The following is a 56,585-nucleotide window of genomic DNA, read 5'->3' as shown; positions in this document are numbered from 1 at the left end:
CGCTGGCGGCGGTGCCGGCGACGAGGGCTTGGCTGGGGGTAAGGCCCGCACGAACCAGCAGTTCCATTTCGTGCAGGGTGGCTTGGCCGTGCGGAGCGCCAGGCATGCCCGCGTCCGTGCCCAGGCCAAGGCTCACTCCCGCGTCGTGGAGGCGCTTGGCGTTGGCTAGGGCGTAGTCAAACTTGCGAAAGCTCTGGCGGTTCTTCGGGTCGGCCGGATCGCGCGCCGGTCCGCCGGGCTTGACCGGCTCATAAACCGCCAGGGTCGGAGTGTCGGCCGTGCCGCCGGCCTTGATCGCCGCCAGCGCCTCGTCGTCGAGCAAGCGATCCTGCAGGCTGTGGGTGATGACGTCGACGCCCGCGCGCCCCGCTACCGCCCCGCGCTCGACGGTCACGGTGTGGGTGAAGACCTTCAGATTGGCCTTATGGGCTTCTTCGACCAGCGCGCTCAGCGTCCAGCCGTCCATGCTGGTGTTGTCGGGCGAGGCGCCATAGCGCCAGCCGTCGGTGAAGGCCTTGATCAGGTCGGGCTTGTAAGGCGCCAGGGACTGAATCGCGGCCCGGGCCGCCTCGGGGGTGTTGACCCATTTGGTGGTGGCCGTATCGGCCCAGTCGGCGCCGTGACCGCCAGGGGTGCTGACGCGCGCGGCGAAATTGACGTGCGGCGCGACCAGGGTCGAGAGCCACTGGCGGCGGGGCGCGAACGACTCCGGCGCGGCGTTGAAGTCATTGACCGTGGTCACCCCGGCCGAGACGTAAGCCGTGGCGATCTGCGGGGTGGTCGCTGGAACGCCGCCACCGGTCCAATGGGTGTGGAGATCGAAGAAGCCCGGCAGGAGGGCCTCGCCCTTGGCGTCGATCACACGGGCCCCGCGCGGAACCTTGACGGTCGGCCCGACCTCGGCGATGCGCCCATCGCGGATGATGACCGTGGCCTTGCGGGGCGCGGCGCCCGTCGCGTCGAAGACCGTCGCCCCGACGATGGCGATCGCCGCCGCGGGCCGCTCAGCCGCCTGGGCCGCCTGCAAGGCCAGAACCGAGGCCGAAACCGCGGCCGCCACCCGCCACGCCCGGCCATAGTGTTTGTTCGCCATCGCTCTGTGCTCGCTGCTCGTTCAACCGGCGCCCCGGCGCTAGTTCTCTAAGACGCAGCCCGCTGTCGCCGCCCCATCGGAAAACTCAAGGTCGGACAACTTTTTTTGAGGGCGACGTCGAGCCCCCTCAAACGACAAGTCCGTCAGAGCGCGATCGGCACCGAGGTGGTGAACTTCATTTCCTCCATGGCGAAGGCCGAGCTGATATCGAGCAGACGCACGGCCTTGATCAGGCGCCGGTAGACGCCGTCATAGGCGGCGATGTCCTTGACGCGAAGCTTGAGCAGATAGTCGACCTCGCCGCTCATCCGATAGAACTCCACCACTTCGGGAATGGTGCGCACCGCGCCGGCGAACGCGGCCAGCCACTCGTCGCTGTGTTCGGCGGCGCGGACGGTGACGAAGACCACCATCGCCGAGCCGAGCTTTACGGGATCGACCAGCGCCACCCGTTTGAGGATATAGCCTTCGTCCTCGAGCCGCTTGAGGCGCCGCCAGCAGGCGTTCTGGGAGAGGGAGACCGCCTCGGCCAGTTCGTTGACGGTCAGCGAGGCGTCTTCCTGGACGATCTCCAGAATGCGCCGGTCGATGCGGTCCAATCCGCCGCCCGTGGCCAAATCAAATTCTCCCAATCCACCGCCGCTCAACCAAACCATCTTGCAACTTTGATGACAAAGTCCAGGACTTTGACCACCAAATCTCACAGATGGCGGGATATCGCACACGCGGCACGCAGCCCTTGAGCGCGGACCGACGCCGGTCAAGGCCTAGGCGTCGATGGCCGGTAGGGTAAGGATCAAGCGCAGTCCGCCGAGCGGCGCGGCGTCCAGGGCGACATGTCCTCCATAGAGACCCACAAGGTCGCGGACGATCGACAGACCCAGGCCGTGCCCCGCGATGTGCTCGTCGAGCCGTTCCCCCAGGCCGAAGACGTGCTCATAGCTCTCGGGCGGCAAGCCGGGACCATCATCGTCGACAATGATCTCGGCGCTGTCGCCGTGGCGACGCACGGAGACGTCCACGCGCGTTCTGGCCCACTTGCCGGCGTTGTCGAGCACGTTGCCGAGAATCTCTCCAAGGTCCTGAGCGTCGACGGCGACACGCGCTTCGGCGTCATAGCCGACGCTGAACGCAACATCCCTTCGTCCGTGCAGGCGCGACATGGCGGCCATGACCGGTTCCAGGGTGGTCCGAATGTCGGCGGCCAGCCCGGGTGATCGCTTGAGCGCCGCGGCCCGGGCGCGTGCGATCTGATAATCGATCTGGCGTCGCATCCGCTCGCACTGCAGTTCGATGACATCGGCGGCCTCCCGCTGACCGGCGGCGGCCAGGCGTTCGGCCTCGTCCGTCAAAATGGCCAGCGGCGTCTTGAGCGCGTGGGCCAGATTGCCCGCCTGGGTGCGCGCGCGGCGCAGCATTTCCAGATTGCCTTCCAGCAGCGCGTTGAGATCCTTCGCCAGCGGGCGCACTTCGCTGGGAAGGTCCTCGGGCAGGCGGCTGGCCTGGCCCATTCGGACCGCCGACAGCGCGTGCCGCATGCGGGTGAGTGGACGCAGGCCAAACCAAACCTGCAGCATCGCCGCGACGATCAGGCCAGACGCGACGATCGCCAACGACAGGAAGAGGGTCCAGTTGAAACGTCCCAAGACCTCGTCGAGAAGACGCTGATCAACGCCAATGCCCAAGCGTAACGGAGGCCCGTGCGCCGCGGCGACCGAACGTTCGACCAAACGCAGGCGCCCCGAGGGTCCGGCGACAAAGACATGTCGTTCGACGCCGGTGTCCGGTGGCGGTCCCGTCAAAGGCAAGGTGCGTCCAGCCAGCGATGGCGACGCAATCGCCTGACCACCCGGAGCCTCGACCCGCCAGTAGAAGCCAGATTCCTTGGGCAGAAACCGAGGGTCGCTCAGCCGGCGGTGCAGGAAGAGCTTGCCGTCGGGCGCGACCCCGACCAGGACCGCCAGTTCGGCGGCGTGGCCGTGCAGTTCGTCGTCGAACTGCTGGGTCACATGCGCCTTGAAGAGCTCGGAGAGCAGGAAGCCGCTGACGGTAAGACCCGCGATGATCCAGAGGGCGGCGCCAACGATCAGACGGGTTCGAAAACTGGTCCAGAGCCGGCGCATCAGGAGAACTTGTATCCCAGACCCCGAATGGTGCGGATCGCATCCTTGCCCAGCTTCTTGCGCAAACGCGCAACATAGACCTCGATCGTATTCGACTCCCGCGTCTCGTCCAGACTGTAGACGTGATCGATCAGTTCGCCTTGCGACACGACGCGGCCGGCGCGGTGCATCAGATAGGCCAGCACCTTCAGCTCGCGGGCGGTCAGCTCGACGGCCTGGTCGCCCCGCTGGACGGTTCCCGCCTCGGGATCCAGCACGATGTCACCGCGTCGCATCACCGGCGACGAGCGCCCCGCCGAGCGCCGCGTCAAGGCTCGAAGACGCGCGACGACCTCGGCGTTCTGGAACGGCTTGCCCAGATAGTCGTCGGCGCCGGCGTTGAGGCCATTGACGCGGTCGGTCCAGGCGTCACGGGCCGTCAGCACCAGCACCGGCATGTCGCGGCCTTCGCAGCGCCATTGTTTTAACACTTCCAGGCCCGACAGGCGCGGCAAGCCAAGATCCAGCACCACCGCATCGAAGTCGTTGGTCTGGCCCAAGAGCAAGCCGGTCTCGCCATCGCCGGCGTGCTCAACGACGAAGCTCGCCTGCGCCAACGCCGCGGCGAGGCGGCGGGCGATTTCGGGATCATCCTCGACGAGCAGGACGCGAATGGCGCGACTCCCTTGGCTTGCGACGCTCAATAGCATCGGCAGCTGAAACGAACCTGACTAGGCGCTGTCAGGTTCGTTTCAGCTTCGCTTCAGGCGGGCTTCAGACTGACGGAGCATCAGGGGCCGGTTCAAGCCTCCCGAGGAACCGATGCCCCCCGCCCGCCCCATGCTCGCCGCCGCGCTCGCCCTCGCCTTCTCGACCACGCCGGCGCTCGCCGCGGCCCTCTTGACCTTGAGCGTGGCGCAGGAAAAGGCCATGGGCATTGTCCTGGCCACCGCCAAGCCGGCGTCGGGCGCGCCCTTGGCCGCCCTGCCCGGCGCGGTCACCCCGCCGTTGAACGACCGCCGCGTGGTGGCCGCGCCGTTCGCCGGCACGGTGGTGCGAGTCCACGTGCTCGAGGGCCAGTCCGTCAAGGCGGGCGCGGCGCTGGCGACCCTGTTCAGCCGCGAGGCGCTGTCGGTGTCCTCCGAACTCGTCCAGAGCCAAGCCCAACTTCGGGCCGCCGAGGCGGCCGCACGTCGGCTCCAGCAGCTCGCGAGCGAAGGCGTGATCGCCGGCGCTCGCGCCGAGGAAGCCCAGGCCCGCCTCGCCCAGGCTCGAGCCATGGTCAATGAGCGTCGCCGTCTTTTATCCGGCGCCGGCACGGCCGGCGGCGAATACGTCCTACGCGCGCCCGCCGCCGGACGCGTGGCCGCCATCACCGCCCAGCCCGGTGGCGGCCTGGAGGCCATGGCCCCCGCCGTGACGCTGGATCGCGCCGACCGCCTTTGGGTCGAGGCGCGGGTCTCGCCCGAGATCGCCCGCAAGCTGAAGGTCGGCTATCCGGTGCGGGTCGGCGACACCGCCGGTCGCATCGTCGCCCTGGGCGCCAGCATCGACCCGAGGACCCGGTCCCTGCCCTTACGGGCGGAGCTGGCTTCGACCGCTAGCCTGACGCCCGGCCAGACCGTCAGCATCACGCTCTTGAGTCCCGCGCCGGCCGGCGCTCAGGCCATTCCGCGCAGCGCGCTGGTGCGAGACAGCGCCGGCGCGCGCGTCTTCGTCAAGACCGGCGCCGGCTATGAAGCGCGATCGGTCGGGGTGGTGGGCGCGGCGGGCGCCGAAGCGGTCGTAACCGGACTTCCAAACGGCGCGCGCGTCGCGGCCTCGGGCGCGTCGCAGTTGAAGTCGGCGCTGGGGCGGTAGGATGCGTAAACTCATCGCCTTCGCGCTCTCGCAGCGCCTGCTGGCCGCCATACTGGCGATCGCCCTGGTCGGCCTGGGGATCAACGCATTCCTGAAATTGCCCGTCGACGCCTTTCCCGACATCTCGCCCACCCAGGTCAAGATCATCCTGAAGGCGCCGGGCATGACGCCCGAGGAGGTCGAGAGCCAGGTCATCACGCCGCTGGAGATGGAGCTGCTGGGCATCCCCAAGCAGGCCATGCTGCGGTCGACGGCCAAGTACGCCATCGCCGACCTGACGATCGACTTCGCACCCGGCACGGACGTCTACTGGGCCCGCCAGCAGACGGCCGAACGCCTGTCCAACGCCATGGGCGCCCTACCCGCTGGCGTCAGTGGCGGCCTATCGCCGATTTCCACGCCCCTGTCCGACATCTTCATGTTCACCCTGGAAGGCGAAGGGCTGACGCTCGAACAGAAGCGGACCCTGCTGGACTGGACCATTCGTCCGGCCCTGCGCGGCCTGCCCGGTGTCGCTGACGTCAATGTGTTGGGCGGTCACGCCAGGACCTTCGAGGTCTCGCCCGATCCCGCCGCCCTGGCCGCCTCCGGTCTGACCGCCCAGGCGATCGTCGACGCGATCCCCGCCTCCAACCGCAACGATGGTTCTGGACGGCTTGGCGAGGGCGAGGAAGCCCTCGTCGTACGCGTAGCCGGCGCGATCACCAGTCTCGATGATCTGCGCGACACGGCCGTGCCATTGCCGGGCGGCGGGACGGTGCGGCTTGGCGATCTGGCCGAGGTCAGCGAAGGGGCCCTGACCCGCTATGGCGCCGTCACCCAGGACGGCCGGGGCGAGGCAGCCGAGGCCATCGTCATCGCCCTGCGCGGCGCAGACGCCAAGGCCGTGGTCAAGGCGGTCGAGGCGCGCCTGGCGGAAATCCAGCCTTCACTGCCGCACGGCGTGAAGATCCATCCGTTTTACAATCGCTCCGACCTGATCGAACGCGCAACCGGAACGGTCAACGAGGCCCTGGTCGAGGCCACCGTCTTGGTGGTGATCCTTCTGCTCCTGTTCCTCGGCGACCTGCGGGCCGCGACGGTCGTGGCGGTGACCCTGCCGCTGGCGGCGCTGACCACTTTCCTGCTGATGCGGACCTTCGGCCTTTCGGCCAATCTGATGAGCCTGGGCGGCCTGGCCATCGCTATCGGCATGCTGGTCGACGCCGCCGTCGTCGTGGTCGAGAACACCGTAGAGCGGCTCGACAATCCCAGCCTCACCGGCTCGCGACGTCTGCATGTGATCTACGAGGCCGTCGCCGAGGTCGCCGCGCCGGTCACCTCGGGCGTGCTGATCATCTGCTTGGTCTTCCTGCCGTTGCTCAGTCTGCAGGGCCTGGAGGGCAAGCTGTTCGCGCCGGTGGCCCTGACGATCGTCTTCGCCCTGGGCTCGTCGCTCCTGCTGTCGTTCACGGTGATTCCGGTCCTGGCCTCGCTGCTCTTGAAGGCCCACCCGCACAAAGAGTCCTGGATCATGCGCAGGATCGGTCCGTTCTACGAGCGGCAGCTGGCCCGCGCCCTCGCCCGCCCAAAGCCCGTCTTCGCGGCGGCGGGCGGCGGCATGGTCCTGGCGGCGATCGCCTATGTCCTGATCGGCAAGAGCTTCATGCCGACCATGGATGAGGGCGCGATCCTGATGCAGCTGGCCAAGCTGCCCTCGATCAACCTCGAGACCAGCGCCAGGCAGGACATGGCCGTGCAGCGCGCGATCCTTGCGAAGACGCCTGAAGTGAAGCGGATCGTCGCCCGTGTCGGCTCCGACGAGCTGGGCCTCGACCCGATGGGCCTGAACGAGACCGACAGCTTCCTTGTCCTGGCCGATCGCAAGGAGTGGCGCAAGAAGGACAAGGCTTGGCTGATCGAGGAGATCCGCAAGGTCGCCGCCCAGTTCCCGGGGGTGGAGGCCACCTTCACCCAGCCGATCGAGATGCGGGTCTCGGAAATGCTCACTGGCAGCCGCGGCGACCTGGCCGTCAAGGTCTTCGGACCAGACCTTCAGACGCTGGGCGATCTGGCTGGCCGGATCGAGGAAACGCTGAAGAAGACCCGGGGGGCTTCCGATGTCTACTCCGTCGCGGGCGACAGCGTGACCTATCTGCAGCTCGACATCGACCGCGCCGCGGCCGTGCGGGCCGGCCTGTCGGCCCAGGCGTTGCAACAAGAACTCCGCGCTCAGCTGGAGGGCGCGCCGGCCGGCGTGGTGTTCGAGCCTGGCAAGCGTACGCCGATCCTGGTGCGCGGCCCGCATGCGCTGCGGGAAGATCCGGTGCTCTTCGAACAGGCCCAGATCGCCACGCCTGACGGCGGCGTGCTGCGGGCCGGCGACGTCGCCCGCATCGCCCGTCGCCAGGGGCCGGTGAAGATCGATCGCGAGAACGCTTCGCGCTTCGCCGTCATCCAGGCCTATGTCCAAGGCCGCGACCTGGTCGGTTTCGTCAAGGAAGCCCAGGCCAATGTCGCCCGCGACGTGCCCCTGCCGCCGGGCTATCGCATCGCCTGGGGCGGTCAGTTCGAAAACCAGAAGCGCGCGGCCGCCCGTCTCGGCGTCGTGGTGCCCATGGCGCTGGGCCTGATCTTCCTGGTCCTGTTCATCAGCCTGAAGTCCACGCGGCAGTCGCTGTTGATCCTGGCCAACATCCCCTTCGCGATGATCGGCGGTATCGTAGCCCTGTGGGTCTCCGGCGAATATCTGTCGGTGCCTGCCTCGGTGGGCCTGATCGCCCTGCTCGGCATCGCGGTTCTCAATGGCCTGGTGCTGGTCTCGCACTTCAACGAGCTGGTCCAGCGGGGGCGCGACGTCGCCACCGCCGTCACCGAGGGCGCCCGCCGACGCCTGCGCCCGGTGTTGATGACCGCCAGCATCACCGCGCTGGGCCTCGCGCCGCTGCTCACCGCCACCGGCCCCGGCTCGGAAATCCAGCGACCGCTCGCCATCGTCGTGGTCGGCGGTCTCATCACCTCGACCCTGCTGACCCTGATCCTGCTGCCCATCCTCTATCGCCGGTTCGGCGTCGAGCGCGGGGCCGCGGTGCTGGAGGCCTGACCGTGAACGCCCCTCTCCTCCTGGCCGCCGCCCTGGCCCTGTCGTCCTCGGCGAGCGCCGCCGACACCGGTTGGAGTCGCCCGAACTTCCTGCCCAGCGACGCGCACATCCTTTTGGCGCTGGAGGCCGCGCCCGAACTCGGAGAAGCCCAGGCCGTGCTGCGCGGCGCGGAGGCCGAACAGCGCGGCTTGGCCGCCGGTCCCTATGAGACCTTGCTGGGCGTCTCCAGCGACCGTCGGCGTATCCGAGGCGAAGGCCAGTACACCGAATGGTCGCTACAGGCGAGCCGCGCGATCCGGGTTCCCGGCAAGCGCGCCCTGGACCTGAACGCCGGCGCGGCCGGCGCCCTGGCCGCCCGCGACGGTGTCGACGACGCCCGCCACCAAGCTTCCCTGCGTCTGGCGGGCCTGTGGATCGAGTGGCTGGAGGCCGAGGCGCGCATCCTGGTCGACCGCGACGAGATAGCGGTCGAAGAGCGGGAAGTCGCGGCCCTGCTCCGGCGAGTCGAGTTGAAGGACGCCTCGCTGCTGGAGTTGGACTTGGCGCAGGCCGCCCTGGCCCGCGCGGAGGCGGCTCTGGCCGAAACCCTTGGCCGCGCCGAGGCGGCGCGATCGGCGCTGGACATGCTCTACCCCGGCCTGGCCCCGGCGCGCGCCCCGGTGCTGGTCGAGCCCGTCGCCCCCACCCGGCCGCTCGACGCCTGGATCCCCGTCATCGTCGCGCGCAGTCACGAGATCACCATCGCCAAGGCTCTGGCCGACCGCGCCGCCGCCCTGGCGCGCCGCGCCAAGCTCGACCAGCGCCCCGATCCCACCCTCGGCCTTCGAGTGTTCAACGAGCGCGGGGGGAGCGAGACGGGCGCCGGCTTGACGCTCAGCATTCCGTTCGGAAGCGGCGGGCGATCCGCCACGGCCGAGCGCCAAGCCGCGTCGGCTTCCGCGGCCGAAGCGCGCTATCGCATGGTGGTGCGCGACGTCGAAGCCGAAGGACGCAACGACGTGGCCAAGGCCCGCGCCGGTCTTTTGGGTTGGGCGCGCGTGAACGAAGCGACCGCCGCCGCCGCCCAGGCCGCCGATCGTGTCCAGCGCGCCTACGCGCTGGGGGAGCGTGACCTCACCGATCTTCTGTCCGCTCGCCGACAACTGTTCGACGCTCGGCGGGCGGAAGTCGCCGCCCGGGCGGCCGCTCAAGCCGCCTTGCTGCGTCTGGCTCTGGACGCCCACGAACTCTGGTTGTCCGAAGAGAAGGAACCAAGATGACGGCGGTGATCGGCCTCGCCATCGCGCTGGCCATTTCCCCGCCATCGCCGCGCGGCGGAACAATCGTCGGCGATCTTGGGACCGGCGCGTTCACCTTGAGCGACCTCCGCATCGAAAGCCGGCCCGACCAAGGCGACGCCATACGAGGTTGGCTGTGCCGCAGGCGGCCGGCCCCAGCCATACGCCAGCTATCGGTCTTGGCGCGGAGCGGCGACGGCGAACCGATTTGGAGCGGTGTGGTCGCCGCGCCGCGCTTTGACCCTGGCAGGGCGCGTCAGTGCCGGGCGTTGCGTATCGATCTACCGCCCGACATCGCGTCCAACACCGCGCAATGGACACTACGCCAACGGTGACTTGGCTCCATCGGCATCGCTCATGGGACAGGCCAACGTCCCGCAAGAGGTAGTCGCCGCCGTTGGCGCCTGTGGACGCGCCAAAAAGCGATCTAGAAGACGGAGGACCTGCCGCCCCTCGCGCAAAGCGTGCGACTGAAAGCTCCATGTAAGCTTGAGCTCGCATAGCCCGACCGCCGCACGAAAGCGGACTTGTCGGACCTGAGTAAGATGAAGCTCCCCCTTCTGACCCTTTGCCTGATCCTTCCGGCGGCCAGCGCCGCGCGCGCCCAGGATGGCGATGGCTTGCGCCTGTCCCTGGGCGCGGCCGGCGTCTATCGCCCCGAGTTCAAGGGCTCAAAGGACTATGAGTTCAAGCCCCTGCCCTTCGTCGCCCTGCGCTATGGCCGAGGCGATTATTACGTGGCGCTGGAAGGCCCCTCGCTGCGCGTCAATCTCGTGCCTGGCGGGTTTCTGGAAGCTGGCCCGGTGATCGCCTATGAACGCGGCCGCGACGATGACATCAAGAACCTGACCGTGCGCCGTCTGGGCGAGATCGACGCCGCCGTGAACGCCGGCGTGTTCATCCGCAAGCGCTTCGACGTCGGGCAGGACGGCTTGGCGGTCGGAATCGAGGCCCTGACCGACACCGGCAAGGTCCACGAAGGCAAGCTGGCGCGCTTCGAGGTCGCTTACGACCGTCAATTGACCGACCGCTGGAGCCTGGGTGTGGACGCTTCGGCGACCTGGGCCGACCGCAAGTACACGCGCACCTATTACGGCGTCTCGGCGACCGAGGCTGCGGCCAGCGGCTTGACGCCCTACGCCGCCAAGGCCGGGGTTGAGTCCGTGGATGTCGGCGCCAGCCTGCGTTACCAGATCAGCGATCGCTGGAGCGCCCTGGCGCGGGGCGGTTATAGCCGGCTCGTTGACAGTGCGGCCGACAGCCCCATAGTCGCCCGCGAAGGCTCCGCCAATCAGGGCCAACTCGTCTTCGCCCTCCTGTACAGCTTCTGACAACCATGCGCGTCCTGCTGATCGAGGACAATGTTCGGCTTGGCGAAGCGACCACCCGGTCGCTGGTCAAGGCCGGCTTCACGGTCGACCTCTTCGACACGCTGGAAGACGGCTGGCACGCCTGGCGTAGCGTGACCTACGACGTGGTGATCCTCGACATCATGCTGGGTCGCGAAAACGGGCTGGACCTCCTGGCCCAGGCCCGCGCCGCCGGCCTGCGCACGCCGGTCCTGATGCTGACCGCCCTGGGCAGCATCGACCAGCGGGTTCAGGGGCTGGAGCGCGGCGCCGACGACTATCTGATCAAGCCCTTCGCCATCGAAGAACTGGTGGCGCGTCTGCGCGCGCTGGGACGTCGACCGGATCTGACGGCAGACGTCCTGCGCTACGGCGATATTGAGTACGACCAGGGCGCGCGGGAGATCTGCGTCGGCGAAGCGCGCCTGCCGCTGTCGCGGGGCGAAAGCATCGTGCTGGAACGCTTCCTGCGCCATCCCGACCGTGTTGTGACTAAGGCTCAGCTGGGCGACAGCCTGCACAGCCTGGACCAGGACTACACCGACAACTCCATCCAGGTGCACGTCCATCGCGTGCGCCGGAAGATGGCCGAGCTGGGCGCCGACGTGACGATCCGCGCGCTTCGGGGCCTGGGCTACATGGCCGTCCGGTTACCGCCCGCAGGAACCGGTCCGACCGACTGATCGCCGCGATGGCCTTGCGGCCGGAAGTCGAGCTCGAAACACGCGCCGCGCTCGACGGAAGCCAACCGCGCCGCGCCGCCGTGCCGCTCCATGATCTGGCGCACGATCGACAGGCCCAGGCCAGCGCCAGCCCCGCTCGGATTCCCGCGATTGAAGCGTTCGAACACCCGGTCCCGGATCTGGGCCGGCACGCCGGGCCCATCGTCGCTGACCCGCACCACGCCGTCGGCGGTGACCGCCACGAGGATCTCCGCGCCGGGGGGCGTATGGCGGACGGCGTTCTCAAGCAGATTGCGCAGAGCCGTCTCCACAAGCCCGACCTGGCCGTCGAGCGAAAGCGCCTGGACCGCGCTGTCGAAGCTGAGCGTCCGACCGCTGGACAGGATGAAGCTGGCCATATCGCTGGCCACGTCTTGCGACAGCGCGACAAGGTCGAAGCGCGTATCGGCGCCCAAGGCGCCGCCCTCGGCCTCGGCCAATGCGAGGAGCTGGGCGATCAGTCGCCCCAGCCGCTCGAACTCCTCGCTGGCCGCCTGGCGCTCGCCCGGCTCGAGCAGGCTCTCGACCTGGGCCCGCAGCGTCGCCAGCGGTGTGCGGAGCTCGTGGGCGGCGTTGGCCGAGAAATCCCGCTGCGCGCGCAAGCCGGTCTCCAGCCGATCGAGAGCGGCGTTGAAGGCCTCGACCAGCGGGGCGACCTCGCGCGGCGCACTCTCGACCGGCAGGCGGGCGTCTATGGTCGCGGGACCGATGTCGCCGGCCAGCCTCGACAGGCGCCGCAGAGGCCGAAGGCCGATGTGCAGGGTCAGATAGACGCCGACCATCATCAGGCTCACCAGCAGCAGGATCTCCGTCGCGCTATCGGTGATCTCAACCCATAGGCGCGCGGGCCGCATGCGCTGCAACAGCGACATGGCGTGCTCTTCGGGCGTGTCGCCGTTAGCCATGGCGAACAGGATCGTGGCGGCGACCGCCAGCAGGACCAGCGGCACGAGCATCCGCATCAGCGACGGGCCGCCCAGTGTTCGATGTAGACGCATCAAGACCCGGCGCGGCATCGACATGTTTCCCCCTTGCGCTGGCGTCCCCTCGACCGGTGCGCGTCGACCAGCCAAATCCCGCGGTACTCCAGGTCGATCAACCGCCATCCGCCCACCGATCGCAAGACGCGCCAGGACATCTGGATCGGCGCGAAGGCCCGGGCGTCCCGGATCGTGAAGCGGACAACGGCCTCGTCAAGCTTGGCAGCGGTCGATCCCAGCAGGGTGAAATCCTCGGCCGACCCGCTCCGCAGGCGGCCGTCATAGGCGCGCCCGACATAGGAGGCGAGCGCCGCTGCGAAGCGCTGCCTCCGCGCTGGGGTCAGCCGGCAAGCTCGATCGCCCAGGAGCAGATCCGTGACGCGTCCGACGTCTGCTACGCGCCCCAGGGCCGAAGCGAAAGCCGCCGCCCGCCTGGGCGGACTCAAAGTCGCATCAGCCATGATGCGCAAAAGATCCCGTACGACTTCGGATACGAAGACTTCGGCGTCCTGCTGGCCGACGAGGACCGGCCATGGCGCGGGCAGCGCGCATTCCATGAGAACGCGCCAAGGACTGAAGCGATAGGTCATGCGCGTTCAGGGCTCGATCTTGGCCGCGTCGAAGTCTGGCAGCACCTGGGCGCCGCCGCGAGCCTGACGAACCATATCCGCTCGATTCTGCAGGTAGGCGGACCGCATCATCGCATAGGGATCCGCCGCGTCGTCCAGGGCGCGAAGAAAGCCGTCGGCGTTGGCGCGTCCGTCGAGCATGGTGGCGCCAGAGCGGATGGGGCCGAACATTTTCGGACCGCCAGCCGTCGCCATGGCGACGGGATCAGTCATCATGTCGACCAACTGGCCGACGCCGTCTCGCAAGGTGGTCGGCCCCATCAGCGGCAGGACCAGATAGCGCCCCGAACCGGCGCCGTAACGTCCCAGGGTCTGGCCGAAATCACCCTGGTGGCCTTCCAGGCCCAGCTTGCCGCCGACGTCGAACAGGCCAAGCCCCCCGACCGTCGTGTTGATCAGAAAGCGCGAGGCCGTCACGCCGGCCGCGCGCGGGCGGCCCTGGGCCAGATCGTTGATGGCGGTGCGCGGCTCGGCCAGGTTGGCCACGAACGAGGACACGCGGCCGCGAACGACACGCGGCGTCACCTTCATGTACCCCCGTCCGATCGGCCCGATCAGGACGCGGTCGAGGCCCTGATTGAATTTGAAGGTCTTTCGGTTCAGCCCTTCCCATGGATCGTGTGCGAGGGGACCGACTTCCCGCGTCAATTCAAGCGGGCGTTCAGGGAGGGCTTTCGCCAGAGCGTGGTGGGGCGCGGCGTATGCCAAGGTCAGGCTGGCGATTAAGCCCAGGCGACGGGCGGCGGAGAACGACTTGGTCATGACGTTGGGCTCCAGGAAGGACGCCCAGCCCTATGGCCGCCGTAGCTTGCCTGAAGCTTTCTGTGTGAGACGTCCCATCCGCAGTGTGCGGGATGGCGCCATGAACTGACGTTGACGCGCCTCCACGAACTGTGATCCTCCCTAGAGAAAGTGGACGGGGTTAAGCCGCTCTGCGTTCGGCCTCGGCGGGGCAGCGCGGCCGGGCCGCGCAGTCCGGCGCGGCGACCATGGCCGCGCAGGACGGCATGGACGCGCGGGGCGCCATAGGTCCCGCAGCTCTCGGCATGGATCAGGCGGATGTCCTCGATCAGCGCGCGATTGGCCGCCGCCCGCCGGCTCTCGGGCCTGACGCGCCAGGCGTAGTCGCCGCTGGCTGACAGACCCAGGATCCGACACATCATCCGAACCGGCCAGGCGCCGCGGTGCTCATCGACGAACCCGAACTTCATCGGGAGGCCGCTCCGAAGATGAGCGCGGCTTTTTTAGGATGTCGCGCTCCATCCGCAGATGGTCGTTCTCACGACGCAGCCGGGCGTTCTCTGAGGCCAGATCAGACGGCGACGGGGCCGGCGCTTGCGTGGGGGGCCGCCGCGCCGACCCCGTCGCCCTCGCCCCGTACTGCATCATCCATCGTCGTAGGACCGTCTCGGTGTCCACTCAAACGAGGGAGGATCATGGAATCTTTGGTCTTCAGAGCATCTCGAAGACAAGCGAGCTACGGTCAAGCTTACCTTCGCAAGCGCAATACGCTGCAGCCGTTCAGAAGGCTTTCGAACCGCCTATTTATCCTTACCGTTCAAGCCCTTAGAAACCTCAAAACCTCAGGAGAAGCCGGTGGCGCGCCCTGTTAGACAGCCAAGAGAACTACGCGTTCACAATTCAAATCGAACCGTATTATCGAGCTGATAAAGGGAAAGAACGTGGTCAGCGCCGGCCGAAGGCGAGCAGTGAGTTTGAGCCAAATTAAGCCGCCGCGGGGAGCGCGGTGTTCACAAGTTTTGCTGGCGGTCCTGCTGCCTCCTACTGCCGCCGCGCTCGATCTTCACATGCGCCGTCATCACAAGGACAACGGTTGCGGCCTTCTACACATCGGCTGGCAGATCGATTTCTCCAAGCGGCGGAACTGCCAGCCTTTGCTCAGCTGAAACCGTGGCGGCGCTGGCAAGCCTTCGCCCTCATCGGTGAGGTTTTGCCAAGACTCATTGTCTTTCTCGTCGCCATCGCCACGCCCCTCTTAAAGCGCTTCGGCGACCGACGCGACGCCTCCGAACGTCCGCTTGCCGGCAAGGCACCGACAGTGGATCCCCCCCGGGCGACAACCGCTAGGTCCGCTTCGCGCCAACTTCCGCCCCACAAGCCGACATTATAATCTGTCCAGAAAAAGGATCTTCAGGACGAGGTGCTCATTCTCGGGAGTTGTGCCTTCCGCAAACCTAGCCTTGTTCCGACGCCCCAGGACACCGCGCCGGACCAGCCAGATCCATAGACCCAAGCCATAAAGCGCCGGCAAGGAAAGACCCGCGGCCGCCACGAGAACCATGCCGATCAGACCCGCCACGCCGCCATAGTGGATCGGTAGCACCAGATCCGAAAGTCGCGCGGCGAGCGGCGCGTTCAACGGATCGTATATCTTGGCGGTGCGGCCCGTTCGGGCGTCGACCTCGACTATGGTGCGCCCCGAACGGCGCCGGGCCTCGGTGGGCTGGGTCAGCCGCACGGCGTAAACGCCGCGCGGTTGGGCGGGAAACTGCAGACTGGAAAAGACAGCTTCCGGGAAACGGGCGTGAGCGATCTCATAGGCTCTCTGAGGCCCGATCGGCGGCGCGGTCAGCACTGCGGGAACGGCGCGTGAGGGGTTGAGGCCAAGGATCGCCATGTAGACGCCCGTGCCGGCGATGATCACCAAGGGACCTGCGGCGAGGAGACCGACCGCGCGATGCCAACCGTATCGGCGCTGGGCCGGATTACGCCATCGCGCCACGTCGAAGCTGACACGCCACTTGCCCGGTCGAGGCCAGCCGAGCCACGCGCCTATCAGAACGCCAGTGATCAGGAAGGCGCCCGAGGCGGCGATCAGACCGGCTCCGCCTTGGCTCAACAAGGCGCGCTCATGGATGGAGCGCACCCAGCCCCAACCCGTCGCCGGCGCGGCCACACCGGGCGCGCTCGCCGTCACCGCGATGACCTTGGCGCTTTCGGCGTCGAGGCGGACGAACCTTCGCTTCCCGCCAACATCGAGATAGTCCGCGTTGACGACGCCGACCGCGCGATCCGGTAGGGCCAGTCGACTGATCGGCGCGCCGGCCGCCGCCTGGGCCGCGTCGGTCAACTGGTCCAGCGAAGCCAGACGCGCGGTCGAGAACGGACGACGCGCCAGACGTTCGAGCTGTGGCTGGAAGACCAGCAACGCGCCCGTCAGGCCCTGCATCGCCCAGAGCGCCCCGATCACCAGTCCGGCCCAGCGATGCGCGAGCACCGCCACACCGCGCGGATTGAGCGTCCCGCTCATCGCGACGCCAGGGCTTGAGCGATCAGGCGGTTGGCGCCCGAAATGTCCGCCAGCGCTTCGCCCGCCTTCAGGCGCGCCAGCACCGCAAGTTCATCCTGCTGCATCTGTATCGCATGGCGGGCCAGAGCCTCGACGCGGTCGGGCTCGAGCACCACGACACCGCTTTCATCAGCCAGGATGGCGTCGCCGGGATTGACCGCCACGCCCCCCACCGACACCGGCGCGTTCATCGCGCTCTCCAGGCTGAGGAACTTGGTGGTCAGGGGCGTGGGGCCTCTGCACCAGACCGGCATTTCGGCGCGGCGGATTTCCCCGAAGTCGGTGGCGGGGCCATCGATCACCACGGCGGCGATCCCTGCCAGCCTGGCGGCGTTGGTGGTCACCCCGCCCCAGCAGGCGTGACGGGTGTCGCCGCAACGGTCGATCACCAGCACATCGCCGGGCCGCGCCGTGCTGACGGCGTGGTGCAGCAGGGTCGAGTCCGCGGCCGGAATCCGCACCGTCACCGCCGTACCCGCCACGCGCGGCCCCTCCCACACCGCGCGGATCGCCGGATCGACGAAGCCGTGGTGCAGCACATGCCCCAGGGTGGCGGTCTCGACCTGCTCCAGCAGAGCGATCAGGTCGGCGGGGATCTGCGGCGGCATGGGATTGATCGTGAACATGACTCAGGCCCCCAGGGCGCGGTTTGGGACGTCGGCGGCCAGCGCCGGATCGAAATCGTCTTTCAGCCCGACCCCCGTCAGGGCGCGGGCGCGAGCCTGACGCAGCAGCCAGGCGAGCTTGGCGGCGGCGACCTCGTAGGACAGGCCCCGTGGCGGGCGGATGTTGGAGACGCAGTTGCGCTCACTGTCGGCTCGCCCTGATCGCGGCCCCCAGGTGAGGTAGGCGCCCAGGCTGTCGGGCGAGCTGAGGCCGGGTCGCTCGCCGATCAGCATCAGCGACATAGCCGCGCCCAGGTTCTCGCCGATCTCGTCGCCCAGGGCCACGCGCGCGTGCCGGGCCAGGACGATCGGGGCGATCCGCCAGCCAACAAGTTGCTCGCGCAGCGCCACGACGACGGCGGGCGCATGGGCCTGGACGGCCCGAGCCGACAGGCCGTCGCCGATGACGATGACCAGGTCGTGGCCTTGCTCCGTCGCCCGCAGCCGCTCGACGGAGCCCGCGTCCAGGCAGCGTCCCAGGCCGGGTCGTTGCAGGTAGGTCGCGCGGCTGTCGGCGCAGCTGGACGCGGCGATGGTCGGCTCTCCGGCCAAGGCGCCGGCCAGGGCGGCCGCGTCCATCGGCGCGTGAACGGCGTCTCGGGCCAGGGCGTGATCGCTCTGGAAGGCCAACATCGCGGCTGTCGGCAGGCCCGCGCCCGCCCGCCCCAGGCCGATCCGCGCGTCGGTGGCGGCGCGCAGGCGGGAGAGCAAGGATCCGGGAGCGGGAGTCACGCCAGCACCCTCGGCAGCGACAGGATCGACCCGACCTGGTCCAACGCGGTTGAACGTACCCCGCCTCGCGCGTCCAGCAGGCCGATCTGGTCGAGCCAGGCGGCGAACTCCGGCGCCGGCCGCAGGTTCAGGACCTGACGCAGATAGAGCGCGTCATGGAAGCTGGTGGACTGATAGTTGAGCATGATGTCGTCGGCGCCGGGCACTCCGATGACGAAGTTGACGCCGGCCACCCCCAGCAGGGTCAGCAGGTCGTCCATGTCGTCCTGGTCGGCCTCGGCATGGTTGGTGTAGCAAACGTCCACGCCCATCGGCAGGCCCAGCAGCTTGCCACAGAAGTGATCCTCCAGACCCGCCCGGATGATCTGCTTGCCGTCGTAGAGATATTCGGGGCCGATGAAGCCGACCACGGTGTTGACCAGCAGCGGCGAGAACGCCCGCGCCACGGCATAGGCCCGGGTTTCCATGGTCTGCTGGTCGGCGCCGTGATGGGCGTCGGCCGACAGGGCCGCGCCCTGCCCGGTCTCGAAGTACATGACGTCCTGGCCGACGGTCCCGCGGTTCAGCGACAGGGCCGCCTCACGTCCCTCGCGCAGCACCGCCAGATCGACGCCAAAGCCGCTGTTGGCCTTCTGGCTGCCGGCGATCGACTGGAACACCAGGTCCACCGGCGCGCCGCGCTCGATCGCCGCTATGGTATTGGTGATGTGGGTCAGGATGCAGCTTTGGGTCGGGATCGCATAGGCCTGGCGCAGGTCGTCGATCAGCCGCAGCAGGGTCGTGGCGCCCGCAACGCTGTCGGTGGCCGGATTGACCCCGATCACCGCGTCGCCGCTGCCCATCAGCAGGCCGTCGAGGATGATCGCCGCGACGCCGGCCGGATCGTCCGTGGGGTGGTTGGGCTGAAGGCGCACGGCCAGGGTGCCAGCCTGGCCCAGGGTGTTGCGAAAGCGGGTGACCACCTGGATCTTGCGCGCGACCGCGATCAGGTCCTGGTTGCGCATCAGCTTGCAGACGCCCGCGACCATCTCCGGCGTCAGGCCCGGCGACAGCCGCGCCAGGGCCTGGCCGTCGGCCGCGTCGCTGAGCAGCCAGTCGCGGAAATCGCCGACCGTCAGGTGGGAGATCGGCGCGAAGGCCGCCGCATCGTGCCCGTCGATGATCAGCCGGGTGACCTCGTCGTCCTCGTAGGGAACGATGGCGTCGGTCAGGAAGGCCTTCAACGGCAGGTCCGCCAGCGCCCGCCGGGCCGCCACCCGCGTCGCGGCGTCGGGGGCGGCGACGCCGGCCAGGGCGTCGCCCGATCGAAACGGCGACGCGGCCGCCAGCAGGGTCTTCAGGTCGTCGAACCGATAGCGCGTGCCGCCCAGGTCGATCGTCGGCATGGGCCTAGCGCGCGATCAGCAGGGTATCGCGCGGCTCGAACGCCGCGAAGACTGGTCCCGGCTCGAGCACCTCCTCGACCTCGGCGACCAGGGTGTGGCCGCTGATCTCCAGGCCGTAAGCGTGCCGCGCGCCCAGATAGGTGCGATCGGTGATCGCGCCGGCCAGCACGTTGAGGCCACGATCGCTCGGACGCTGCCGCGAAAGTCGGATGTGCTGGGGCCTGACCGTGACGATCCCGTCGTCGGCGCCGGCCGAGGCGGCGGCGACCGCGCGCAGAGCGACCCCCGCCTCGGTCATGACCGGCGTGATCTCATCCACAGTGGCGCCCGTCCGCCGCACCGGCAGGAAGTTGCTGGCCCCGATGAAGTCGGCCACGAAGGTGTTGGTCGGTCGCCGATAGATGGTCTCGGGGCTGTCGAGCTGGACGATCCGCCCCTTGTTCATCACCGCGATGCGGTCGCTCAGCGCCAGTGCCTCCTCCTGGTCGTGGGTGACGTAGATCGTCGTCAGGCCCAGCTGGCGCTGCAATGATTTGAGCCAGCCGCGGGCCTTGATCCGCAGCTTGGCGTCCAGGTTGGACAGCGGCTCGTCCAGCAGCAGCAGGGTTGGCCGGAAGACCAGGGTTCGGGCCAGGGCCACGCGCTGCTGCTGGCCGCCGGACAGTTCGTGCGGAAAGCGCCCGCCGTACTCGCCCATATCGACCAGCGACAGGGCCTCGGCGATGCGGGGCGCCTGCTCGGCCTTGCTAACGCCCCGCAGCTTCAGCGGAAAGGCCAGGTTCTGGGCGACCGTCATGTGCGGCCAGAGGGCGTAGGACTGGAAGACGAGGCCCAGGTTGCGGCGCTCGGGCGGCACATCGACCTTGCCCGCGCCGTCGAAGAAGGTCTGACCGCCCACCCGGATGACGCCGCCCGAGGGCGTGTCGAGGCCGGCGATGGCGAACAGGGTCGTCGATTTACCGCAACCCGAGGGGCCCAGCAGAGTCAGGAACTCACCCTGCGCCACATGTAGGTTGACGTCGTGCAGGGCGGTGACGTCGCCAAACCGCTTGGAGAGTTTCTCGACGAAAACATCAGACATCGCGGTGCGTCCTTGTGCTGAGGCGCGCGGCCGTCACGAAGAGGAAGGTGATGAGAAGCTGGATGACCGACAGGGCGGCGACCGCGCCGCTGTTGCCGTTGGCCCAGAACGACAACATGGTCGTGCCGATGATCTCGGCCCCCGGCGCGAACAGGAACACCGCCGAGGCGTACTCCTTGAGCATGCCGAGGAAGAGCAGGGTGAAGGCCGAGAACAGGGCCGGCTTCATCAGCGGCAGAACGATCCGGGTCGAGACCGTCCACCAGCTGGCGCCGACCGACCGCGCGCTCTGGTCCAGCTCCTTGCCGATCTGCATCATGGCCGGCGCCATGGCGCCATAGGCCGTGGGCATGCCGCGCATGGCGAAGGCGATCATCAGGATCCAGATCGTGCCTTGCAGCAGGCTGGCGCCGGGGATCAGCAGCATCGCCCAGAAGAAGCCGATGCCGGCCACCACGCCAGGCATGGCGCGCGGATAGAGGGCGACATATTCCAGCTGCCGCCGGAACGGGAAGCTGGAGCGCTGCACGACCAGGGCCAGCAGGGCCACGAAGGCCGTGGCCCCGACGCCACCGACGAAGGCGATGATGACGCTGTTGGTGATCGAGCGGATATAGGCCGGGTACTTGGCCAGGATCGCGAAGTTGTCGAAGGTCAGCAGCTCGAACGGCGACAGCAGCGGCGTCAGGAAGGTGGTGAAGGCCCGCAGGACGATGCCGATCAGCGGGATCAGCAGGGCCAGAACCAGATAGAGCCACAGCGCCGCCGCGATCGGCGGGCCGGCCTTGCCCAGATCGGCGACCTTGGGCCGCTGGGCCTTGCCCTTCACGGTGACGAAGCGCCCGGCCTTGCTCAGCAACAGGCCTTGCAGGACCAGCAGCCCCGAGACGATGGCCAGCAGCAGGGCCGCCGCCGCGCCAACCAGGCCATAGTCGGGGGTGATCGCGCCCAGGCCCCGGCTGAACAGGAAGGTCGTGAAGAACTCCAGGCCGGCGGGGCGTCCAAACACCAGCGGCACAGCCAGCATCTCCAGCGAGCCGATGAACACCAGCAAGGCGCTGTAGATGATCGCCGGACGCATCAGCGGCAGCGAGATCGACCACAGCACACGCAAGGCTCCGGCGCTCATGCTGCGTCCGGCGTCCTCCAGCGTGGCGTCGGCCATCCGCGCCGAGCTAGAGCAGAACAGGTAGACCAGCGGCGCCTGGGTGACGCCCGCGATGATGGCCATGCCGGGGATCGAGTACATGTCCCAGGGCGGCACCCCGATCAGGCGCTCGCCCAGCAGGGTGATGTAACCCGACGGGCCGTAGATGATGTACCAGGCGAAGGCCGTCACCAGCTGCGAGATGTACATCGGCCACAGCACCAGCGGACGCAGCCAGCGGCGGCCCGGCAGGTTGGTGCGCTCGATGAACAGGGCGAAGGCCACGCCCGCCGCGCAGGCGACCACCGTCGTCAGGGCGGCCAGCTGGAACGAATTGGCCAGCACGTCGTGGAAGTCGGGGTCGCCGAACAGCCGCGAATAGTTGTGCAGGGTCAGGGCTCCGGTCTCGTACAGCGGCTTGTCGAGGAACGATTGCCAGAGGATCGGGCCGAGGGGCGCGGCGACCAGGATGACGGTGACGATCGCCGTCGCCCACTGGATCAGCAAGGCGTGCGACAGTGGCGAGAGACCATCGAGAAGCTTGGCGGAAGCGGGCATGGAGGCTCCGGGGCTCGCGCGGCTCATCGGCGCCGCCTGTGGAACAGTCCGTTCCAGCGGGCGACGAAGGCGTCGTACTGGCTGACCATGCGATGGTCGTAGCCGACCATGACCACCTTGGACTCACCGCCCAGTCGGCGGATCACGCCGTCATGGGTGAGGAACGGCACGTCGCTCTCGCGCACGTCGCTGCGATAAGGCGTCAGCCCACCCTTGGCGGCGGCGATCTGGCCGTCACGCGAGAGCAGGTAGTCGAGCAGCAGACGCGCCGAGGTCGGATTGCGCGCGGCGGCCGTGACCGCCATGCCGCGCGGCACGACCGGCGTGCCGTCGGCGCACAGCGTCCAGGCGACGATCTTGGCGCGGCCTTTGGTCAGCATCTGCGGCAGGACCGTCACGGCCGAGACGTGATAGCCGACCAGGTATTCGCCGGCCGTGACCTTGTCGAGCATGGCCGCCCCGCCGGTCTCGACCCGAACATAGGGCGCCAGGCGCTGCATCAGGTCCCAGCCGCCGGGCTTCCTCTGGTCGATCGCCGACCAGTGCACAGCATAGGCCAGGGCGTGGGCGGACGCGTCATAGGTGGTGATGCGATGGGCGAACTTGCGCGGATTTTCCGCCGCCAGCGCGGTCAGCTGATTGAGGCCCGTCGGGACCTGGTGCGGGTCCAGAAGCGCCTTGTTGTAGACCATCAGCATCGGATCGGCCGACAGGGTGTAGACCCCCGGCAGCGGCAGGCTCCAAGCCGGCAGGCGCGGCTCCTCGGGACTGCGATAGCCGGCCGCCGCGCGGCGCTGGGCGAAGCGCAGCCAGGCGTCCGGCGCGCTGCTGACGATCATGTCGGCCGAGGCCCGCCTGGCCGAGGTTTCGGCGTAGTAGCGCTCGAAGGCCTCGGTGGGCCCCATGTCCAGGGTCTCGACCCGGATCCAAGGATAGCGGCGCTTGAACCCCTCCAGGATCTCGCGCCAGTTATATTCGGCCATGTTGGAATAGACACGCAGGCCCGTCTCACGCCGCGAGGCCGCGATCAGGTCCTGGCCCTGGGCCAGTCCCCTGCCCCCGGTCAAACCCGCCATGGCCGCCAGACCGGCCAGCACGCCGCGACGCGCGGGCGTCACCTTGCCATCAGTCATGCGCGGATCTCCTGGCGCCATCCAGCGCCGCCACGGCCGCGCTCCGCAAGAAGCCCGCATCCGCGCCCACCGTCACGAAGGTGTATTGTCGCTCGAACAGGCGCTGGGCCGGCTGGCCCGGCAGGATCGTCCCGCCCAGGGCGACGCCGCTCTCAAGGATGCGCCGCTCGGCCTCGGACCACAGCTCCACGAAGGCGGAACTGTCGTACTGCCCCGCCACGCCGATGCTGGCCGATAGGTCCAGCGGACCGATGAAGAACATGTCGACGCAATCGACGGCCGCCATCTCCGGAATGGCCTCGACGCCCTTTTCGGACTCGATCATCGCCACGATCAGGGTCTGGTCGGCGGCGTGGCCGGGATAGGCGGCGCTGTCGGCGCCCCAGCCTGCGGCGCGCGAGACCGTGTAGTGGAGGCCACGCGAACCGCGCGGCGGATAGTAGGCCGCGCGCACCAGCCGCTCGACCTCGTCGGCGCTCTCCAGCGCGGGGGCGAACAGCCCTTCGACGCCCATGTCGAGCACGGGCTTGACCACGGCGGCCTCGACGCTGGGCAGGCGCGCCAGCAGGGTCGGCCCATCAGGCCGGTCGCCGGTCGCGCGCAGTTGATCAACGGCGTCGCCCAGACCGGCCGGTGCGTGCTCCAGATCGACGATCAGGGCGTCGAACCCGACATGGGATAACAGCTCGGCGGCAGGCGGGCTGGCCATGAACAGCCAAGCCCCCAGCGACGGCTCGCGCCGCGCCAGCCGCGCCTTGAGGGCGTTGGGCCTCAGCATGACGCGCCAAGCGTTTGGGTGAAGAAGGCGATGGCCGACTGGGCCAGGGCGTCGCGCTGGTGGCGCACGCCGGGCAGGATGTCCATCCGCGTCTGGACGCCGGCCGCCGACAGACTGGCTTCCAGGGTCTTGAGGCGCTCGACCCGGGTCGCGCCCGTGGCGTTGGCGCCGTCCATCCAGTGCGCGCCGCCGGGCTTGTGGGTGATCTCCCAGGTGTCGGTGTCGGCGTCGCCGACCGCCAGGTGCACGGGGACAGCGCGCAGGGCCGGCGGGTCCAGCGAACGGCCAAAGCGCGCCTCCATGTCCGCCACGCCCACCCACCAGGGTTTCTGGCTGTCGAGCAGGGTCGGCGATCCCGGCGCGCACACCGACAGGGCGCTGAGCCGCTGGGGATGCAAATAGTAGAAGCGGTGGACGAAGTGCGCCCCGCCCGAAAAGCCGAACAGCGAGAAGCGCTGGGCGTCGACGCCATAACGCGCGGCGACTTCGTCGATCATCGACAGCAGGACTTCGTCGAAGCGGATGCCGCGATACTCGATGTATTTGTAGTTGTCGCGATCATAGGGCTCGTCGATCCCGCAAGGGAACAGCGGCGCCAGGATGATCAGATTGAGCGTCTCGGCCAGGTCGGAGAACAGGTCGCGCATCGCCTGGTTGCCGCGCTCGGTGCCATGGACGGCCACCAGGATGCGGCGGTCGGCCGCCTCCCCGCAGGTCGGCACATAGAGGCAGTACGAGAACCGCTGGTCGGCGCGACAGGCCGTAGCCGGCGTACGGCCGACGTCATAGGGCGACAAGGGCGGGATCGTGAAATCTGTCATGGACTGGGGTGCGGCCGACGTCTCGAGCGCCGGCCACGGTTCTCCGCGCTGTGATCTTCGAAGGTCGGTGAGGCCTGTCGGCGTCAGTAGTTGACGCCGAGCTTCAGATAGACCGTCCGCCCCTCGGCCTTGCTGTAGAGCTCGTTGCGATTGATCATCTGCGAAGTGATCGAATAGTAGTCCTCGTTCAGAAGGTTGTTCACGCCGACGCTGAAGTCGACATTGTTGACCTTGAACTGGGTCAGAGCATCCAGGCGCTCGGTGCTGCGCACACGGCCGGTATAGTAGTTGCCGACCGCCGAGCCTGGGAACTTGTTGCGCGTCCCCGAGTGATTGTATTGCAGACGCACCAGCCAATTGGCCGTGATGTCGTGCTCTAGCGCCAGGTTGAATTGATCGGGCCCAATGCGGCGGCCGGTCAGCGGCGTGTCGAGCGTGCCGTCATGTGTGGCGTCGCGCTTGCCTTCGGTGTGGGAATAGTTGGCCGACCAACGGGTCTTGGGCGTCAGGCGACCGTCCAACACCACTTCCCAGCCATGGACCTTCTCCTTCTCACGCAGGGTCTGGGCCTCGGAGGGATTGACCGTGTCGATGACGAAGTCGGTGCCGAACTTGGCGGTGTTGATGAAGTAGGCGCCGGTGTAGCGCACGCCCAGGACCTTGCCACGCAGGCCCAGCTCATAGTTGTTCACCAGCTGCGGCTTGGGATCGAAATTATCCAGGTTGGTCACGGCGACGCGACGCAGTGGCGAGCCGATGTCGGGAATCGAGAAGCCCTGCGAGAAGCCGCCGAACAGCTGGGCTTGCTCGACGATCTGGAAGGTGCCGCCGATATTGACCGGCGTGGCCTGGTACTTCAGCTCGCCGCCATTGACGTGGACCCCGGTCAGGCCCGCGACGAAGTTGTCGATCTTCAGTACAAACTGGTCGTGGCGCACACCGGCCCGCAGGGTCAGGCGCTCGGTCAGCGGCATTTCCAGCTGGGCGAAGGCCGCATAGTTCATCTGCTCCAGCGGCGGCGTGAAGGTGCGGCCGTCGCCGGGATTGTTGGTCAGCGGGATCAGCGGCTGCTGGGTAGTGTCGCGGCTGATGTCCGCGCCCCAGAGCAGTTCACCGCCCGCCGACCAGCCCAGCTTCTCCAGCGGCGTGCGGAAATCGCTCTGGAGGCCGATCTTCTCCGACGAGATGGTCGTCTGGGTACCGCCCAGCCGCGCCGGGTCGAACGAGAAGACCGAGTAGTTCTTCAGATAGTAGGCCTGGGCGTGGAAAGCGCTGCTGAGCAGGTCGTCGTTATAGTAGCCCAGATAGCCCATCACATTGCGGTTGACCGGGTCCAGGGCGCGCGGGTCATACGATCCCTTGACCGCCGTCTCCTTGATCCCTTGCGCGATGTTGCCCGCCTTGCTGATGTAGTCGGTGTCCTGGTGCTGGCGATAGAAGTTGCCCATGGCTTCGACGCGCTGGCCGCCGAAGTTATACCCGACCTTGCCGAAGACGTTCCAGATGTCGGAATCGGAGATCCCGCCGAAGTTGTGCGGGTCGGGCGCCAGGCGGTCGCCATCGGCGTCGAACTGTCCGCCGACATGCTCGTAGCTGCCGTTCAGCGTGACGTCGAAGCCCTTCACCGCGCCCGTGGCGCTCTGTGAGATGCTGGGGCTGCCGCTGCCACCGAAATGCTGGGTGGAGAAGCCCGTGCCCAGTTCGGTGCGGAATTTCCAGTCGTCGTCGGCCTTACCCTTGCGGGTCACGTAGTTGATGACGCCGCCCGCGCCGCCCTGGCCGTAGATCGCCGAGGCGCCGCGAATGACCTCGATGCCCGTGATCGCGTTGGGCGAGATCAGGCGCAGGTCGCGGCCGCCGTCACGCAGCGGGTTGGACACCGGCACGCCGTCGATGAACACCCGCAGCGGCCGGCCGCGCAGGCTCTGCTCGACATTGGCCGCGGTGCCGTTGGCGGCGGCCATGCCGGGAATGGTCGAGGCCAGGACGCTGCCGATATCGTTGGTCGTGGCCAACTGCTTTTCCAGCTGCACCTCATTGAGCACCGTGGACGAGCCCGGGAAGGTCGTCAGCGTGCCGGAGAAGCGCGAGCCGGTGACGACCACCGCTTCCAATGTCGTGCCCTCGTCGGTCGTGACGGTCTGGGCCTGGGCGGCGGCGGCCGCGCCGAACAGCGCCGTGGTCGCCAAGAGCAGGTGCGAGAATTTCATGAGCCTATCCCCCGATGCCGACCGCCCCGGGCCGGCTCTAAATAGTAGCCAATATGGAGACCTAATAGTAGCCAATTTTGGCATGCAACCGATTTGTTCGATTTTGATGACGAATTTTCACGGCGCCTTCGCGGCGCGCACCTCGTCCAGGAACGCTTCGAGCACGGCGAAATAGGTGTCGGGCTCTTCGTAGAACGGCATGTGTGAACTGTGTGGGAAGATGTGAATCCGTGAGTCCGGCAAGGCGTCGTGCATCAGGAAGGCGCAGGCCGGCGTCAGCTCGTCATAGCGTCCCGCCACCACCAGGCATGGCGCGGTGATCGCTCCCATGTCGGGCACGCGATTCCAGGCCTTCATGTTGCCGGTATAGGTGAACTCGTTGGGGCCCTGCATGGTCTCGTAAGGACCCATATTCCAGTCGGCCAGGGCCTGGGTCAGCGGCTCGGGCCAGACCGGCAGGCGGCAGACGTGGCGGTGATTGAGCAGGGTCACCGCCGCCTGGTACTCGGGATGGTCCAGCGTGCCCTGCGCCTCGTGGAAGACCATCATCGAGACGGTCTCGGCCCCCAGGGCGCCGCGTAGGCGGCCCAACTCGCCGACCAGATGCGGGATGTCGCAAGCCCCGTCGGCCAGCACGCAGCTCTTCACGTTCTTCGGATAGGTCAGGCAGTATTCGGTAAATAGCCAGGTGCCCCAGCTGTGTCCCAGCACGTGCACCTGGCCCAGATCGAGAGCGGCGCGCACCTGCTCGGCCTCTTCGACATAGCGGCCCAGGGTCCAGAGCGCCGGATCGGTCGGACGGTCCGACGCACCGCAACCCAGTTGGTCCCAGGCAACCACCCGATAGCCGCGCTCGACCAGTCGGACGTGCGGCGCGCGCAGGTAGAGGCTGGGCAGGCCCGGCCCGCCATTGGCCATCAGCACGGTCTCGGCTCCCTCGCCATACACATAGGCGACGACCTCGTGACCTTCCTTCAGGCGAACGCGGACGGTGGTCGGCTCCAGGCTCACGCCGCCACCTCGCCGAGGGCAAAGGCGCGCCCCTTGGCCAGGGACGGGATGGCGGCGCGGAAGCGCTCGACCTCGTCCAGGTCCAGATCGGCCAGGATCACCCCGACCTCATCGCCAGCTTCGGCCAGCACGCGGCCCCACGGGTCGATGATCATCGACTGGCCGTGACTGTGGCGCTCGCCATAGTGCAGGCCGCACTGGGCCGGAGCGATGATGAAGCTGCCGGTCTCGATCGCCCGGGCCCGCAGCAGCGATTCCCAATGTAGGGGCCCGGTGACGCTGCTGAAGGCGGCGGGCACGGCCAGGATGCCAGCGCCCGCCTCGGCCAGGGCGCGATGCAGTTGCGGGAAGCGCACGTCGTAGCAGATCGTCAGACCCAGGCCGCCCCAGGGCGTATCGGCGACCACCGCGCGCTCGCCCGGTCGATAGAAGTCCGACTCCCTCACCGCGCCGCCATCAGGCAGATCGACGTCGAAAAGGTGGATCTTGTCATAGCGCGCGGTGATCGCGCCTTCGGGATCAATCACCAAAGATCGATTGACCACCGCGCCATCGCCTGAGCGGGTCGAGACCGAACCGGCCAGGATCCAGACCGACAGCGCCTTCGCCAGGCTCTTCAGGCGAAGGGTGGCCAGATGGCTCTCCTCGGGCTGGGCGTAAGCGTGCATCTCTGGAGCGGTCGGCGCCAGGAAGTCGAACGCTTCCGGCAAGGCGACCAGACCGGCGCCCTGCCCTGCGGCCTCACGGATCAAGGCCTCGGCTTGCGAAAGGTTCTGCTCGAGGTCAGGCGTCGCGCACGTCTGTACGCACGCCACCCGCACGGGAAATGGCATGGAGAGTCTCCTCAAGATCCACAAAGACCCCGGCGGGCGGTTGGCAACGGGTCGCGACTGTTGCTAACTTAGATGCCGTGATTGGCTACAGAGATTGGCTACTATCGTGGGTGTGTCAACCGCGTCGCGAAAGAAGGACGGCGCCGCCGAACTGGTGAGCGCGCTCGAGGCAGATCTGCTGTCGGGCGCCTTTCGACCGGGCGAATGGCTCAAGCAGACCGATATCGAGACCAATTACAGCGCCCATCGCTTCGACGTGCGCATGGCTCTGCTGGACCTGAAGACCCGCCACCTGATCGAGCACGTCAAGAATCGCGGCTATCGGGTGATCAACCTCACCGACCGCGAGCGGGAGGACCTGATCGAGACGCGCACGGTGCTGGAGAAAGCGGCCGTCCAACTGGCGGCCAAGCGGCGCACGCCGCAGGATATCGCTGAGCTCAAGGCGATGGTGGCCCAGTTCGACGCGGCTATCGAGACCGGCGACCTGGATGTGCTGCGCGGCCTCAACGGCGACTTTCACGACCGCTTCTACGAAGCCTGCAACAACCTGACCCTGGCCCAGGAAATCAAAGCCCTGCGCCAGCGCGGCCTGCCCGGGGCGCGCGGCTGGCGGTCACTGGGCGCGATCCGTCGCAGCAACGATGACCACGCTCAGATGATCGGCTTGCTGGAAGCCGGTGACGGCGAAGCTCTGTCAGCCCTGATTGACCGCCACCTGAACCGTTGGCGCGAAGGCCCGGAAGGCTAGATCGCGGCGCCAAGCAAGTCGGCGCCGCCGTATCTTTAGTCGCGCGCGGCGACGATGATGATCTCGACCTTGTAGTCCGGGGTGGCCAGCTTGGCCTCGCCCGTGGCGCGCGCAGGCGCGTCCTGGCCGCCGATCCAGGCGTCCCAGACCGCGTTCATTTCGCCGAAGTCGGCCATGTCGGCCAGCCAGATCGTCGCCGACAGGACCTTGGACTTGGCGCTGCCGGTCTCCGCCAGCAAAGCGTCGATCTGGCCCAGGATCGTCTGGGTCTGTTCGGTGACGCTCTTGCCCGGCGCACCGACTTGGCCGGCTAGATAGACGGTGTCGCCGTGAATGACGGCTTGGCTCATGCGCGGGCCGGAATGAAGACGGGTGATGGTCATGGAGGTCTCTTCTGTTAAGGCGGAAGGGTCTAACGGCCGTAGCGCGCGATCGAAAGGTCGGCGGTCTCGATCGCCGGCACGCGACGGCTGATGATGTCGCTCAGCACCTGGGCCGAGCCGCAGGCCATGGTCCAGCCCAGGGTGCCGTGGCCGGTGTTGAGATAGAGGTTGCCGATCTTGGTGGGACCGATCACCGGCGTGCTGTCGGGCGTCATCGGCCGCAACCCCGACCAGAAGGTCGCCGCCTCCAGGTCGCCCGCGCCGGGGAACAGGCTGCCGACCGAGCGCCCGAGGGTGGCGCGACGGCGCTCGGGCAGGTCGTTGTTGTAGCCGGAGATCTCGGCCATGCCGCCCACGCGGATGCGGTCGCCCAGACGGGTGATGGCCACCTTGTAGGTCTCGTCCAGCAGGGTCGAGACCGGCGCGCGGTCAGCGTCGATGATCGGCGCGGTGATCGAATAGCCCTTCACCGGATAGACCGGCAACCTCAGGCCCAGCGGACGGACCAGTCGCGCCGAGAAGCTGCCCATGGCCACGACATAGGCGTCGGCCGTGATCGGACCGCGGAACGTGCGCACGGCGGTGATGTCGCGGCCGTCGGTCTCGATCGCCTCGACGACCGTGTCGAACTGGAAGCGGACGCCCTGCCCTTCGGCCAGCTTGGCCAAGGCGTTGGTGAACTTGAAGCAGTCGCCGGTCTCGTCATTGGGCAGGCGCAAGCCACCCACGAAGTCTTCATCGGCGTGGGCAAGGCCCGGTTCGGCGGCGATGCAGCCGGCCCGGTCAAGCACCTCGAACGGCACGCGGCCGGCGCGCAGCACCTCGATGTCCTTGCCGATCCCATCCAGCTGATACTGCGTGCGGAAGAGCTGCAGCGTGCCCTGCTGGCGCTCATCATAGGCGATGCCGGTGGCGGCCCGCAGGTCGATCAGGCGGTCGCGGCTATATTCCGCCAGGCGCACCATGCGACCCTTGTTCAGCGCATAGCGGCGGGCCGTGCAGTTGCCGAGCATCGACAGCAGCCAGGCCAACATCTCGCCGTCCAGCTGAGGACGCAGGATCAGCGGCGCATGCTTCATCAGCAGCCACTTGACCGCTTTCTGCGGGATGCCCGGCGCCGCCCAGGGAGAGGCGTAGCCCGGCGAGATCTCGCCCGCATTGCCAAAACTGGTCTCCAGAGCCGGTCCAGCCTGACGATCGATGACCGTCACCTCGTGACCTGCCTGGGCCAGATAATAGGCCGTGGTGACGCCGACCACGCCGCTGCCGAGGACCGCGACCTTCACGACCGCGCGTCCGCTTGGCGCGGCGAAACGGGAAGCTGCTGCATGGTGGGATCCTCCACATAGGTCCGGTGATACCGGCGCCCGAGGTTGGTCAGGATTTCATAGGGGATGGTTCCGGCGTCGCGGGCGACATCCTCCAGCGTCTGATGCGGCCCTAGCAGCTCGACGGTGTCGCCAAGCGCCAAGGTCAGGCCGCGCTCGGCCAGCGCGGAGACGTCCAGGGTGATGCTGTCCATCGACACCCGTCCGGCGATCGGCAGGCGGACGCCTTGATAGTAGGCCGCGCCCCTATTGCTCAGATGGCGGGGCCAGCCGTCGGCGTAGCCGACGGCGATGATGGCAATCCGCCCCGGGGTGTCGCGGGCGTAGGTCAGGCCATAGCCCACCCTCTCGCCAGCCGCGACATCGCGCGTCTGGATCACCTTGGCGTCAAGGGCCGCCACGGCGCGCATCGGGTTGGGGCCGTCATGGGGCGAGACGCCGTAGAGGCTGACGCCGGGCCGGACGAGATCTCCGTGATGCGACGGGTCCAGGAAGATCCCCCCGGAATTGGCCAGGGACCGCGGCGCGGCCGGCAGACGGTCGGCCAGGGCCGTGAACCTAGCTCTTTGCCCGGCGTTGCTGGCTGCCCCAGGCTCGTCTGAGCAGGCCAGATGGCTCATCACCACCGCTAGAGAAACTTCGTCGAAGAACGTGGTGTCGGCGAGGAGTTCATCCAGATCCGCCTCCGAAAGACCCAACCGGGCCATACCGCTGTCAATCTGGATCACCGCCGGCAGCGCCGCGCCCCACGAAACCGCCAGATCGCGCCAGCGCCGAGCCTGCTCCAGGCCATTGAGCACGGGGATCACGCCGCCGGCCGCGCACGCCGCTTCGGCGCCGGGCTGCAGGCCGTTCAGTACGTAGAGCTTCGCGCCCGGCGACAATGCCGGCTTGAGCGCCAAAGCTTCTTCCAGATGGGCGACGAAGAAGTCTTCGCACCCGGCTCGCTCTAACACCGGCGCGACCTGGCGCGCGCCCAGCCCATAGGCGTCGGCCTTGACCACCGCGGCTGTCCTGCTGGGCCAAGCGCGACGGGCGAGGTCGAGATAGTTGGCCGCCAGGGCCGTCATGTCGATGCTGAGCAGGCCACCGGCCATGTCTCGGGAAGGTCCGTCCGTCATCGTCATCGATCCTCAGCGCCAGCTGAACGCGACCATGACCGTAAAGAAACAGTCTTCGAATGAATGACTTATAACTCGCATAAATCTCTATAATACGCCCCTTGGCGGCACCATGTTGCGCAAGGTTCGAACAAGATGTTGAAGCTCGACGCCCTCGACCGGAAAATCATCGGCCTGCTGCGCGTCAATGGCCGCATGCCCAACAACGAGCTCGCCGCCCAGGTCGGCCTCTCGGCCTCGGCCTGCCTTCGGCGCGTCAAGGCGCTGGAGGAAAGCGGTGCGATCCGAGGGTACGCCGCCATAATCTCCGAGGCCGTGGCCGATGACGGCGTTGTCGCCATCGTCCGCATCACGCTCGACAAGCAGACCGAGGATTACCTGACCCGCTTCGAGCAGGCGGTGCGGATGCATCCCGAGATCGCCGAATGCTTCCTGATGACCGGCGACGCCGACTACATCCTGCGCGCCACCGCCTCCAGTACGGCGGCCTACGAGCGGATCCACACCGAGATCCTGTCCCGCCTTCCCGGTGTTGCCCGCATCAACTCCAGCTTCGCGATCCGCAGCGTGCTCGTCGCCAGCTTGGGCGAGCTATGAACGATTTCGTCGAGAGTTAATCTCTACTTGCCGAGCAGGCTAATGAACGCGCCGCCTGGCGTCACGGAAGGACAAGTTCCAGACATTGGCGCCTGCAGAAACACGCCGGCGGCAGTCGCGGGGGCTGCGGTCGAAACGAAGGGAGTCGATGCTCAGCCACTCCAGGTCGGGTTCGTCCCCACCAAGCATGGCCTTGATCCGGTCATGCGCTACGATGAAAGTGAAGTCATTCCACTGCGAAGAGCCTCCAATGTCCGGCAACGCTCAAACCCGTCGGACCGCGATCGGCGGCGCCGTGCTGACGATGGCCTCGGCCAGTTCCCTGGCGGCCCTTGCCGCGCCACGTGTCGCTAGCGGGATAGGACTGGAGAGCGGAACGATCCGGGCCATCGGCGTTGAGACGGCGCGGACGGACTATCGGGGCCATCCCGCCCTGCGCGCCACGGCGTTGGAAAACGTCCCCGAGCTCGACCGTCTGGTGGTGCTGGACACGCCCGCCTTCGGCGACGGCGTCATCGAAGCCTGGATCAGCGGCGCCCCCGCCACCACGGCCAGCGCCACGGCGCGAGGCTTCGTGGGCGTGGCGTTCCGGGTGCACGAAGAGGCCAAGCTGGAGGCCATCTATCTGCGTCCGACCAACGGCCGAGCCGACGACCAGTTACGCCGCAACCATGCCGTCCAGTACATCTCACACCCCGACCATCCCTGGGAGCGGCTGCGCGCCGAAGCCCCGTCCAAGTACGAGACCTATGTCGATCTCGAAGCAGGCCGATGGACGCATGTGCGGATCGTGGTGGCGGGCTCAAAGGCCCGGCTGCATGTCGACGGCGCCGAGCAGCCGACCCTGATCGTCGGCGACCTCAAACACGGCGCCGACGCCAAGGGGGCCGTGGCGCTGTGGATCGGCCCCGGTACGCTGGCCCATTTCAGCGGTGTGCGGGTGACATCGTAGCGTATGGCGATACGGCGATGGTCCGCGAACGTGATCGCGAGTTGGCGCGGCCTATGACACGACCACGCAGGCCTTTGGTTTCCAATCCACTCGGCATGTCCCGCAGGATCTTCGACGACAGCTCTGCCCCGCCTTCCAGATGCTTCGTTTCAGTGGCGAGGTGGCGCCAATGTCCAGCTTCGGGCGGTCAGGTGATTTCTGGCCCCGACCCTGAGCGGACCTTTTTCAATACCTTTACGCCCTACTTGCGCACTGCGCGCGCCTCGGTTCCGTTAACGTAAAAGATCATCGCTGTAGCTGGCCCTGGTCCCGCGTCAAAGGTGATCCGCGCATCCACACCATGGATGTTGAAACGGTCCAGGGCCTCAGCGAGGATGTTGGCAGGCGGAGCGCCATCGACTTCCAGCAAGATACCGTCCTCGTCTTCGCCGACGGTAACTTTGCGGCCATCCGATAGAACATAGATTCCGAAGTAGCGTTGGGTCTGCTCGCGCGTCAGGGTGATCGGCGAAGGATGTCTAATGGGCTGTGCGCGCGGGAGCAGGAATGGAACGGCCGCCGGCATCGCAAGCGGATAGTACGAGATATGGGTCTCGTCTTCGAAGGGCTTGGTCTTCAGTATCAGGCGCTCTGGCGCGCTCGATAGCGCGGCTGAGATCTTCTCCCCGCCGTGAACCGCGCCGGGTTTGCCGGAGGCCCCAACTCCTGAGAGATAGGGGCCATTATGAGCAACAAGACGACGAACAAGTTTTCGCCTGAAGTGCGCGAGCGCGCGGTGCGGATGGTGCTGGACCACGAGGGCGATCATCCATCTCGTTGGGCGGCGATGGTGTCGATCGCCGAGAAGATCGGGTGCACGGCCCAGACCCTCAATGAATGGGTCAAGAAGACCGAGGTCGACGCTGGCAAGCGGGCGGGCGTGCCCAGCGACGTGGCTGAGAAGATGAAGGCGCTGGAGCGGGAGAACCGCGAGCTGCGTCAGGCCAACGAGATCCTGCGCAAGGCGTCGGCCTATTTCGCCCAGGCGGAGCTCGACCGCCCGTTCAAGCGATGATCGCCTTCATCGACGATCACCGAGGGGCATACGGGGTCGAGCCGATCTGCAAGGTCTTGCCGATCGCCCCGTCCACCTACCGCGAGCGGCTGGCCCAGCGGCGCGATCCGGCCCGGCTGTCGGCCAGGGCGCGGCGGGACCAGGCGCTGAAGCCCGAGATCGCCCGCGTCTTCGCCGAGAACTTCGCCGTCTATGGCGCGCGCAAGGTCTGGCGGCAGATGCGCCGGGAAGGCTTCGAAGTCGCCCGCTGTACGGTGGCGCGACTGATGGGCGAGCTTGGCCTGCAAGGGGTGATCCGGGGCAAGCCGGTGCGCACCACGATCAGCGACAAGGCCTCGCCCTGTCCGCTGGACCATGTGAACCGCCAGTTCCACGCCCCGGCGCCCGACCGGCTGTGGCTGTCGGACTTCACCTACGTCGCCACCTGGGCGGGGTTTGTCTACGTGGCCTTCGTCATCGACGCCTACGCCCGGCGGATCGTCGGCTGGCGCGTCAGCCGCACCGCCCACGCCAGCTTCGTCCTAAACGCCCTGGAGTAGGCCCTGCACGAGCGGCGCCCGCAGCATCGCGGCGGCCTGGTGCATCACTCCGACCGCGGCTCCCAATACGTGTCGATCAAGTACACAGAGCGCCGGGCCGAGGCAGGGATCGAGCCGTCCGTCGGCAGCGTCGGCGACAGCTATGACAACGCCTTGGCCGAGACCATCAACGGCCTCTACAAGGCCGAGGTCATCCACCGGCGCGGCCCTTGGCGCTCCTACGAGGCCGTAGAGTACGCCACGCTGGAATGGGTCGACTGGTTCAATAACCGCAGACTCCTCGAGCCCATCGGCAATATCCCTCCCGCCGAACGAGGCCGCCTACTATGCCGCGCTCACGCCGTCCGCTATGGCGGCGTGACTCAAACCATCAGGCCTCCGGCAAACCCGGGGCGGTTCAGTCGACCATGTAGGCCTCTTCCTTGGCGCCCCAGGTGACGAACACCTTGCGGCCCGGCGCTCGGGCGGCGACGCTCTTTAAGCGATCGACCACGGTCGGGTCGGCCCAAAGGGAGGGGCTGGCGATCAGATAGCCGGAAAACGCTTCGGGATTGTCGGCCAGCATGTTCGCTGTGAAGATCCCCGATAGCGAATGACCAAACAGCACTGCGGATTTGGGGTCGAGCGGATAGCGCGCCTCCATGAGAGGCTTGAGCTCCTCAAGAAGGAAGGCCCTGAACATTGCTCCGCCGCCGCCCTTGGCGATCGTGCCGTCCGGGCGGGTTCCGGGCGCGAACAGAAGATCACGCTCGCGAGTGGACGGACTGCCGGGCGGATAGCCAATGGCAATCACATAGGCCGGAGCCATTGTGCCGGCGCCACCCAACAACCACCCCGTAGGTCCGGCGATGTCGTACCCGCCGTCCAACACATAAATAGCTGGGGCGGTCTGGCCCGGCAGGATCGGCGGCGTGCCGGGCGCGGTAATCTGGACCTGGAAGTCGCGGCCCGCCCGCTCGGAGTGCACAATCAATTGCACCGCGCGCCTCTGCGGCGCAGGGCCCTCGGAAACAACCTTGAGAGTGGGCGCACCTGCGAGGGCGGGGAAAGCGAGTGCAAGGGCGACCAGAGTCACTAGGCCGTTTCGGATGCTCATTTCTGCCCCTTAGGCTGCCAACACACACAGTGGATTACAGTTGTAATTCAATATCAACCGTGCCTTGCATCTCTCGATAAGCAATCGCCGTGTAGTTCGTGGATGATGGTTCGATGACCCCTACCCGCCCTTCCCCGCCCTTGGCGAGGTCCGCTTTCGGCGCCTGCGGGAAACAAACGGCGCCTCCGGGAAGCCCCAGGAAACTCCTGACATAGGTGCGCAGATACGGACACCCATGAGAACTATGAATGGCCGCTGGCGATCTGAGGCGCAAGTCGGGCGCCATCAGCGACGCCGTCCGACGCTCTGAGGGAATGTCTGGAAAACCCCGGGCAGGTCCGGAATAACGCGGCGTTGTTAGCTGGCCAGGTGATCGGCCGCATTCCCCCTACTCAAACGCATTCCCCTACTTAAACAATGTGAGAGGGCGCTTCTGGGGGGGCACGCAAGGGACTTGGCGCTAACGTCACGCAGGTTCGGGCATCACCGTTTGCCGGGTCGGGCGCGTCCCTGAACCGACACGAGCTGTCCGTCGCCGTTTAGGGCCCCCAACACACGCCCTGAAATGAGGGGGATGCGCCGATCCCGAGAACGTCGGCCGCAGGCGCTGCTAGCTGAGGTTCTGATTGCCTGTTTGGCTGGACATCAGCATCAGCGTAAGCGTCGAATTCGGGCATTCATATCGCGATCGCGAGCAATGTCAGTCTCGGATGACACCGCTTGCGCGGCAACTGCAGCGCTTCATCTTCCGTTCATCTTCGCGCTGAAAGTTTACGGGCGCATTGAGCGCTCGCCGAGAATTGGATTGTCGGTCGGCTCCCGAAAATAGACCAGGAGTCGTATCTTGAACTTAGACCGCGTTTCCAAACTGCTCGTCGCGGCCACGCTTCTGTCCAGCAGCATCACCTCTGCCAGCTATGCTGCGGGCGACGGGGCCGCCCACCCCGATTTCGCCAAGGGTCTGAGGCGAGCGATCATCACCACCGGCGCGCCGCCCGAGCGGCTGCCCATCGCCCAGAGAATGGCGCGTTGGCGCGTACCGGGACTGTCCGTGGCGATCGTCGATGGATGTCGCATTGTCGATGCGCGAAGTTTCGGCGTGACCCGGCCTGACGGACCGGCCGTCAGTCCCAGCACCCTGTTTCAGGCGGCCTCCGTCAGCAAGCCGATTGCCGCGCTCGCGGCGCTGCGTCTGGCGCAACAAGGCGTACTCAATCTGGACGCGGACGTTGCTGGCCAACTGCGTGGATGGACGATCCCCGCCAGTCCCTTGACTCAGGGTCACCCGGTCACCCTGCGCGGCCTCCTCAGTCACTCGGCTGGTCTGGTTCCTGGCGGATATGGCGGCTACGCGCATGGCCAAGCCGTTCCCACGCTGATTCAGACCCTGGCGGGCTCGCCGCCCGCCCAGCCCAAGCCCGTGCGGGTCGACTACGTGCCCGGTTCGACCTGGCGCTATTCCGGAGGTGGCTATCAAGTCGCTGAGTTGCTGATGACCGAGGCCACCGGCCGTTCGTTTCCCGATCTCGTCAAGGAACTCGTCCTAACTCCTGCGGGAATGGCCGACAGCCGCTTTGATGAGGTCCCCGAAGGCTCGGACGTGGCGTCAGGGCACGACGCGGCCGGGAAGACGATCGAGGGCGGCTGGCGCATCTTCCCCGAGCATGCGGCGGCGGGCCTATGGAGCACCCCCTCCGATCTCGCGCGGTTCGCGATCACGGTGATGACAGCGGCGCGCGGTGGGACCGACCCGATCCTTGGGCCGGCGATGACGAAGGAAATGCTCGAGGCCGAGGTGGGGCCTCGCAGTTTAGGTTTCGTGATCGGCGGCGAAGGTAAGGCGCGTCAGTTCGGGCACGAGGGCGCCAACGAGGGCTATAACGCGCTGCTGATCGCCTTTCCGGAGACTTGCCAAGCGGCGGCCCTGATGGCGAACTCCGACAACGCCAAGCCATTGTTGTACGAAGTCGAGCGGGCCATAGCCGACGCCTATGGCTGGCCTGACCCAATGGCGTCGGCGGCGCAGGTCGGCGCCGCGTTCACGCCAGAAATCCTTGATCGGTTCGCGGGCGAGTACCGCTTCGTTGGCATAGATGTCGGCCCCTTCCGCATCGTGCGTAACGAAAAAGGTGGCCTCACCTTCGATCGCGGTGATGGCCATACGGAGCCTCTCCTGGCCTCGCCGGAAGGCCTTTTCGCGCCAGATAGCGGTGTCATCATCAAGGCTGTCGAACCTAACGCCGCCCGCGCCGAGACAATCACCTACGGCCGGATCGGAGGTCGTGGGCCGGCGGAAGCGCGAAGGACGCCGCAGCAGTAGCGCCATGAGGCGGCTTTACGTCTGCATTGGTCGGGGGCGGCGATCGGCATGTGGATTGGACCATGGTCCAAACCGAGTGTCGGCTCGTATCAACTCACGTCCCTGCGGCGGGAAAGCCTAACAGGCTATGCGGAGCCTCGGTCCAAGGGCGGAAGTTCACCGGAACCGACAGTTGCTTGCGGTAACGATTTGAAGGTCCGGTTGGCGGCGCGATCCTGAAAGTGGTTCACGACCCTGGTCGGACATGCTTTCGCCCCCATCCGTCGACCTACATATCGCCTCCCCAGGGGGAGTTCAGATGAATCCTACGGCCATCCTCACCGCGCTTACTCTTGCAACCAGCCCCGTGTCTGGAGGTGCTGAGACACCGCCACCCGAAGCGGCTGCGCCTGTCATCGCCAAGCTGAAGGGGGTCGCCAGCAGGGCAAGCGTCATCGAGGCTATCGCTGGGATGGGCGAGGTCGATCGCGCCATGCGAACAAGCATGCTGGAGGCAACCCGCGATCTTGCCCTGGAGATACGTGCGAAGGTGCAAGCTCAAGCAGGAGTCGTCATCGACGAACAGGATCGAGCTCATACCGAGCGGCTGAAAAGCATCATCGCCGCGCATGGTTGGCCCAAAATCTCGGAGACATCTGAGCGCACCGCTGCAACGGCGGTGCTCATCGCCAATCACTCGGGCGACATCGATTTCCAGAGAAAGGTCCTCTCGCTCTTAGAGCCGCTCGCAAAGGCGCGCGAGGCGCGGCCAGAAGACTACGCGCGGCTATATGACCGTGTCGCGACGATAGATCGGCGACCTCAGCGTTACGGCACGCAAGGCACGACGTGCAAAGAGGGCAAGTACGCTGTCCCGAGTGACCTTGAGGCGCCAGAAGGACTTGAGGCGCGACGAGCGGCCATGGGATTGCAGCCCATGGCGGAGTATCTGGCTGTCTTGGACAAGATGTATGGCGTCTGCGTCCCGCATCCACACTAGCGTCCCCTCCCGCCCCCGCCCAGAACTTGATGACGTCCGCTAACCGGACCTAGGCCGCCGCGGTTCTCACCGGATGCGTACCTAGCTGAGGACGTCGCCGTTACCATGCGCGCGATCGCCTCGGCGCCGGGCGACGTAGTGCTGGTTGGGCACTCCTATGGTGGCCTCGTCATTTCAGAAGCCGGCGTAGATCCTAAGGCGAAGGCGTTCGTCTACATCGCCGCCTTCACGCCCGATAAAGGGGAGTTGGTGTCGTCACTCATCGCCAATCCGCCGCCCGGCGCGGCTGTCCCGCCGATCCTTCCCCCGGCGGACGGCTACTTGTTCCTGGACAAAGCGAAGTTCGCTAACGCGTTCGCCGCGGACGTAGCGCCGCAAACAGCGCGCTTCATGGCGGATTCGCAGGTCCCCTGCGCCGTCGCCGCGCTTGAAGGGGCTGTCACCGCTCCTGCCTGGCGTCAAAAGCTCAGCTGGTACCTGGTGGCCACTGACGACCGTATGATCCGCCTTCCGCGCAGCCCGCCATGACCGAGCGCGCGGGAGCGACCAAGGAGGAGGTCCCAGGCAGCCACGCCGTCTACGTGGCGACGAGCTGATTTCCGCTCCGGGCGCCTGATGGAAACTCCGGGAAGGTCCGGGAATCTCCGGGAACTGGCGCGCAGCGCTGAATGAAACCGAGAACTACGCCTACGCCATAGCGCTCTAGGCTACGATCTTCTTCCTCCCACACTCGTCTGATGTTCCTTGCGGCGACTAAAATGCTCTGCGTGCAGGAAATTCTCAAACCGATGAGAGCAAGTCTCCACCGCTCGGACCCGAGATGCACCAACGGTCTGGTGCGGCGCTCTTCTAGAACGCCGCACTAAGGGTGAGCACGAAGCGCCGCTGTCGCGGGTCGCCATAACGGCTATAGCTCGGTGGGTAAGGCGCTGAGGTGCCGTAAGCCTGCGCCAAGCTGAACCGGCTTTCGCGCGGCGGCGCCTTGTCGAGGATGTTCACAACCCCAAAATCCACCTTCAGGTCCCGCGGCTCCCCGGCTAGCTGCCACTCCCCACGCCAGGCGATGTGCAAATCGATATAGGCTTGCGCCGGGACGGTCTCGGAGCCCTGGATCGCCACGACGCTATCGCTTACGGCAGCCAGGGCGTCGGCGAAATACGGCCTGTAGCTGCCGAAGTACTGGATGTTGCCGCCAAGGGTCCAAGGACCGCGCGACCAGTCCACACCTCCGTTCGCTCGCCAGGAGATCGGTTTGCCCAGGTAGCCGACGTTTTCGACATCCGATTGGAAGGGTGCAGTCTGCACCTGGCGGATATAGTGGGTGGCGTCTCCGTAAAGGCGTAGGCGGCCGCCTCCCCAGAGGAATGACCACTCGACGCGCGCGTCGAGCGTGTCGATTTTGAGCCCTGCGCTGTTCTCCGGCCGGGTATCGAGCATCAGGACCACGCCGCCGCTGTAGCCTGACGCCCGATCCGCATCGGTGAGCGGCGCCCGGACAACGCGCTCGGGCCAGAAATCCTCGTGCGCCAGAACAAGGTCTGATGAAGGCGTGAACGGCTCCCGTGTCTTCCGGATGCGCGAATAATCCAAAGTCACGCGAGGCCCCTCCTCCCCCCACGGGCTCAAGACGCCGCCCCAGGACAAGGTGCTCGCCCGCACCGTCTCAAGATTAGGCAGTCCGCAGCACATTGCGGTGTAGACCGGTTGCCGATTAATGAAGCCGATCGGTCGCTTCGGGTCTCTCAGCGAGGCCGTATTCGTGGAGACGTTTTCGACCGTCAGCTCCACGGGAGGGGGCGTCTCGCCCGTGGCATAGCTTCCGCGCAGCATCAGCCACGACGCGGGGACGACCTTGGCGCCCAAGGTATAGGTCAGGCCGCTGAAACGCGCCTGGCGCCGCGGTGATGTCTTTGGCGATCTTGGATTCGTGACGAAGAGGTCGAGTTCTTCATCGTTGCGGGCGGCAAGCTGGACTTCCAGGTTTCGCAGGGGCGCCGGCGCCGTGACGCCAAGAATGCGCGACCTGAACTCCGCGTAGAACGATGTTGCGCGAGTGCGCCTCCAGGCGACCTCATAGGACGGCGGCGGTGGATTGCCGCTTGTCATCCGGGAATAGCCGGGGACGTCTTCGACGCGCCGTTCCGCCAGCAAGGTCAAGGTCGCAGGTCCTTGAGGGGTCTCGAACAGCGGTCCAGCCAAGCGAAGCGACTGATTTTCGAAGTGATTGACGATCGTCTGCCGGATGGTGTTGGTCTGCGCGATGGCCGCCAGCTGGGCTTGGAATTTTGACCAATCGCCAAACGGGTTCGGGGCTGTCGCCGAAAAGAAGTCGACGTCGCTGACGACAAACACTTCGCTGGAACGATATCGTCCCGTCCCGGACGAGAAATCGCCAGTCGCGCGCCATCCAAGCGGCAGGGGCGCAATGACGCCTATCGTGTACCGCCTGCTGTCGACCTCGGTGACACGGTCGTCGCTGTAGATATCGAGCGGATACGAAATCTCGATATTGCTGGTGAAGGGATTGACAGGCGAGCTGGCGAAAAGCGTTGCCCGGTCGTTGGCCTGTTTGCTGCGGTAATGACCACGATTCCAGAGCAGGACGGCGTCGACATAGGCCTCGACGCCTCCGTCGAACCGGTGGCGCACATTGGCCAGCACTGCCCCTGTGGTGGGCGTTGAGGCGATGGCCGTACCCGCGGCGCCCGCCGTCAGGCCCTTGTCCATCTTTCCGCCATTCTGCAACAGCACGGCGCCGACCTCGAGCGGATCGCCAGCTAACCCAGCCGGAAGGAAGGTGTAGGGCGCGTCCAGCAGCCCGCCCCCATAGGCCGGCTTCAGGCGAATGGCCCTGCCGCCATTGGAATTATTCACGAAGACGGAGTTGGCGTTGGGCCGGACCCCGCGGAGCTGACTTGGCGCAAGGCTTGTGCTGAGCGCCAGATCCCTTTCGGCATAGTCGCGCTCGCCGGCGGAGACGGGCTTGGCCTGAAAGCTCGAGCCGTAGATCATCAGGTCCGTGCGACCATCCTTGGTCGTATAGCCAATACGCCCTTCGAGCCCGTAGTGCTCCCCGTCTCCCCGGGAGGAGATCCCGCCGGTCGCATGGAGTTCCACACCCTGGCGGTCCCGCGCCAGGACGACATTGACCACCCCGCCCAAGGCCCCGAAGCCGTAGATGCCGCCGGCCGCCCCGGTCAGAGTTTCCACGCGGTCGATGGCGTGCAGCGGAACGGCGTTGATGTCGGCTTGCCGAAAGCCGGAAAACTGGGCGGGTATGCCGGGCATGCGCCGACCATCGATCAGGACCAGGGTGCTGGTCGGCCCCAGCCCGCGAAGATCGATTTCCGAGAGCGTCTCCCCCTTCACGTCCAGGCTCGGGCGCACGGCGGTGGTGTTGGGCGGAATTCGGCTGCCGAAGAACTGGTCAAGATTGTCCCGGTCGGCCTGGGTGATCTGCTCGCCCGTGGAAACCCGATAGGGCTGGATGTCGCTCTCCAGGCGGCGAATGTCGGCGTTCTGGCTGCGTCGTCCGATCACCAGGATCTCCGACACTGCCACGTCCTGGCGCGCCAGCGCCGGAACGGGCGCGCGTTCGATGACGTAGAATCCGTCGGCGGCACGACGCGCCACCAGCCCCGTTCCCTGAAGCAGCCTTTCGATCGCGGCCTCAGCACTCAAGCGACCGCTGATCCTCGAGGCGGAAAGTCCGACCATCGCGGCGCGATCGTACAGGAGCTCGACCCCTGTTTGCCGGGAAAGGTCGACCAAGGCGTCGACCAGCTGACCGCCACGGATCGTCACTTGGGTAGACGAGGATTGCGCGGTCGCGGGGGTGGTCATGAGCAAGGCCAGAGCGGTCCCCAGCCCCAGGACCGCACGCCCCGTGAGTTCGGACGCCATCCCGGATAACGTCGATATTTATGGTGACGATTGCAATAGCGCCCTAGGGGCAGTGTCCCGCCGCCGATGTTATTCGCCGCAACGCTGAACATTTCGGTCCCGCCGTGCGCGATCTTGATTGGCTGAGATTTCGTCAGCGCGCCGACGCATTCTGCCGCTTGAGGCCGCGCAGTTCCTGCAGCACCGAATGCAAGAGCGCCCGAAGGCCTTGAACGTCTTCCTTCGGGGCGAGCTCGACCAGGCCTCGCGACTCCGCCGTCGGCTGCGTGATGTCAGCCGCCAGAAGGTAGCCGCGGCCTGGGACCGTCTTGAGCAGGTCACGGTCCTCGCCCAGGATCTTTCGCAAGCTCGCGACCTGAACTCGAAGATTGCTCTCTTCGATCGTGGTGGTCGGCCAGACGTGGCGAATAATATCGTCCCGCGCGACAAGCGCCCCCCGCGAGCGCAACAGGACGTGCAACAGGTCGAAGGCGCGGCCACCGATTTCGACGGGCGCCCCATGATGCAGGAGGATGCGCGCGGCCGGCAGCATCCGGAACGCTCGGAAGCTGAGAGCCTCGTCGGTGATCCCGACGACGTTCGCGCCCGCCCAACTCATCCTGTCCTGGCACGCATCGGCCAATCTCGCTACGGCCTCCATGTCGGACTCCCCTTGTTAATCCTGCCCCTGAGGTCGCGCCGCGCCGGAAAATCCGCACCAGATTGTCGCAAAAACTATCGAGCGCTGCTCATCGCGCCCAAACCACCTCCCATTCTTTCTCGCCACGCCTGGCCAAGCGCACCGGAAGCAAGAGCCCCAGGGCCCGCCCAAATCGGGGTATGTCGTCGGCCTTGAAGCGACCGCTGATCCGCAATTGGGAGATCTTTGGCTCGCGGACAATCAGCCTCCCCGCCCCCCGACTACTGAGGACCCTGGCCGCCTCCGCGAGCGTGACGTCCCTGAAGTCGATGTAGTCTTCCTGCACGATCGGGACGCTGCCCAGATCGATGGACGACACGCGCGGAGCCTGCCCCTCCTGGACGAGCAGTTGCTGACCCGGCCGCAGGAGCGTGGGCGGCGTTGTCGCGCCGACCGGTCGTACCGACACGCGCCCCTCCACGAGGACCACGCCGACTTCCGGCGGCCGCACAGTCACCTCGAACCGCGTACCAAGGGCGATGATCTCTTGCCGAGCGGCCGTGACGGCGAACGGTCGCGACGCATCGTGCGCCACCTCGAAGACCGCCGCGCCACGCACCAGCCGCACATTCCGCCCCCCCCCGGACAAGCTGACCCTCGTGACACTGTCGGGCCCCAGGCGCATCCGGGTGCCGTCGGCGAGGCTGAAGCTCTGGCTCACACCATGGGCGGTGGCATACTGTATGCCTTGCTCGACGGGGGCGGATGCGCCCGCCGATGTGGCCGGATGCGTCGTTGGATTCGGGCGAAGAAGCGCCGTCCCCAGGAGTCCGCCGATCGTTAGGACGGCCACCGCGGCCGCGGCCTTGGGGATCCAGCGGTACCGCGACGGGCCAGCCAGGCGGGCGTCGGCGCGCAAGGCCGCGAGAATTTCATCGTCCTCGCTGTCGTCGAAGTCTCGCCAGGCCGCCTTGGTGTTGATCCAGGCCTCGGCATGGCTGGGATCGGCCGCCAGCCACTCGGCCAGCACCGTCGCGTCGAGGTCCGCCGCGCCATCGGCCTGGCGGTAGGCGAACAGCGCGGCGGCGGCGGACGGGTCCATTGCCATTACGCCATCAAGGGTGAGAACGTCGCGCATCAGACCGACCTCCTCCGGACGGCGCTCAGGTGCTGCATGGCCTTGACCATGTGCTTTTCAACCGCGCTCACGGAGATGCCCAGCTGCAGCGCGATCTCGCGGACCTTGCGCCCCTCCAGCCGGTGAAGGACGAAAATCGTGCGCGTGCGGTGAGGCATGGCGAGGAGCGCCTCCGTGGCCGCCCGCAGGGTCTCTTTGCCGGCGAGAATTCTGTGTGGGTCGAAATCATGATCGCCATGGCGCTCGGCGTCGAAAGGGACGTGAGCCTCGGCCTTGCGGGCAAACCGCCGCCGCGCCCGGTCCGCCAGGACGTTGGCGGCGATCTGAAAAACAAAGCCGCCGAGGTGCTCGATCGGTTCTTCGCTGTCGCGCGCGGCTATCCGGGTAAAGACCTCCTGCACCAGATCGTCGACTTCGGACGCGTCCGGGACCCGGTTGCGGAAGTACCGGGCAAGCCCCTGACGAAGCGGGCCCGCCTTCTCTAGGATCGGGCGGCCGTTCACGCGACCACAGACAACGCGTGGGGTGGCGTCGGTCCGGCGGCGGGCCGCCTCATCGGGACAGGTTGCGGCAAATTCCATCGTGCTGAGGTCGCGGCCGCGCGACGAACCCGCATCATTTTTGCCCGAACAGCCGCGCAAAGACGCAGCGCCGGTTCGAGACGGCCACCCGGCGCCGTCGCGCCGGAACCCGATATGCTTCCTGCAGCGTTCACGTCGAAAGCCCGCCTGCCCGCCCCGCACGTCGCCATAGCATGCCGTCCGCGCCCACCAGAACGGGGCCTTCGCCGACGCGCTATCGAACTATACCGTCGCGCCAGGCGCGCGCGCGCAAGATATTCTGCAGGCGCGGCAAGGCCGCAACGATCTGTCCTGGCCAACAAGAGTCGGCAGCCAGGCGACGATGCCGGGAGAAAGGTTGTCAGTCGGGCGGAGCGCTGACCGCAGCGTCGTAACGTTCGCGGTGAGCGTCGACCTCATCGATGTGCTGGACGGCCCAGTCGCCCAGCTTCACTCCCTGCTCGGTCAGTGAGGCGCCAAGGCTCGTCAGCGCGTACTCGACCTGCGGAGGGACGCTTGGATGGACGGTGCGCGTCACCATACCGTCGCGCTCGAGGCCCTTGACCACCCTGGCCAGCATCTGCTGGGAAATTCCGTCGACGTCGCGCCGCAATTGGTTGAAGCGCCGAGCGCCTGCCCCGAGCGCCATCAGGACAGGCAAGGTCCAGCGATCTCCCATGTATCCCATGAGAGCATTCACGCGTTGGCAATTAATAGGATTATGCTGCTTGGTGGTCATATCCGTATGACTTAGTTCTATACTTATGCGCTCTTGGATTGTTTTCGCAATTTTTCTACATGAACGGCAGATAAAACCAAGAGCCGAGCGCTCACCTCATGCGCTTACTTCACATCGACTCCAGCGTGCAAGGCGCGAACGCCCCAAGCCGGACCCTTTCAGCCCTGATCGTGGAACGGTTGACCGCGGCCGCGCCGACTCTCCAGGTGACCTATCGGGACCTATCAGCCCTGCTCTCGCTCGACGCGACGCCGGAACGCGGCCCGGAGCCCGACGCAAAGGTCCTGGAAGAGTTCCTGGCCGCCAATATCGTGGTGATCGGCGCGCCGTTGCACAATCTCGGCCTGCCCAGCCCGCTCAAGGCCTGGATCGATCGAATCGTGTCGGCCGGCGCAACCTTCCAATACGGACGCAACGAACTGGCTCTTGGCCTGGCCAGCGACAAGTGCGTTGTCATCGCCTATTCCCGGGGAGACGCCGATGCCGCCGGGCCATTCGGCGCTGGCGATGAGCATGCCGCGAGTCATCTGCGCGCGGCGTTCAACTTCTTGGGCGTGGCGGACGTCGAGTTTATTGCCGCCGAGGGCCCGCCGCTTGGTCACAACGCACTCAACACCGTGACGCGGGTCAGCGAAGAGGTCGACAACATCTTGTCGACGTTCAAGTCCGCGGCTTGAAGCGGGCACCGCGCTGGCCGCCATGCGGCCCGCTCAGCCCCCGACCTCGCCGCTAGACGCGGCATGGTCGCCGCGGCGCGCCTGACTTGTCACGCCATCAGCCCCTTCGACACCGGCGAGGATGACGCCTTTCCGTCCAATCGCGCCCCGCCCCTGCATGGGATTGCTAATCGGCGCCGCCTCGGTCGAACACCAACCGCCGCGGCCGTCAGCCCCCTGTCGAAAAGGATCAGCGTTGTGCCGAAACTTCCCGAAGGCCTCACCATCGACATCCCGGTGCGCATGGACCACGTCAAATCGGTCCACAGCATCGGTTCGCTCGAGTTCGAAGGCGATCTGCCCGCTTCGATCTTTCACCTGCAGCTGATCCTGGGCGATGTCGCCGACTGGAAGGCGCAGGCCGAGATCATCGCCGTCTTCCACACCAACGCCGGGCACGTGACGCTGAATGACGCGGCGTACAACCGGGCGCGCAATATCGACACGGGCAACCCCTACAAGGGGCTCGTCGCAGGCCTTGTCGACAGCGGCGCCAAGATCGAGTTGTGCGGAGCCACCGCCAAGGTCAACGGATGGGTCAATGCCGATCTGCTGCCCGACGTGAAGATCAATCTCGACGCCATGGCCCGTACGATCCAGCTCGTCCAGCAGGGCTTCGTCAAGATCAGCGAATAGCTCTCCAAATTCACGCCGCGCCAGGCCGCATCCGCGCCTGGCGCAGGCCCGTTCCCCTCGCCATCAAACTAGGTGCACCCACATGGTCGCGATCTCGACTCCCTTTGGCTTCAGCTCCACAGCCGCAGAGGTTCTGCGGGGTGTGGACCTTCATGGTCGACGGGCCATCGTCACGGGCGGCGCGGCGGGGATCGGGGTCGAAACCGCGCGCGCCCTGGCCGTGGCGGGCGCCGAGGTGACCCTGGCGGTGCGACGGCCGGAGGCCGCCCAGACCGTCGCCGCCGAGTTGCGCGAGACGACCGCAAATTCCCGCATTCTGGTCAGCCGCCTGGACCTGTCGGATCTGCGCTCGGTGGCTGGGTTCGTCGACGCCTGGAGCGGCCCTCTGGACATGCTGGTCAACAACGCCGGCATCATGGCCATTCCAGAGCTTGAAAAGACGGCTCAGGGGTTCGAGCTTCAGTTCGGCACCAACTATCTGGGCCACTTCGCGCTGACCTGGGGTCTGCATGCCGCCCTGGCCAAGGCCAAGGGCGCGCGCGTCGTCGCGCTCAGCTCGCTCGGCCACCTGTTCTCACCGGTGGTGTTCGACGACCTGAACTTCGACTTCATGGCCTACACGCCGATCGGCGCCTACGGTCAGTCCAAGACGGCCACGGCCCTGATGGCCGTGAGCGTCACCCGTCACTGGGCCGCCGACGGGATCGTGGCCAACACCTTGCATCCCGGCGCCATCGCAACGGCGCTTCAGCGACACACGGGCGGTCTGAGGACACCGGTCGAACGCCGCAAGACGCCCGAGCAAGGCGCGGCCACGTCCGTCCTCCTGGCCGCCTCGCCGCTCGTCGAGGGTGTCGGGGGCCGCTACTTCGAGGATTGCAACGAAGCGCGTCCCGTCGCGCGCCGTCCTGCCGACCTCACCGGCGGTTACGCGCCGTATGCGCTCGATCCGGACAACGCCGAGCGGCTGTGGCTTCTCTCCCAGAGATTGATCCGCGAGGCGATGGGCTGACGCGCCGAAAGCCCGCGCCTCGCAAGATCACCCTCAATCAGGTCGCGCTTTCCAGGTCGAAGAGGGTGCGCCGGAGCACCAGCTCACGGATGACCCATGACTGGCCGTGCCGCACCCAGACCTCGTGATAGTGACCATAGCCCTTTAGCCATCGTGCGGGTTCGGCGCCCACGCGGGGAAACGCGATGCGATCCGACATCGCCCATATCGCCTCCACGGTGTCAGGATCGCGCAGAACCAGTTCCGAGTTGCTGACCCTGTGGCTCGAGCGCGCGCCGGCGAGGAAGTCGGCGACGCCTCGAAGCCAGGCCTCCAGCGCCTCGAAGCGATATTCGATCGCGCCGTCGACATCGTAGAACTCGAAATGCGCCTCGGGATGAAAAAGCGCGGCGAGCCCGGCCCAGTCCTTCGTATCGACGAAACGGCAGTAGCGGGCCTTGCCCTGGCGCACGGCCTCCGCAGTGGGGTAGTCAACCAACATCGTCTTGCCTTTGAACGGCCGCTGGCCAAATCGCGCCAGCCGACCTTGCTTAGGCCCGATCAGCCTAGGTCGATTGGACGTCTGGGCGCACGGCCGCCAAATCTCAAGTCGCTCGACATGTCGGCAGGACCAGTGCGATCGTCGTGCCTTGGCCGGGCGTGCTCTGGACGTCCAGGCGCCCGCCGAGGTCTTGCACGAAGCTTTCGACAATCGACAGGCCAAGGCCCGGAACGGCGCCGCGAGGCGCGAAGGCCGGATCGAACAGCCGCCGCAGCGCTTCGGGGCTCATACCCTGACCGCTGTCGCGGACACGCAACACGGCATAGCCGCCTTCGGGGATGCTGGGCGCGTCGATTTCGATATCCAGACGCCCACCGGCCGGCATGGCCTGACGCGCATTGACGACGAGATTGATCACGACCCGCTCGAGAAGAAGACCACAGCAATCGATGTGCGCCACCCGAGCGTCATCGCGAATGGTCACCTCGACCCGCGGCCCGGCCGTCCAGCCGATCAAGGGGCTCAACGTCTTGATGAGCCCGCCTAGGTCGACGGCTGCGGTGGTCGCCGGTTCGGCGCGCAGATGGCCGCGAATCCGGGCGGTGATCGCCCCTGCCCGCTCCGTGGCCGCCAGGATTTCACGCACAAGGAGGCGCGCCTCGGGCGAGGCGTTTTGATCAAGGCGCCGCTCCAGCAGGGCCAGACCGGCGCAGATGCCGCCCAGGGCGTTACCGATATCGTGGGCGATGCCGGCGGACATCAGACCAAGGCCAGCCAGACGCTCCAGCCGCGAGCCTTCGGGCTGCAGCACCTCGCATGCGGACACCTCTCCCGTCGAGGTGTCGACAAAGCTCGTGAACGCCACCCGGGCGCCGGGCCCCGAGGCGTTGCGGGTGGTGAAGGATCCTCGCGCTTTCATCGGGCGTCTCCTCGAGCGGCGCTGAGCCGTTGGCCTTCAGCGTGGGCCCGAGGCGTGGCCGGGTCTTTGCAAAATGGGCGGTGAACTAGCCCGCCTCACGACACTTCACGAAACTCCACGGCAGCTCCGACAAGCGCGCGGTCAGACATGTCGATGGGGCGCTGGAGCAACGATCGTTCACGCTTTTCCGGCGGCTTCGGCGAGCTCCCGCAGAAGCGCGGCCATCCTGGCGAGCGTCGGGTCGGCCTCGCCAGGCGTCCGGCATCGGGCGCCGGCCCGGACGGGATCCTCAAAAACGATCTCGGCAAGGCCCCCGCCGTTTTCCGAACGCACCAGCAGGCGCAGGGGAAGTTCAATCGCCAAATCCGGCGTTTGGGCCATCAGCGGCGTTCCCACGCGCGGCGAGCCAATCAACAGCACAAGCGTCGGCGCGAGCGCGAGCCCGGCGGCGCGCGCGGCGGCCGCGTGGTCGATCCTGGCGAAGACCGTCAATCCGTGCTCCGCGATGGCCGCCTCCAGGCGGGCAAGGGTCTGCGCGTAGCCGAAGGCGCTGGGCGCCTTCACCAGGGCCGAAGGCCCCGTCCCGCCCTCGAGCAGGTCCTGCGCCCTTTCCGCCTCCGGGCCCTTGCCGGCCCAGGCGGCAATGACGCCGGCGACGTAGGCGGCATCCTCCCGCCTTTCCAGAAGGTGACCCCTGTCGCCAAGGCTGACGAAGCTCTTGGGCTGAACCGCAGTGTCGAAGATCGCCATCGCAGAAGCCATTGGCACGATCGGATCGTCACTGGCGTGCATGACCAGCAACGGCCGCGCCAGGGCGTTGATGCGGGCGGCTTGGCTTTGGCTGCGTAGATCCTCAAGGAACTGACGCCGGATAAGGAAGGACTGACCGCCCAGATGGACCAGCGCTTCCCCGCGGGTCTCGATTTGCGCGGCGGCGTCCCCGAGCAGCACCTCGATCTCCCGAGGTTCGAACGGCGAAGCCAGGGTGACGACCTGCTCGACCCCCTTTAGCTGTCCAGCCGCCGCCAGCACCGCCGCGCCGCCCAGGCTATGCCCGATCAGCAGCCGGGGCGCGCGCCCAACCTTTCTCAGAGCTTTGGCGGCGGCGACCACATCGGCGACGCTGCCGCTGAATGTGCTGTCAGCGAAGTCGCCCTGGCTTTGCTCCAGGCCCGTGAAGTCGAAACGCAGGACGCCAATTCCCTCGGCGGCCAGAGCGCGCGAAACGTAGACGGCGGCGCGTGAGCTTTTGCTGCAGGAAAAGCAGTGGGCGAAGACGGCATGGCCGCTTGGCGGGCCGCTGGGCGTCTCCAGGCGACCGGCCAGGCGCTGTCCTTCAGCACCGTCGAATTCGAAGACCTGCGTGCCCATGCGGACCTCCTGACCACCGCCCTCGTTTACCCGAGCTCCGGCGTCCTGGATTGGACGGCTAAGCGCCCAATCCAGGACGCGCCGAGAATGCGGTCGCACGCCCTCTCACGCGCCCTCACACCTCCCCACTGCGAGCCTCGTCCATCCTGGCGCAGGCTGGACACGTCGCCGGGGATGACCTGCGGCGCCAGGCGGCGGCCAAGTGCGCGCGCCGCGCAGCAGAGGATGTGCGCAATGCAATCTCAACTCCAAACTTCGGGCGCTTCTCGCCGTGGCCTGATGGCGGCCGGCGCCATGGTCCTGGCCGTCGCGGCGAACGCGGGCGGGCCGGCCGTCGCCGCGCCCGTCAGGCACGCCGGTTCGCGTGGGACGGGTTTCGCCACCGCCAAGGACGGCGCTCAGATCTTCTACAAGGACTGGGGCGCGGGCCAACCGATCGTCTTCAGCCATGGCTGGCCGCTGACCAGCGACGACTGGGACGCGCAGATGATGTTCTTCGCCGACCACGGCTACCGGGTGATCGCGCACGACCGCCGGGGCCATGGCCGTTCCTCGCAGACCTGGGGCGGCAACGACATGGACACCTATGCCGATGACGTGCGCGCCGTGGTCGAACTGCTCGACCTCAAGGACGCGATCCACATCGGCCACTCGACCGGCGGCGGCGAAGTCACGCGCTACCTGGCGCGCTACCCCGATCGCGCCGCCAAGGGGGTGATCATCGGCGCGATCCCGCCCGTCATGGTCAAGAAGGACAGCAATCCGGAGGGAACGCCGATCGAGGTTTTCGACGGCTATCGCAAAGCCCTGCTCGCAGACCGGGCCCAGCTCTATATCGACATCCCCACCGGCCCCTTCTTCGGGTTCAACCGCCCCGGCGCCAAGGTCAGCCAGGGCCTGATCGACAAGTGGTGGCTCCAAGGCATGATGGGCAGCGTCAAGGCCCATTACGACTGCATCAAGGTCTTCTCGGAGACCGACTTCACCGAGGACCTGAAGAAGATCGACTTGCCGGTTTTCGTGATGCACGGCGACGACGACCAAGTCGTGCCCTACAAGGACGCGGCCCTCAAGTCCGCCAAGCTCCTCCCCAAGCCGACCCTCAAGATCTACCCCGGCTATCCGCATGGCATGGCCACGACCAACGCCGACGTGATCAACGCCGACATCCTGGCCTTCCTGAAGGGCCAGGCGGTTCCGGGCGCGAGCCAGGTCTGATGCCGGCGCCCGACGAACGGGACGGCGTCTCGCCCTTGGAGGCGCTGCTGGACGAGTCGCTGTCGGAGAGTTTCCCGGCGAGCGATCCGATCAGCCCGTACATGGCGCGCCCCGAACCACCTTGGGAGGACGGGCAGCACTTGCCCGACTGAAGCGCCCCACAAATGGACCTCCCGCAGCCTGCGCCGCGCCGTTCCCTCGGCGCGGCGTCTTTGTGTCCGCGAGGCCGGCCGCAGCGGGCTTCACGACGCCTCTCGGCGCCTCACAGCGTCCCGCTGCGCTTCGGGGTCCTCCTGGACCTAGGCTGAAGACGTCCGGTGGCGGCTAGGCTCGCCACGCGCACGGCCCTTATCGGAGCTCACGATCATGACCTCGACCTATCGGCGCGCCATGCCCGCCCTCGCCGCAAGCGCCCTGATCGCCTTGGCCTCGGGCGCCAGCGCCAGCCCCTATTCGGTGATCAACCATGCCGCGGCGACCTCGAAGATCAAGGTCCACGCGCTTCGCGGCGGCGTCAGCATGCTCGAAGGCTCGGGCGGCAACATCGGCGTGCTGGTCGGGCCCGAGGGTCTCTTCCTGGTCGACACCGGCATCGCGGTTTCGGAAGCCAAGCTGAAAACCGCCCTGCGGGGCCTGTCCCGGAAGCCCCTGCGCTACGCGGTCAACACCCACTGGCACTGGGACCATACCGACGGCAACGGCTGGGTCCGCCGGGCTGGCGCCCAGATCATCGCCGAGCGCCACACCCTCGATCACCTCAAGCACACGATCCGCGTCGAGGAATGGGAGCACACCTTCACGCCGGTCCCGGCCAAGGATCTGCCCACCCAGGCGGTTCAGGCCGAAAAGCTCGTCGCCTTCGGCTCCGATCGCGTGCGCATCCGCCCCTACATGCCCAGCCACACCGACGGCGACCTCTCGGTCTACTTCGAGAAAGCCGACGTGCTGGCGACCGGCGACACCTTCTGGAACGGCGTCTACCCGTTCATCGACTATGTCGGCGGCGGCGGGATCGACGGCGCGATCAAGGCCGCCGACGCCAACCTGGCCATGGCCGGGCCGCGCACGATCATCATTCCGGGGCATGGACCGGTGGCCAATCGCGCCGACGCACAGGCCTTCCGCGACATGCTGGTGACGATCCGCGGCCGGGTGGCCAAGCTGAAGGCCGAAGGCAAGACGCTGGCCCAGGCTCAGGCGGCGCGCCCGACGGCGGACTTCGACGCCAAGTGGGGCCAGTCGATCATCAACGGCCAGCTGTTCACCGCCCTGGTCTATCGCGGCGTCTGACCCGCCAACGCCGCCATCCCGGGTGGCGAAGTCAAACGCACTCGACTATCTGCCACGTCCGACCTGGCCGGGCCCTTGACCGGGCCCGGCCTTCTTTTCTTGACGGAGCTCCGATGGATCGCTTCGACGCCATGTCCACCTTCCTCGCCGTTGTCGACACGGGGAGCTTGTCGGCGGCCGGACGCAAGCTGGCCGCCCCCTTGACCACGGTCTCGCGCAAGGTCGCGGCCCTGGAACGACGGCTCGGCGTCCAGCTTCTCGTGCGCACCAGCCGGCGCGTCGAACTCACCGAATCCGGGCGCCAGTACGCCGCCTCGGCCCGGCAGATCCTCCTTACGCTCGACGAGGCCGAGCAGACGGCGGCCGGCGAGTACCTGGCCGCGCGCGGCGAGCTCAGCGTCACCGCGCCGACCCTGTTTGGCGAGCTGCACGTGATGCCGGTGCTGAACGCCTTCCTGACCGAGCATCCCGAAATCGACCTGCGGCTCCTGCTGATCGACGCGCCGATTGATCTGGCGGAAAACCATGTCCATGTGGCCGTGAGAATCGGAGAGCTCGCCGACAGCGCCCTGATCGCGCGCAAGATCGGCGCCTCGCGCTCGATCACCTGCGCCAGCCCCGATTATCTGCGCCGGCGCGGCGAACCGCTGCGGCCCGCCGACCTGGTCGACCACGAAGGCGTCACGTTCCGGGGATTTTCGCCGTTCCAATGGCGCTATGTCGATGGCGACGAGACGGTCGTGGCCGAGCCTCGCGGACGTGTCGTTCTCAACTCGGCCGCCGCCGCCATCCGCGCCGCCGAGGCCGGGCTGGGCGTGACGCGAGCGCTGGACTACCAGGTGGCCGAGGCGCTGGCGCGAGGCTCCCTCAAGGCGATTCTGACGCCTTTTGAGGCGCCCGCCCTGCCGATCAACCTCGTCTTCGCCAAGCAGGACCGGGCGCCCTTGAAGGTTCGCGCCTTCATGGACTGGGCGGCACCCAAGCTGCGCGCGCGGCTGTTGGAGGCGGGTGTTGGCCCCGGCGCGCGCGCAGCCCTGCCGGCTTAGGCGGCGCGGGTCGCCGGGGCCGTCGCCGGGAAGTCGACGGGGGTCTTGAAGACCTCGTTGAGATAGTTCGTCAGGACGTTGAGGCCGACATTGGCGACGATCTCGACGATCTCGCCGTCCGACCATCCGGCTTGCCGGACTGCTTCGATATCCTCGGGCGCCACCTCGCCGCGGCTCACGGCGACCTTGCGGGCGAAGGCGATGGCCACGGCCTCTGCCGCGTCGCTCGCCGTGCCCTGGCGCGCGGCCTCGATCTCGGCCGGGTCGAGTCCCGCCCGCTTGGCCCCGAATGTGTGGGCCGCGTTGCAGTAGTCGCAGCCGTTGACGTTGGCCACCGCCAGCGAAATCCGCTCGCGGGTCGCCTGGGCGAGCACGCCGCCGGCCAGGTCGCCGGAAAGATCCAGCAGCCCCTTTAGGACCGCGGGGCTGAGACCCGCCAGGCGAAAGACATTGGGCACGGCGCCGAACTTGGCGGCGACCGCCTCGAGCAGCGGGCGGGCGGCTTCGGAGCTGGCTTCGATGGAGTGCGGAATGGCGACGCGCATGCTGATCTCCTGTGATGGCCTGGATCGCGGCGACGTCGCCGCGCTTCTGACATGGGTCAGTCGACCGTCGAGCGCCCTGCCGCTGGGCGAGAACCATCCTCCCGAAAACCTGAAGCCTGGACGAGCGGCGGCCTCCCGCAGGGTGGAAGGCTTCCTTCCGAGAAACGCGCCTCCCACGGATCATCGCCGCGGCCTACCTGCGGGCTTGGCCCTTCCCGGGCAGGAGATCGCAAACATGTCCCAAACGCGCGCCCCCATCGGCGTCGGCGTCATCGGCGCCAGCCCCCGCAACCCCGGATGGGCCATGGCCGCCCACATTCCCGCCCTTCGGGCCCTGCCCGGCTTCGCCCTGCGCGCGGTGGCGACCAGCTCGCCGGCCTCGGCCGCGGCCGCCACCGAGGCCTTGGGCGTTCCGGCCTACGACAACGCTCAGGCGCTGATCGACCAGGCCGACGTCGACCTCGTCGTGGTCGCGGTGAAGGTGGCCGACCACTACGCCCTGACCAAGGCCGCG

Annotated in this window: 53 protein-coding genes, 2 pseudogenes and 1 other annotated feature (2 of these 56 cut by a window edge); of the genes and pseudogenes, 21 read left to right on the top strand and 34 right to left on the bottom strand. The window is 67.1% G+C overall.

Going from position 1 to position 56,585, the window contains the following annotated elements; all coding sequences use genetic code 11:
- The 4 genes from EIK80_RS17280 to EIK80_RS17265 all read right to left on the bottom strand — a co-directional run.
- Positions 1-1,093: the 5' portion of an amidohydrolase family protein gene (locus tag EIK80_RS17280; RefSeq protein WP_125158237.1), read on the bottom strand. The gene continues 698 nt to the left of window position 1, outside the view; only the first 1,093 of its 1,791 coding nucleotides appear in the window; its start codon is at positions 1,091-1,093; its stop codon lies off the left edge, out of view.
- 143 nt (positions 1,094-1,236) lie between these two features.
- Positions 1,237-1,710: an Lrp/AsnC family transcriptional regulator gene (locus EIK80_RS17275; protein WP_233586759.1), complete on the bottom strand. Its 474-nt coding sequence runs from the start codon at positions 1,708-1,710 to the stop codon at positions 1,237-1,239.
- Between the two features lie 150 nt (positions 1,711-1,860).
- The gene (locus tag EIK80_RS17270) at positions 1,861-3,216 is read right to left on the bottom strand and encodes a HAMP domain-containing sensor histidine kinase (RefSeq protein ID WP_125158235.1); all 1,356 of its coding nucleotides are present in this window, start codon (positions 3,214-3,216) and stop codon (positions 1,861-1,863) included.
- Complete coding sequence (locus tag EIK80_RS17265) at positions 3,216-3,869, bottom strand: response regulator transcription factor (RefSeq protein WP_125158292.1); 654 nt, start codon at positions 3,867-3,869, stop codon at positions 3,216-3,218. Before EIK80_RS17265 ends, EIK80_RS17270 begins: the two co-directional genes overlap by 1 nt.
- A 148-nt stretch (positions 3,870-4,017) precedes the next feature.
- On the opposite strand from EIK80_RS17265, the gene EIK80_RS17260 reads away from it, so the two are divergent.
- The 6 genes from EIK80_RS17260 to EIK80_RS17235 all read left to right on the top strand — a co-directional run bounded on the left by EIK80_RS17260 (position 4,018) and on the right by EIK80_RS17235 (position 11,446).
- On the top strand, positions 4,018-5,055 hold the full coding sequence (locus EIK80_RS17260; RefSeq protein ID WP_125158234.1) for an efflux RND transporter periplasmic adaptor subunit: 1,038 nt from the start codon (positions 4,018-4,020) through the stop codon (positions 5,053-5,055).
- A 1-nt stretch (position 5,056) separates the two neighbouring features.
- Positions 5,057-8,137 (top strand): efflux RND transporter permease subunit, encoded by a 3,081-nt coding sequence (locus tag EIK80_RS17255; protein ID WP_125158233.1) that lies wholly within the window; start codon positions 5,057-5,059, stop codon positions 8,135-8,137.
- A gap of 2 nt (positions 8,138-8,139) precedes the next feature.
- On the top strand, positions 8,140-9,396 hold the full coding sequence (locus EIK80_RS17250) for a TolC family protein (protein ID WP_158624723.1): 1,257 nt from the start codon (positions 8,140-8,142) through the stop codon (positions 9,394-9,396).
- On the top strand, positions 9,393-9,749 hold the full coding sequence (locus EIK80_RS17245; protein ID WP_125158231.1) for a hypothetical protein: 357 nt from the start codon (positions 9,393-9,395) through the stop codon (positions 9,747-9,749). Before EIK80_RS17250 ends, EIK80_RS17245 begins: the two co-directional genes overlap by 4 nt.
- 210 nt (positions 9,750-9,959) lie before the next feature.
- The gene (locus tag EIK80_RS17240; protein ID WP_125158230.1) at positions 9,960-10,745 is read left to right on the top strand and encodes a MipA/OmpV family protein; all 786 of its coding nucleotides are present in this window, start codon (positions 9,960-9,962) and stop codon (positions 10,743-10,745) included.
- Between the two features lie 5 nt (positions 10,746-10,750).
- Positions 10,751-11,446, top strand: coding sequence for a response regulator transcription factor (locus EIK80_RS17235; RefSeq protein ID WP_125158229.1), 696 nt, complete (start codon positions 10,751-10,753; stop codon positions 11,444-11,446).
- Here EIK80_RS17235 and EIK80_RS17230 read toward each other — a convergent pair.
- The 16 genes and pseudogenes from EIK80_RS17230 to EIK80_RS17155 form a co-directional block, all read right to left on the bottom strand.
- Positions 11,398-12,507, bottom strand: coding sequence for a sensor histidine kinase KdpD (locus EIK80_RS17230; RefSeq protein WP_158624722.1), 1,110 nt, complete (start codon positions 12,505-12,507; stop codon positions 11,398-11,400). The genes EIK80_RS17235 and EIK80_RS17230 overlap by 49 nt on opposite strands.
- Positions 12,483-13,055, bottom strand: a complete 573-nt coding sequence (locus tag EIK80_RS17225; protein ID WP_125158227.1) for a phospholipid-binding protein MlaC — start codon at positions 13,053-13,055, stop codon at positions 12,483-12,485. The genes EIK80_RS17230 and EIK80_RS17225 overlap by 25 nt, the downstream gene beginning before the upstream one ends.
- 6 nt (positions 13,056-13,061) lie before the next feature.
- On the bottom strand, positions 13,062-13,856 hold the full coding sequence (locus tag EIK80_RS17220; protein ID WP_125158226.1) for a VacJ family lipoprotein: 795 nt from the start codon (positions 13,854-13,856) through the stop codon (positions 13,062-13,064).
- 173 nt (positions 13,857-14,029) lie between these two features.
- Positions 14,030-14,504: pseudogene (locus EIK80_RS17215) on the bottom strand (IS3 family transposase); the annotation flags it as partial.
- A 715-nt stretch (positions 14,505-15,219) separates the two neighbouring features.
- Complete coding sequence (locus EIK80_RS17210) at positions 15,220-16,365, bottom strand: PepSY domain-containing protein (protein ID WP_125158225.1); 1,146 nt, start codon at positions 16,363-16,365, stop codon at positions 15,220-15,222.
- Positions 16,362-17,030, bottom strand: coding sequence for an RraA family protein (locus tag EIK80_RS17205; RefSeq protein ID WP_125158224.1), 669 nt, complete (start codon positions 17,028-17,030; stop codon positions 16,362-16,364). Before EIK80_RS17205 ends, EIK80_RS17210 begins: the two co-directional genes overlap by 4 nt.
- Before the next feature lie 3 nt (positions 17,031-17,033).
- Positions 17,034-17,801, bottom strand: coding sequence for an ethanolamine ammonia-lyase subunit EutC (eutC, locus tag EIK80_RS17200; RefSeq protein WP_125158223.1), 768 nt, complete (start codon positions 17,799-17,801; stop codon positions 17,034-17,036).
- Positions 17,798-19,186 carry an ethanolamine ammonia-lyase subunit EutB gene (locus EIK80_RS17195; protein WP_125158222.1) on the bottom strand — a complete coding sequence of 463 codons (1,389 nt, stop codon included), beginning with the start codon at positions 19,184-19,186 and terminating at the stop codon, positions 17,798-17,800. The genes eutC and EIK80_RS17195 overlap by 4 nt, the downstream gene beginning before the upstream one ends.
- Before the next feature lie 4 nt (positions 19,187-19,190).
- Positions 19,191-20,267: an ABC transporter ATP-binding protein gene (locus tag EIK80_RS17190; RefSeq protein WP_125158221.1), complete on the bottom strand. Its 1,077-nt coding sequence runs from the start codon at positions 20,265-20,267 to the stop codon at positions 19,191-19,193.
- The gene (locus tag EIK80_RS17185) at positions 20,260-21,972 is read right to left on the bottom strand and encodes an iron ABC transporter permease (protein ID WP_125158220.1); all 1,713 of its coding nucleotides are present in this window, start codon (positions 21,970-21,972) and stop codon (positions 20,260-20,262) included. The genes EIK80_RS17190 and EIK80_RS17185 overlap by 8 nt, the downstream gene beginning before the upstream one ends.
- Positions 21,973-21,995: 23 nt before the next feature.
- On the bottom strand, positions 21,996-23,105 hold the full coding sequence (locus EIK80_RS17180; protein ID WP_158624721.1) for an ABC transporter substrate-binding protein: 1,110 nt from the start codon (positions 23,103-23,105) through the stop codon (positions 21,996-21,998).
- Entirely contained in the window at positions 23,098-23,883 is a 786-nt protein-coding gene (locus EIK80_RS17175) for an HpcH/HpaI aldolase/citrate lyase family protein (RefSeq protein WP_125158218.1), read from the bottom strand. Before EIK80_RS17175 ends, EIK80_RS17180 begins: the two co-directional genes overlap by 8 nt.
- Positions 23,877-24,680, bottom strand: a complete 804-nt coding sequence (locus EIK80_RS17170) for a hypothetical protein (RefSeq protein ID WP_199743523.1) — start codon at positions 24,678-24,680, stop codon at positions 23,877-23,879. The genes EIK80_RS17175 and EIK80_RS17170 overlap by 7 nt, the downstream gene beginning before the upstream one ends.
- Positions 24,681-24,787: 107 nt before the next feature.
- Positions 24,788-26,914, bottom strand: coding sequence for a TonB-dependent receptor (locus EIK80_RS17165; RefSeq protein ID WP_158624720.1), 2,127 nt, complete (start codon positions 26,912-26,914; stop codon positions 24,788-24,790).
- A gap of 117 nt (positions 26,915-27,031) precedes the next feature.
- Positions 27,032-27,925: a proline iminopeptidase-family hydrolase gene (locus tag EIK80_RS17160; protein ID WP_125158215.1), complete on the bottom strand. Its 894-nt coding sequence runs from the start codon at positions 27,923-27,925 to the stop codon at positions 27,032-27,034.
- Positions 27,922-28,758: a carbon-nitrogen hydrolase family protein gene (locus tag EIK80_RS17155; protein WP_125158214.1), complete on the bottom strand. Its 837-nt coding sequence runs from the start codon at positions 28,756-28,758 to the stop codon at positions 27,922-27,924. The genes EIK80_RS17160 and EIK80_RS17155 overlap by 4 nt, the downstream gene beginning before the upstream one ends.
- 106 nt (positions 28,759-28,864) lie before the next feature.
- On the opposite strand from EIK80_RS17155, the gene EIK80_RS17150 reads away from it, so the two are divergent.
- Entirely contained in the window at positions 28,865-29,509 is a 645-nt protein-coding gene (locus EIK80_RS17150) for a GntR family transcriptional regulator (protein WP_158624719.1), read from the top strand.
- Positions 29,510-29,544: 35 nt separating this feature from the next.
- Here EIK80_RS17150 and EIK80_RS17145 read toward each other — a convergent pair whose 3' ends face one another.
- The 3 genes from EIK80_RS17145 to alr are packed head-to-tail and all read right to left on the bottom strand — an operon-like array spanning position 29,545 to position 32,341.
- Positions 29,545-29,892 (bottom strand): RidA family protein, encoded by a 348-nt coding sequence (locus EIK80_RS17145; RefSeq protein ID WP_125158212.1) that lies wholly within the window; start codon positions 29,890-29,892, stop codon positions 29,545-29,547.
- Between the two features lie 29 nt (positions 29,893-29,921).
- Entirely contained in the window at positions 29,922-31,178 is a 1,257-nt protein-coding gene (locus EIK80_RS17140; RefSeq protein ID WP_125158211.1) for a D-amino acid dehydrogenase, read from the bottom strand.
- Complete coding sequence (gene alr / locus EIK80_RS17135; RefSeq protein WP_199743522.1) at positions 31,175-32,341, bottom strand: alanine racemase; 1,167 nt, start codon at positions 32,339-32,341, stop codon at positions 31,175-31,177. The genes EIK80_RS17140 and alr overlap by 4 nt, the downstream gene beginning before the upstream one ends.
- A gap of 135 nt (positions 32,342-32,476) precedes the next feature.
- On the opposite strand from alr, the gene EIK80_RS17130 reads away from it, so the two are divergent.
- Positions 32,477-32,938 carry an Lrp/AsnC family transcriptional regulator gene (locus tag EIK80_RS17130; protein ID WP_125158209.1) on the top strand — a complete coding sequence of 154 codons (462 nt, stop codon included), beginning with the start codon at positions 32,477-32,479 and terminating at the stop codon, positions 32,936-32,938.
- Between the two features lie 250 nt (positions 32,939-33,188).
- Positions 33,189-33,890: a hypothetical protein gene (locus EIK80_RS17125; RefSeq protein WP_125158208.1), complete on the top strand. Its 702-nt coding sequence runs from the start codon at positions 33,189-33,191 to the stop codon at positions 33,888-33,890.
- 241 nt (positions 33,891-34,131) lie between these two features.
- Here EIK80_RS17125 and EIK80_RS17120 read toward each other — a convergent pair whose 3' ends face one another.
- A complete protein-coding gene (locus EIK80_RS17120; RefSeq protein ID WP_125158207.1) occupies positions 34,132-34,698 on the bottom strand; it encodes a hypothetical protein in 567 nt (188 codons plus the stop codon).
- Here EIK80_RS17120 and EIK80_RS17115 point away from each other — a divergent pair.
- Positions 34,615-35,844 (top strand): annotated as a pseudogene (locus EIK80_RS17115) (IS3 family transposase). The gene EIK80_RS17120 and the pseudogene EIK80_RS17115 overlap by 84 nt on opposite strands.
- Positions 34,899-35,015: a sequence feature (AL1L pseudoknot), on the top strand. Its footprint overlaps the pseudogene before it by 117 nt.
- 36 nt (positions 35,845-35,880) lie before the next feature.
- Here the strand turns inward: EIK80_RS17115 and EIK80_RS17110 are convergent.
- Positions 35,881-36,462, bottom strand: a complete 582-nt coding sequence (locus tag EIK80_RS17110) for an alpha/beta hydrolase (protein WP_233586757.1) — start codon at positions 36,460-36,462, stop codon at positions 35,881-35,883.
- Between the two features lie 961 nt (positions 36,463-37,423).
- Here EIK80_RS17110 and EIK80_RS17105 point away from each other — a divergent pair.
- The 3 genes from EIK80_RS17105 to EIK80_RS17095 all read left to right on the top strand — a co-directional run bounded on the left by EIK80_RS17105 (position 37,424) and on the right by EIK80_RS17095 (position 40,406).
- Entirely contained in the window at positions 37,424-38,899 is a 1,476-nt protein-coding gene (locus tag EIK80_RS17105; RefSeq protein ID WP_125158206.1) for a serine hydrolase, read from the top strand.
- 298 nt (positions 38,900-39,197) lie between these two features.
- On the top strand, positions 39,198-39,878 hold the full coding sequence (locus tag EIK80_RS17100) for a DUF6624 domain-containing protein (RefSeq protein ID WP_125158205.1): 681 nt from the start codon (positions 39,198-39,200) through the stop codon (positions 39,876-39,878).
- A gap of 105 nt (positions 39,879-39,983) precedes the next feature.
- Positions 39,984-40,406 (top strand): alpha/beta hydrolase, encoded by a 423-nt coding sequence (locus tag EIK80_RS17095; protein ID WP_233586756.1) that lies wholly within the window; start codon positions 39,984-39,986, stop codon positions 40,404-40,406.
- Positions 40,407-40,727: 321 nt separating this feature from the next.
- Here the strand turns inward: EIK80_RS17095 and EIK80_RS17090 are convergent, their stop codons facing one another.
- The 5 genes from EIK80_RS17090 to EIK80_RS17070 all read right to left on the bottom strand — a co-directional run bounded on the left by EIK80_RS17090 (position 40,728) and on the right by EIK80_RS17070 (position 46,837).
- A complete protein-coding gene (locus EIK80_RS17090) occupies positions 40,728-43,721 on the bottom strand; it encodes a TonB-dependent receptor (protein WP_158624718.1) in 2,994 nt (997 codons plus the stop codon).
- Positions 43,722-43,914: 193 nt separating this feature from the next.
- Positions 43,915-44,421, bottom strand: a complete 507-nt coding sequence (locus tag EIK80_RS17085; protein WP_199743521.1) for a winged helix-turn-helix domain-containing protein — start codon at positions 44,419-44,421, stop codon at positions 43,915-43,917.
- Positions 44,422-44,509: 88 nt separating this feature from the next.
- A complete protein-coding gene (locus EIK80_RS17080; protein WP_125158203.1) occupies positions 44,510-45,538 on the bottom strand; it encodes a FecR family protein in 1,029 nt (342 codons plus the stop codon).
- Positions 45,538-46,179 (bottom strand): RNA polymerase sigma factor, encoded by a 642-nt coding sequence (locus EIK80_RS17075; protein WP_125158202.1) that lies wholly within the window; start codon positions 46,177-46,179, stop codon positions 45,538-45,540. Before EIK80_RS17075 ends, EIK80_RS17080 begins: the two co-directional genes overlap by 1 nt.
- A 280-nt stretch (positions 46,180-46,459) precedes the next feature.
- A complete protein-coding gene (locus EIK80_RS17070) occupies positions 46,460-46,837 on the bottom strand; it encodes a helix-turn-helix domain-containing protein (RefSeq protein ID WP_125158201.1) in 378 nt (125 codons plus the stop codon).
- Between the two features lie 98 nt (positions 46,838-46,935).
- Between EIK80_RS17070 and EIK80_RS17065 the strand changes: the two genes are divergently transcribed.
- The 3 genes from EIK80_RS17065 to EIK80_RS17055 all read left to right on the top strand — a co-directional run bounded on the left by EIK80_RS17065 (position 46,936) and on the right by EIK80_RS17055 (position 49,201).
- Positions 46,936-47,514 (top strand): FMN-dependent NADH-azoreductase, encoded by a 579-nt coding sequence (locus EIK80_RS17065; RefSeq protein ID WP_125158200.1) that lies wholly within the window; start codon positions 46,936-46,938, stop codon positions 47,512-47,514.
- Positions 47,515-47,577: 63 nt separating this feature from the next.
- Positions 47,578-48,189, top strand: coding sequence for a DsrE family protein (locus EIK80_RS26435; protein ID WP_199743520.1), 612 nt, complete (start codon positions 47,578-47,580; stop codon positions 48,187-48,189).
- Positions 48,190-48,271: 82 nt separating this feature from the next.
- Positions 48,272-49,201, top strand: coding sequence for an SDR family NAD(P)-dependent oxidoreductase (locus EIK80_RS17055; RefSeq protein WP_125158199.1), 930 nt, complete (start codon positions 48,272-48,274; stop codon positions 49,199-49,201).
- 37 nt (positions 49,202-49,238) lie between these two features.
- Here the strand turns inward: EIK80_RS17055 and EIK80_RS17050 are convergent, their stop codons facing one another.
- The 3 genes from EIK80_RS17050 to EIK80_RS17040 all read right to left on the bottom strand — a co-directional run bounded on the left by EIK80_RS17050 (position 49,239) and on the right by EIK80_RS17040 (position 51,972).
- Complete coding sequence (locus EIK80_RS17050) at positions 49,239-49,652, bottom strand: nuclear transport factor 2 family protein (RefSeq protein WP_158624717.1); 414 nt, start codon at positions 49,650-49,652, stop codon at positions 49,239-49,241.
- Positions 49,653-49,785: 133 nt separating this feature from the next.
- Positions 49,786-50,601, bottom strand: coding sequence for a sensor histidine kinase (locus tag EIK80_RS17045; RefSeq protein ID WP_125158197.1), 816 nt, complete (start codon positions 50,599-50,601; stop codon positions 49,786-49,788).
- Between the two features lie 177 nt (positions 50,602-50,778).
- Positions 50,779-51,972, bottom strand: coding sequence for an alpha/beta fold hydrolase (locus EIK80_RS17040; RefSeq protein ID WP_125158196.1), 1,194 nt, complete (start codon positions 51,970-51,972; stop codon positions 50,779-50,781).
- A 234-nt stretch (positions 51,973-52,206) separates the two neighbouring features.
- On the opposite strand from EIK80_RS17040, the gene EIK80_RS17035 reads away from it, so the two are divergent.
- From EIK80_RS17035 to EIK80_RS17025, 4 genes are all read left to right on the top strand, one after another.
- Positions 52,207-53,190, top strand: coding sequence for an alpha/beta fold hydrolase (locus EIK80_RS17035; protein WP_125158195.1), 984 nt, complete (start codon positions 52,207-52,209; stop codon positions 53,188-53,190).
- Positions 53,190-53,342 carry a hypothetical protein gene (locus EIK80_RS26145; RefSeq protein WP_158624716.1) on the top strand — a complete coding sequence of 51 codons (153 nt, stop codon included), beginning with the start codon at positions 53,190-53,192 and terminating at the stop codon, positions 53,340-53,342. Before EIK80_RS17035 ends, EIK80_RS26145 begins: the two co-directional genes overlap by 1 nt.
- Positions 53,343-53,556: 214 nt before the next feature.
- The gene (locus EIK80_RS17030; RefSeq protein ID WP_199743519.1) at positions 53,557-54,480 is read left to right on the top strand and encodes an MBL fold metallo-hydrolase; all 924 of its coding nucleotides are present in this window, start codon (positions 53,557-53,559) and stop codon (positions 54,478-54,480) included.
- 113 nt (positions 54,481-54,593) lie between these two features.
- Positions 54,594-55,526 (top strand): LysR family transcriptional regulator, encoded by a 933-nt coding sequence (locus tag EIK80_RS17025; protein WP_125158194.1) that lies wholly within the window; start codon positions 54,594-54,596, stop codon positions 55,524-55,526.
- Here the strand turns inward: EIK80_RS17025 and EIK80_RS17020 are convergent.
- Positions 55,523-56,071, bottom strand: a complete 549-nt coding sequence (locus EIK80_RS17020; RefSeq protein ID WP_125158193.1) for a carboxymuconolactone decarboxylase family protein — start codon at positions 56,069-56,071, stop codon at positions 55,523-55,525. The two genes, EIK80_RS17025 and EIK80_RS17020, sit on opposite strands and share 4 nt — an antisense overlap.
- A gap of 235 nt (positions 56,072-56,306) precedes the next feature.
- On the opposite strand from EIK80_RS17020, the gene EIK80_RS17015 reads away from it, so the two are divergent.
- Positions 56,307-56,585: the beginning of a Gfo/Idh/MocA family protein gene (locus tag EIK80_RS17015; protein WP_125158192.1), read on the top strand. 834 nt of this gene lie beyond the right edge of the window; 279 of the gene's 1,113 nt are visible here — the first part of the coding sequence; its start codon is at positions 56,307-56,309; its stop codon lies beyond the right edge, outside the window.

Origin of the sequence: Caulobacter sp. 602-1 (assembly GCF_003931565.1) — a bacterium.
GTDB lineage: Bacteria > Pseudomonadota > Alphaproteobacteria > Caulobacterales > Caulobacteraceae > Caulobacter.
This window is presented reverse-complemented; position numbering and strand designations above follow the sequence as displayed.

Coding starts and splice junctions, on each gene's coding strand:
- EIK80_RS17270 (WP_125158235.1), bottom strand. CDS start 3,216: ATGCGCCGGCTCTGGACCAGTTTTCGAACCCGTCTGATCGTTGGCGCC.
- EIK80_RS17260 (WP_125158234.1), top strand. CDS start 4,018: ATGCCCCCCGCCCGCCCCATGCTCGCCGCCGCGCTCGCCCTCGCCTTC.
- EIK80_RS17255 (WP_125158233.1), top strand. CDS start 5,057: ATGCGTAAACTCATCGCCTTCGCGCTCTCGCAGCGCCTGCTGGCCGCC.
- EIK80_RS17245 (WP_125158231.1), top strand. CDS start 9,393: ATGACGGCGGTGATCGGCCTCGCCATCGCGCTGGCCATTTCCCCGCCA.
- EIK80_RS17240 (WP_125158230.1), top strand. CDS start 9,960: ATGAAGCTCCCCCTTCTGACCCTTTGCCTGATCCTTCCGGCGGCCAGC.
- EIK80_RS17235 (WP_125158229.1), top strand. CDS start 10,751: ATGCGCGTCCTGCTGATCGAGGACAATGTTCGGCTTGGCGAAGCGACC.
- EIK80_RS17230 (WP_158624722.1), bottom strand. CDS start 12,507: ATGTCGATGCCGCGCCGGGTCTTGATGCGTCTACATCGAACACTGGGC.
- EIK80_RS17225 (WP_125158227.1), bottom strand. CDS start 13,055: ATGACCTATCGCTTCAGTCCTTGGCGCGTTCTCATGGAATGCGCGCTG.
- EIK80_RS17220 (WP_125158226.1), bottom strand. CDS start 13,856: ATGACCAAGTCGTTCTCCGCCGCCCGTCGCCTGGGCTTAATCGCCAGC.
- EIK80_RS17210 (WP_125158225.1), bottom strand. CDS start 16,365: ATGAGCGGGACGCTCAATCCGCGCGGTGTGGCGGTGCTCGCGCATCGC.
- EIK80_RS17205 (WP_125158224.1), bottom strand. CDS start 17,030: ATGTTCACGATCAATCCCATGCCGCCGCAGATCCCCGCCGACCTGATC.
- EIK80_RS17195 (WP_125158222.1), bottom strand. CDS start 19,186: ATGCCGACGATCGACCTGGGCGGCACGCGCTATCGGTTCGACGACCTG.
- EIK80_RS17190 (WP_125158221.1), bottom strand. CDS start 20,267: ATGTCTGATGTTTTCGTCGAGAAACTCTCCAAGCGGTTTGGCGACGTC.
- EIK80_RS17185 (WP_125158220.1), bottom strand. CDS start 21,972: ATGCCCGCTTCCGCCAAGCTTCTCGATGGTCTCTCGCCACTGTCGCAC.
- EIK80_RS17180 (WP_158624721.1), bottom strand. CDS start 23,105: ATGACTGATGGCAAGGTGACGCCCGCGCGTCGCGGCGTGCTGGCCGGT.
- EIK80_RS17175 (WP_125158218.1), bottom strand. CDS start 23,883: ATGCTGAGGCCCAACGCCCTCAAGGCGCGGCTGGCGCGGCGCGAGCCG.
- EIK80_RS17165 (WP_158624720.1), bottom strand. CDS start 26,914: ATGAAATTCTCGCACCTGCTCTTGGCGACCACGGCGCTGTTCGGCGCG.
- EIK80_RS17155 (WP_125158214.1), bottom strand. CDS start 28,758: ATGCCATTTCCCGTGCGGGTGGCGTGCGTACAGACGTGCGCGACGCCT.
- EIK80_RS17145 (WP_125158212.1), bottom strand. CDS start 29,892: ATGACCATCACCCGTCTTCATTCCGGCCCGCGCATGAGCCAAGCCGTC.
- alr (WP_199743522.1), bottom strand. CDS start 32,341: ATGACGGACGGACCTTCCCGAGACATGGCCGGTGGCCTGCTCAGCATC.
- EIK80_RS17130 (WP_125158209.1), top strand. CDS start 32,477: ATGTTGAAGCTCGACGCCCTCGACCGGAAAATCATCGGCCTGCTGCGC.
- EIK80_RS17125 (WP_125158208.1), top strand. CDS start 33,189: ATGTCCGGCAACGCTCAAACCCGTCGGACCGCGATCGGCGGCGCCGTG.
- EIK80_RS17120 (WP_125158207.1), bottom strand. CDS start 34,698: ATGATCGCCCTCGTGGTCCAGCACCATCCGCACCGCGCGCTCGCGCAC.
- EIK80_RS17100 (WP_125158205.1), top strand. CDS start 39,198: ATGAATCCTACGGCCATCCTCACCGCGCTTACTCTTGCAACCAGCCCC.
- EIK80_RS17095 (WP_233586756.1), top strand. CDS start 39,984: ATGCGCGCGATCGCCTCGGCGCCGGGCGACGTAGTGCTGGTTGGGCAC.
- EIK80_RS17090 (WP_158624718.1), bottom strand. CDS start 43,721: ATGACCACCCCCGCGACCGCGCAATCCTCGTCTACCCAAGTGACGATC.
- EIK80_RS17085 (WP_199743521.1), bottom strand. CDS start 44,421: ATGGAGGCCGTAGCGAGATTGGCCGATGCGTGCCAGGACAGGATGAGT.
- EIK80_RS17080 (WP_125158203.1), bottom strand. CDS start 45,538: ATGCGCGACGTTCTCACCCTTGATGGCGTAATGGCAATGGACCCGTCC.
- EIK80_RS17070 (WP_125158201.1), bottom strand. CDS start 46,837: ATGACCACCAAGCAGCATAATCCTATTAATTGCCAACGCGTGAATGCT.
- EIK80_RS17065 (WP_125158200.1), top strand. CDS start 46,936: ATGCGCTTACTTCACATCGACTCCAGCGTGCAAGGCGCGAACGCCCCA.
- EIK80_RS26435 (WP_199743520.1), top strand. CDS start 47,578: ATGGTCGCCGCGGCGCGCCTGACTTGTCACGCCATCAGCCCCTTCGAC.
- EIK80_RS17055 (WP_125158199.1), top strand. CDS start 48,272: ATGGTCGCGATCTCGACTCCCTTTGGCTTCAGCTCCACAGCCGCAGAG.
- EIK80_RS17045 (WP_125158197.1), bottom strand. CDS start 50,601: ATGAAAGCGCGAGGATCCTTCACCACCCGCAACGCCTCGGGGCCCGGC.
- EIK80_RS17040 (WP_125158196.1), bottom strand. CDS start 51,972: ATGGGCACGCAGGTCTTCGAATTCGACGGTGCTGAAGGACAGCGCCTG.
- EIK80_RS17035 (WP_125158195.1), top strand. CDS start 52,207: ATGCAATCTCAACTCCAAACTTCGGGCGCTTCTCGCCGTGGCCTGATG.
- EIK80_RS26145 (WP_158624716.1), top strand. CDS start 53,190: ATGCCGGCGCCCGACGAACGGGACGGCGTCTCGCCCTTGGAGGCGCTG.
- EIK80_RS17030 (WP_199743519.1), top strand. CDS start 53,557: ATGACCTCGACCTATCGGCGCGCCATGCCCGCCCTCGCCGCAAGCGCC.
- EIK80_RS17025 (WP_125158194.1), top strand. CDS start 54,594: ATGGATCGCTTCGACGCCATGTCCACCTTCCTCGCCGTTGTCGACACG.
- EIK80_RS17020 (WP_125158193.1), bottom strand. CDS start 56,071: ATGCGCGTCGCCATTCCGCACTCCATCGAAGCCAGCTCCGAAGCCGCC.